This window comes from Paucibacter sp. M5-1 (genome assembly GCF_027498415.2).
Classification (GTDB): Bacteria; Pseudomonadota; Gammaproteobacteria; order Burkholderiales; family Burkholderiaceae_C; genus Roseateles_E.
Window position 1 is genome coordinate 4,520,138 of sequence record NZ_JAPZLM020000001.1, and the last position, 54,116, is coordinate 4,574,253.

Annotated in this window: 54 protein-coding genes and 1 riboswitch (2 of these 55 running past the window's edge); of the genes, 25 read left to right on the forward strand and 29 right to left on the reverse strand. The window is 69.3% G+C overall.

Annotation, left to right across the window (positions count from 1 at the left end):
* The 3 genes in view from O5M90_RS21505 to O5M90_RS21515 are tightly spaced (at most 39 nt apart) and all read left to right on the forward strand, a layout consistent with a single transcriptional unit that may run on beyond the window.
* Positions 1-49 carry the 3' end of a hypothetical protein gene (locus tag O5M90_RS21505; protein WP_269838118.1) on the forward strand. Its footprint begins 260 nt before the window's first position, so the window shows 49 of its 309 coding nt (coding positions 261-309); the start codon falls outside the window, past its left edge; its stop codon occupies positions 47-49.
* A gap of 34 nt (positions 50-83) precedes the next feature.
* A complete protein-coding gene (locus O5M90_RS21510; RefSeq protein ID WP_269838117.1) occupies positions 84-2,486 on the forward strand; it encodes a catalase in 2,403 nt (800 codons plus the stop codon).
* 39 nt (positions 2,487-2,525) lie between these two features.
* Complete coding sequence (locus tag O5M90_RS21515; protein ID WP_269838116.1) at positions 2,526-3,881, forward strand: PQQ-dependent sugar dehydrogenase; 1,356 nt, start codon at positions 2,526-2,528, stop codon at positions 3,879-3,881.
* Between the two features lie 103 nt (positions 3,882-3,984).
* Here O5M90_RS21515 and O5M90_RS21520 read toward each other — a convergent pair whose 3' ends face one another.
* The 5 genes from O5M90_RS21520 to soxR all read right to left on the reverse strand — a co-directional run bounded on the left by O5M90_RS21520 (position 3,985) and on the right by soxR (position 7,547).
* Positions 3,985-4,995 (reverse strand): sulfate ABC transporter substrate-binding protein, encoded by a 1,011-nt coding sequence (locus O5M90_RS21520; RefSeq protein ID WP_269838115.1) that lies wholly within the window; start codon positions 4,993-4,995, stop codon positions 3,985-3,987.
* Positions 4,996-5,100: 105 nt separating this feature from the next.
* Positions 5,101-6,045, reverse strand: coding sequence for a CysB family HTH-type transcriptional regulator (locus O5M90_RS21525; protein ID WP_262971446.1), 945 nt, complete (start codon positions 6,043-6,045; stop codon positions 5,101-5,103).
* A 93-nt stretch (positions 6,046-6,138) separates the two neighbouring features.
* Complete coding sequence (locus O5M90_RS21530; protein ID WP_269838114.1) at positions 6,139-6,732, reverse strand: RBBP9/YdeN family alpha/beta hydrolase; 594 nt, start codon at positions 6,730-6,732, stop codon at positions 6,139-6,141.
* Between the two features lie 10 nt (positions 6,733-6,742).
* Positions 6,743-6,961 carry a TOBE domain-containing protein gene (locus tag O5M90_RS21535; protein ID WP_137941318.1) on the reverse strand — a complete coding sequence of 73 codons (219 nt, stop codon included), beginning with the start codon at positions 6,959-6,961 and terminating at the stop codon, positions 6,743-6,745.
* A gap of 115 nt (positions 6,962-7,076) precedes the next feature.
* Complete coding sequence (gene soxR / locus O5M90_RS21540) at positions 7,077-7,547, reverse strand: redox-sensitive transcriptional activator SoxR (protein ID WP_269838113.1); 471 nt, start codon at positions 7,545-7,547, stop codon at positions 7,077-7,079.
* Positions 7,548-7,679: 132 nt separating this feature from the next.
* Here soxR and O5M90_RS21545 point away from each other — a divergent pair, with 132 nt between their 5' ends.
* Complete coding sequence (locus O5M90_RS21545) at positions 7,680-8,030, forward strand: antibiotic biosynthesis monooxygenase (RefSeq protein WP_269838112.1); 351 nt, start codon at positions 7,680-7,682, stop codon at positions 8,028-8,030.
* Between the two features lie 12 nt (positions 8,031-8,042).
* On the opposite strand, the gene O5M90_RS21550 is transcribed toward O5M90_RS21545, so the two are convergent.
* The 6 genes from O5M90_RS21550 to thiC are packed head-to-tail and all read right to left on the reverse strand — an operon-like array spanning position 8,043 to position 14,344.
* Positions 8,043-8,768: a glutathione S-transferase gene (locus tag O5M90_RS21550; protein WP_269838111.1), complete on the reverse strand. Its 726-nt coding sequence runs from the start codon at positions 8,766-8,768 to the stop codon at positions 8,043-8,045.
* Between the two features lie 35 nt (positions 8,769-8,803).
* Complete coding sequence (locus O5M90_RS21555) at positions 8,804-10,447, reverse strand: bifunctional hydroxymethylpyrimidine kinase/phosphomethylpyrimidine kinase (RefSeq protein WP_269838110.1); 1,644 nt, start codon at positions 10,445-10,447, stop codon at positions 8,804-8,806.
* A gap of 5 nt (positions 10,448-10,452) precedes the next feature.
* Entirely contained in the window at positions 10,453-11,244 is a 792-nt protein-coding gene (locus O5M90_RS21560) for a thiazole synthase (protein WP_269838109.1), read from the reverse strand.
* Position 11,245: 1 nt separating this feature from the next.
* On the reverse strand, positions 11,246-11,449 hold the full coding sequence (gene thiS / locus O5M90_RS21565; protein WP_137941324.1) for a sulfur carrier protein ThiS: 204 nt from the start codon (positions 11,447-11,449) through the stop codon (positions 11,246-11,248).
* A complete protein-coding gene (locus tag O5M90_RS21570; RefSeq protein ID WP_269838108.1) occupies positions 11,446-12,483 on the reverse strand; it encodes an FAD-dependent oxidoreductase in 1,038 nt (345 codons plus the stop codon). Before O5M90_RS21570 ends, thiS begins: the two co-directional genes overlap by 4 nt.
* A gap of 4 nt (positions 12,484-12,487) precedes the next feature.
* Positions 12,488-14,344 (reverse strand): phosphomethylpyrimidine synthase ThiC, encoded by a 1,857-nt coding sequence (gene thiC / locus O5M90_RS21575; RefSeq protein WP_269838107.1) that lies wholly within the window; start codon positions 14,342-14,344, stop codon positions 12,488-12,490.
* 87 nt (positions 14,345-14,431) lie between these two features.
* A riboswitch (TPP riboswitch) is annotated at positions 14,432-14,567 on the reverse strand.
* Positions 14,568-14,721: 154 nt separating this feature from the next.
* Here thiC and O5M90_RS21580 point away from each other — a divergent pair.
* Entirely contained in the window at positions 14,722-15,447 is a 726-nt protein-coding gene (locus O5M90_RS21580; RefSeq protein ID WP_269838106.1) for an energy transducer TonB, read from the forward strand.
* Positions 15,448-15,454: 7 nt separating this feature from the next.
* On the opposite strand, the gene O5M90_RS21585 is transcribed toward O5M90_RS21580, so the two are convergent.
* Positions 15,455-16,366: a LysR family transcriptional regulator gene (locus O5M90_RS21585; protein WP_269838105.1), complete on the reverse strand. Its 912-nt coding sequence runs from the start codon at positions 16,364-16,366 to the stop codon at positions 15,455-15,457.
* A 125-nt stretch (positions 16,367-16,491) separates the two neighbouring features.
* Between O5M90_RS21585 and O5M90_RS21590 the strand changes: the two genes are divergently transcribed.
* Together O5M90_RS21590 and O5M90_RS21595 are read left to right on the forward strand one after the other, a co-directional pair.
* Positions 16,492-17,115, forward strand: coding sequence for an FMN-dependent NADH-azoreductase (locus O5M90_RS21590; RefSeq protein ID WP_269838104.1), 624 nt, complete (start codon positions 16,492-16,494; stop codon positions 17,113-17,115).
* Positions 17,116-17,151: 36 nt separating this feature from the next.
* Positions 17,152-18,024, forward strand: a complete 873-nt coding sequence (locus O5M90_RS21595; RefSeq protein ID WP_137941330.1) for a pirin family protein — start codon at positions 17,152-17,154, stop codon at positions 18,022-18,024.
* A 28-nt stretch (positions 18,025-18,052) separates the two neighbouring features.
* Here the strand turns inward: O5M90_RS21595 and O5M90_RS21600 are convergent, their stop codons facing one another.
* The 4 genes from O5M90_RS21600 to O5M90_RS21615 are packed head-to-tail and all read right to left on the reverse strand — an operon-like array spanning position 18,053 to position 22,520.
* A complete protein-coding gene (locus tag O5M90_RS21600) occupies positions 18,053-18,352 on the reverse strand; it encodes a hypothetical protein (protein ID WP_269838103.1) in 300 nt (99 codons plus the stop codon).
* Positions 18,349-20,049: a dockerin type I repeat-containing protein gene (locus O5M90_RS21605; protein WP_269838102.1), complete on the reverse strand. Its 1,701-nt coding sequence runs from the start codon at positions 20,047-20,049 to the stop codon at positions 18,349-18,351. Before O5M90_RS21605 ends, O5M90_RS21600 begins: the two co-directional genes overlap by 4 nt.
* A gap of 5 nt (positions 20,050-20,054) precedes the next feature.
* Complete coding sequence (locus O5M90_RS21610) at positions 20,055-21,500, reverse strand: esterase/lipase family protein (protein ID WP_269838101.1); 1,446 nt, start codon at positions 21,498-21,500, stop codon at positions 20,055-20,057.
* Positions 21,501-21,542: 42 nt separating this feature from the next.
* Positions 21,543-22,520, reverse strand: coding sequence for a cohesin domain-containing protein (locus O5M90_RS21615; protein WP_269838100.1), 978 nt, complete (start codon positions 22,518-22,520; stop codon positions 21,543-21,545).
* A 318-nt stretch (positions 22,521-22,838) separates the two neighbouring features.
* Between O5M90_RS21615 and O5M90_RS21620 the strand changes: the two genes are divergently transcribed.
* On the forward strand, positions 22,839-23,381 hold the full coding sequence (locus O5M90_RS21620) for a cysteine hydrolase family protein (RefSeq protein WP_269838099.1): 543 nt from the start codon (positions 22,839-22,841) through the stop codon (positions 23,379-23,381).
* 2 nt (positions 23,382-23,383) lie between these two features.
* On the opposite strand, the gene O5M90_RS21625 is transcribed toward O5M90_RS21620, so the two are convergent.
* The 3 genes from O5M90_RS21625 to O5M90_RS21635 are packed head-to-tail and all read right to left on the reverse strand — an operon-like array spanning position 23,384 to position 27,042.
* The gene (locus tag O5M90_RS21625) at positions 23,384-24,271 is read right to left on the reverse strand and encodes a pirin family protein (protein ID WP_269838098.1); all 888 of its coding nucleotides are present in this window, start codon (positions 24,269-24,271) and stop codon (positions 23,384-23,386) included.
* Positions 24,272-24,298: 27 nt separating this feature from the next.
* On the reverse strand, positions 24,299-24,700 hold the full coding sequence (cueR, locus tag O5M90_RS21630) for a Cu(I)-responsive transcriptional regulator (protein WP_137941337.1): 402 nt from the start codon (positions 24,698-24,700) through the stop codon (positions 24,299-24,301).
* A complete protein-coding gene (locus O5M90_RS21635) occupies positions 24,697-27,042 on the reverse strand; it encodes a heavy metal translocating P-type ATPase (protein WP_269838097.1) in 2,346 nt (781 codons plus the stop codon). Before O5M90_RS21635 ends, cueR begins: the two co-directional genes overlap by 4 nt.
* 116 nt (positions 27,043-27,158) lie before the next feature.
* On the opposite strand from O5M90_RS21635, the gene O5M90_RS21640 reads away from it, so the two are divergent.
* Both O5M90_RS21640 and O5M90_RS21645 read left to right on the forward strand, forming a co-directional pair.
* Positions 27,159-27,362: a heavy-metal-associated domain-containing protein gene (locus O5M90_RS21640; RefSeq protein WP_269838096.1), complete on the forward strand. Its 204-nt coding sequence runs from the start codon at positions 27,159-27,161 to the stop codon at positions 27,360-27,362.
* Positions 27,363-27,423: 61 nt separating this feature from the next.
* A complete protein-coding gene (locus O5M90_RS21645; RefSeq protein ID WP_269838095.1) occupies positions 27,424-28,716 on the forward strand; it encodes an HD-GYP domain-containing protein in 1,293 nt (430 codons plus the stop codon).
* 15 nt (positions 28,717-28,731) lie between these two features.
* Here O5M90_RS21645 and O5M90_RS21650 read toward each other — a convergent pair whose 3' ends face one another.
* From O5M90_RS21650 to O5M90_RS21680, 7 genes are all read right to left on the reverse strand, one after another.
* On the reverse strand, positions 28,732-29,520 hold the full coding sequence (locus O5M90_RS21650; protein WP_269838094.1) for a GIN domain-containing protein: 789 nt from the start codon (positions 29,518-29,520) through the stop codon (positions 28,732-28,734).
* Between the two features lie 82 nt (positions 29,521-29,602).
* Positions 29,603-31,726: a xanthine dehydrogenase family protein molybdopterin-binding subunit gene (locus O5M90_RS21655; RefSeq protein WP_269838093.1), complete on the reverse strand. Its 2,124-nt coding sequence runs from the start codon at positions 31,724-31,726 to the stop codon at positions 29,603-29,605.
* A 2-nt stretch (positions 31,727-31,728) separates the two neighbouring features.
* Complete coding sequence (locus O5M90_RS21660; protein WP_269838092.1) at positions 31,729-32,196, reverse strand: (2Fe-2S)-binding protein; 468 nt, start codon at positions 32,194-32,196, stop codon at positions 31,729-31,731.
* A gap of 81 nt (positions 32,197-32,277) precedes the next feature.
* Positions 32,278-35,001, reverse strand: a complete 2,724-nt coding sequence (locus tag O5M90_RS21665) for a hybrid sensor histidine kinase/response regulator (RefSeq protein ID WP_269838091.1) — start codon at positions 34,999-35,001, stop codon at positions 32,278-32,280.
* Positions 35,002-35,029: 28 nt separating this feature from the next.
* A complete protein-coding gene (locus O5M90_RS21670; RefSeq protein WP_269838090.1) occupies positions 35,030-36,652 on the reverse strand; it encodes a FecR family protein in 1,623 nt (540 codons plus the stop codon).
* A gap of 59 nt (positions 36,653-36,711) precedes the next feature.
* Complete coding sequence (locus O5M90_RS21675) at positions 36,712-37,086, reverse strand: hypothetical protein (RefSeq protein ID WP_269838089.1); 375 nt, start codon at positions 37,084-37,086, stop codon at positions 36,712-36,714.
* Positions 37,087-37,142: 56 nt separating this feature from the next.
* Positions 37,143-37,844: a TetR/AcrR family transcriptional regulator gene (locus tag O5M90_RS21680; protein ID WP_269838088.1), complete on the reverse strand. Its 702-nt coding sequence runs from the start codon at positions 37,842-37,844 to the stop codon at positions 37,143-37,145.
* Between the two features lie 162 nt (positions 37,845-38,006).
* Between O5M90_RS21680 and O5M90_RS21685 the strand changes: the two genes are divergently transcribed.
* The 13 genes from O5M90_RS21685 (at position 38,007) to adhP (ending at position 50,802) form a co-directional block, all read left to right on the forward strand.
* The gene (locus O5M90_RS21685; protein WP_269838087.1) at positions 38,007-39,614 is read left to right on the forward strand and encodes a carboxyl transferase domain-containing protein; all 1,608 of its coding nucleotides are present in this window, start codon (positions 38,007-38,009) and stop codon (positions 39,612-39,614) included.
* A gap of 39 nt (positions 39,615-39,653) precedes the next feature.
* Complete coding sequence (locus tag O5M90_RS21690; protein ID WP_269838086.1) at positions 39,654-39,920, forward strand: type II toxin-antitoxin system VapB family antitoxin; 267 nt, start codon at positions 39,654-39,656, stop codon at positions 39,918-39,920.
* Positions 39,907-40,308, forward strand: a complete 402-nt coding sequence (vapC, locus tag O5M90_RS21695) for a type II toxin-antitoxin system VapC family toxin (protein WP_269838085.1) — start codon at positions 39,907-39,909, stop codon at positions 40,306-40,308. The genes O5M90_RS21690 and vapC overlap by 14 nt, the downstream gene beginning before the upstream one ends.
* Complete coding sequence (locus tag O5M90_RS21700) at positions 40,308-40,847, forward strand: GNAT family N-acetyltransferase (protein WP_269838084.1); 540 nt, start codon at positions 40,308-40,310, stop codon at positions 40,845-40,847. The genes vapC and O5M90_RS21700 overlap by 1 nt, the downstream gene beginning before the upstream one ends.
* Positions 40,844-41,629: an enoyl-CoA hydratase/isomerase family protein gene (locus O5M90_RS21705; RefSeq protein ID WP_137941352.1), complete on the forward strand. Its 786-nt coding sequence runs from the start codon at positions 40,844-40,846 to the stop codon at positions 41,627-41,629. Before O5M90_RS21700 ends, O5M90_RS21705 begins: the two co-directional genes overlap by 4 nt.
* A gap of 5 nt (positions 41,630-41,634) precedes the next feature.
* Entirely contained in the window at positions 41,635-42,945 is a 1,311-nt protein-coding gene (bioA, locus tag O5M90_RS21710; RefSeq protein WP_269838375.1) for an adenosylmethionine--8-amino-7-oxononanoate transaminase, read from the forward strand.
* Positions 42,935-44,146 carry an 8-amino-7-oxononanoate synthase gene (gene bioF / locus O5M90_RS21715; protein ID WP_269838083.1) on the forward strand — a complete coding sequence of 404 codons (1,212 nt, stop codon included), beginning with the start codon at positions 42,935-42,937 and terminating at the stop codon, positions 44,144-44,146. The genes bioA and bioF overlap by 11 nt, the downstream gene beginning before the upstream one ends.
* Positions 44,143-44,817, forward strand: coding sequence for a dethiobiotin synthase (gene bioD, locus O5M90_RS21720; protein WP_269838082.1), 675 nt, complete (start codon positions 44,143-44,145; stop codon positions 44,815-44,817). Before bioF ends, bioD begins: the two co-directional genes overlap by 4 nt.
* Entirely contained in the window at positions 44,814-45,860 is a 1,047-nt protein-coding gene (bioB, locus tag O5M90_RS21725; protein ID WP_137941355.1) for a biotin synthase BioB, read from the forward strand. The genes bioD and bioB overlap by 4 nt, the downstream gene beginning before the upstream one ends.
* Positions 45,861-45,912: 52 nt before the next feature.
* Positions 45,913-46,755 carry a DNA damage-inducible protein D gene (gene dinD / locus O5M90_RS21730; protein WP_262971414.1) on the forward strand — a complete coding sequence of 281 codons (843 nt, stop codon included), beginning with the start codon at positions 45,913-45,915 and terminating at the stop codon, positions 46,753-46,755.
* Between the two features lie 46 nt (positions 46,756-46,801).
* Complete coding sequence (locus O5M90_RS21735) at positions 46,802-48,793, forward strand: acetyl/propionyl/methylcrotonyl-CoA carboxylase subunit alpha (RefSeq protein ID WP_262971413.1); 1,992 nt, start codon at positions 46,802-46,804, stop codon at positions 48,791-48,793.
* A gap of 5 nt (positions 48,794-48,798) precedes the next feature.
* A complete protein-coding gene (locus O5M90_RS21740) occupies positions 48,799-49,707 on the forward strand; it encodes a hydroxymethylglutaryl-CoA lyase (RefSeq protein WP_262971412.1) in 909 nt (302 codons plus the stop codon).
* A gap of 72 nt (positions 49,708-49,779) precedes the next feature.
* Complete coding sequence (gene adhP, locus O5M90_RS21745) at positions 49,780-50,802, forward strand: alcohol dehydrogenase AdhP (RefSeq protein WP_269838081.1); 1,023 nt, start codon at positions 49,780-49,782, stop codon at positions 50,800-50,802.
* 204 nt (positions 50,803-51,006) lie between these two features.
* On the opposite strand, the gene O5M90_RS21750 is transcribed toward adhP, so the two are convergent.
* On the reverse strand, positions 51,007-51,333 hold the full coding sequence (locus O5M90_RS21750) for a hypothetical protein (protein WP_269838080.1): 327 nt from the start codon (positions 51,331-51,333) through the stop codon (positions 51,007-51,009).
* A 124-nt stretch (positions 51,334-51,457) separates the two neighbouring features.
* Between O5M90_RS21750 and O5M90_RS21755 the strand changes: the two genes are divergently transcribed.
* A complete protein-coding gene (locus O5M90_RS21755) occupies positions 51,458-51,796 on the forward strand; it encodes a hypothetical protein (RefSeq protein WP_262971410.1) in 339 nt (112 codons plus the stop codon).
* Between the two features lie 170 nt (positions 51,797-51,966).
* Positions 51,967-53,064: a hypothetical protein gene (locus O5M90_RS21760; RefSeq protein ID WP_269838079.1), complete on the forward strand. Its 1,098-nt coding sequence runs from the start codon at positions 51,967-51,969 to the stop codon at positions 53,062-53,064.
* Here the strand turns inward: O5M90_RS21760 and O5M90_RS21765 are convergent.
* Together O5M90_RS21765 and O5M90_RS21770 are read right to left on the reverse strand one after the other, a co-directional pair.
* Positions 53,058-53,717: a dienelactone hydrolase family protein gene (locus O5M90_RS21765; RefSeq protein WP_332909449.1), complete on the reverse strand. Its 660-nt coding sequence runs from the start codon at positions 53,715-53,717 to the stop codon at positions 53,058-53,060. The two genes, O5M90_RS21760 and O5M90_RS21765, sit on opposite strands and share 7 nt — an antisense overlap.
* A 136-nt stretch (positions 53,718-53,853) precedes the next feature.
* A protein-coding gene (locus tag O5M90_RS21770) for an ATP-binding protein (protein WP_269838078.1) crosses the window boundary here: on the reverse strand, positions 53,854-54,116 show its 3' portion. It continues 1,108 nt past the right edge of the window; 263 of the gene's 1,371 nt are visible here — the last part of the coding sequence; the start codon falls outside the window, past its right edge; the stop codon is at positions 53,854-53,856.

The following is a 54,116-nucleotide window of genomic DNA, read 5'->3' on the forward strand; positions in this document are numbered from 1 at the left end:
CCGCCTGGTGCCCGGCCCGGGCGGCAAGCCTCGGCCTGCCCGGCACTGAGCGCCCCCGTCCTCCTTCACATTGAAAGTTCGCCATGAAAAAACAAGCACCGTTGCCCACGCCCGCTCGAACTTCGGGTGAACCCAAAGCCATCGTCGGGGGGCGCACGGACCGTGGCGGCGCGTCATCGGCCGGTGCCGACCCTGTCCAGGTCCAGGCTAGCGCCACCCAGGCCCTCGTGGCATCGATGCCCTACAACGCCAACAAGGGGCTGGATTTCGGTCGCGACAGCGCTCGGGACCCGTCGGTCGGCTTGGTCGCTGAGCCCGCCTCGGATTCGGTCTCGGCCAGCACGCTGAGCGAGATCAATATCACGGCGAAGACCGGCGCGCCGGCCGCGCCCGGCAGCCGCGCACTGAACGGCAGCCTCGCACAGGCCCGTGTCGACGGCTCCGCGCAGGTGCTGAGCACCAATCAGGGCGTGCCCATCGCCGACAACCAGAACAGCCTGAAGGCCGGGCTGCGCGGGCCGGCCCTGCTGGAAGACTTCATCCTGCGCGAGAAGCTCACCCATTTCGATCACGAGCGCATCCCGGAGCGCATCGTCCATGCGCGCGGCTCGGCCGCGCATGGTTTCTTCGAAGCCTATGAGGCGCTCGGCGATCTGACTTGCGCCGCGCCGTTTGCCGAAGCCGGCAAGGTGACGCCGGTGTTCGTGCGCTTCTCCACCGTGGCAGGTGAGCGCGGCTCGGCCGACACCGTGCGCGATGTGCGCGGCTTCGCCGTCAAGTTCTACACTGAGCAGGGAACCTGGGATCTGGTGGGCAACAACATCCCGGTCTTCTTCATCCAGGACGCGATGAAGTTCCCCGACCTGGTTCACGCCGTCAAGCCCGAGCCGCACCACGCGATGCCGCAGGCCGCCTCGGCGCACGACACCTTCTGGGACTTCGCCTCGCTATCGCCCGAGACCACGCATATGCTGATGTGGGTGATGTCCGATCGCGCGATCCCGCGCAGCTTCCGCATGATGCAGGGTTTCGGCGTGCACACCTTCCGGCTCGTTACCGCCGAAGGCAGCTCGCAGTTCGTCAAGTTCCATTGGAAGCCTCTGCTGGGCACGCATTCGCTGGTCTGGGACGAGGCGGTGAAGATCGCCGGCGCCGATGCCGACTTCCATCGCCGCGATCTGTGGGAGGCGATCGAGTCGGGCGAGTACCCGGAGTGGGAGCTCGGCTTGCAGCTGTTCAGCGAGGAGCAGGCCGAGGCCTTCAGCTTCGATGTGCTGGACGCCACCAAGCTGATTCCCGAGGAGCTGGTGCCGGTGCGTCCGGTCGGGCGCCTGGTGCTGAACCGCAACCCCGACAACTTCTTTGCCGAAACCGAGCAGGTGGCCTTCTGCACCGCGCATGTCGTGCCGGGCATTGATTTCAGCAACGATCCGCTGCTGGCCGGCCGGCACCACTCCTATGTGGACACGCAGATCACCCGGCTCGGTGGGGCCAACTTTCATGAGCTGCCTATCAATGCTTCGCTCGCGCCGGTGTCGAACAACCAGCGCGACGGCATCCATCGCCAGACCGTGAACCGCGGGCGCGTCGCTTACGAGCCCAACTCGCTGGGCGGCGGCTGCCCCTTCCAGGCCGGTGCGCGTGGCTTTGTGTCCTTCCCGCAGCCGGTCGACGGCGAGAAGCTGCGCGGCAAGCCGGAGAAGTTCGCCGACCACTACACCCAGGCCACACTGTTCTACGACAGCCAGACCGAGGTGGAACAGGCTCACATCGTCGGCGGCTTCCGCTTCGAGCTCAGCAAGCTGACGGTGCCGGCGATCCGCGAACGCATGCTGGCTTCGCTGGTGAACGTGTCGCCGCAGCTGGCCGCGGCCATCGCCGATGGCCTCGGGATGGCGCTGCCGGCCGCCATGCCGCGAGCGCTGCAGACGCCCGAGCCGCCCGAGTTCAGCGTCTCCGCCGCACTGTCGCTGACGGCCCTGCCCGGGGACGGTGGCATCCGCAGCCGCAAGGTGGCGGTGCTGGCCGCGCCCGGCGTTGAAGCCGAGTCCTTGCTCGCCGTGCGACGGGCCTTGCATGCCGCGGGCGCGGTCAGCGTGGTCATCGCGGCGCGGCTCGGTTTCGTCGAGACCGCCGATGGCGAGGCCCTGGAGGCCACGGCCAGCTTCGAGAACTCGCCGGCGGTGCTGTTTGACGCGGTGGTCCTGCCCGACGGCGAGGCCGGCGTGCGCGCGCTGCTGGCCCAGGCCCAGGCCGTCGACTTCGTCGCGCAGCAGTTTCGCCATGGCAAGACCCTGCTGGCCCTCGGCGCATCGACGGCCTTGCTCGACGCGGCCCATGTCGAGGCCTTGCTCCCCTCCGGTGAGGCCGACCCCGGGGTGGTTCTCGCCGAGGCCGCGGAGGCTTCCGAGGCCCACGCGAGCTTTATCGCGGCCATCGGCAAGCACCGCCACCCGGTACGCGAGATCAATCCAGCCCGGCGCTGAGATCAGGCTCCGGCTCACAAGGCGCGAAGGATTTCAATCATGGACAGCTTGCTTCCGATCCGGCGCCGGCCCTTGCCTGCCAGCAGCGCGCCTGTGCTGATGGCGGCGGTGCTGGCCGCTCTCGCGCTCTCGGGCTGTGGCGAGAGTGCGACCTTGACGGTGCCGCAGGGCAGCGGGCCCAGTCCCGAGCTGCCGGCGCCCAGGCGCACGCTGCTGCCCACCGTGAACATCGCGCCGGCCACCGGCTGGCCGCAGGGCAGCCAGCCGCAGGCTGCGGCCGGCTTGCGGGTGGCGGCCTTTGCCAGCGGGCTGGATCACCCGCGCTGGCTGCTGGTGCTGCCCAATGGCGATGTGCTGGTTGCCGAAAGCAATGCGCCGCCCAAGCCGGAAGGCAGCAAGGGGCTCAAGGCCACGATCATGGGGCTGGTGATGAAGCGGGCCGGGGCCGGCACGCCCAGTGCCGACCGCATCAGCCTGCTGCGCGATGCCGACGGCGACGGCATCGCCGAAACCCGCACGGTGCTGCTGAGCGGCCTGTACTCGCCGTTCGGCATGGCCTTGATCGGCGAGCGCCTGTTCGTCGCCAATGCCGATGCGGTGCTGAGTTTTCCTTACCGCAGCGGCGACACCTCGATCACCACGCCCGGCACCAAGCTGCTCGATCTGCCGGGTGGCCCGATCAACCATCACTGGACGAAGAACCTGCTGGCCAGCAGGGACGGCAGCAGGCTGTATGTCAGCGTGGGCTCCAACAGCAATATTGCCGAGCGCGGCATGCAGGTGGAGGCGGGCCGCGCCGCGATCTGGGAGGTGCAGGTCGACAGCGGTGCGCACCGCATCTTCGCCTCCGGCCTGCGCAACCCGGTCGGCATGGCCTGGGACGCGGCCGGGCAGGTGCTGTGGACCGTGGTCAACGAGCGCGATGAGCTGGGCAGCGATCTGGTGCCCGACTACCTGAGCTCGGTGCAGGACGGCGGCTTCTACGGCTGGCCTTACAGCTATTTCGGCCAGCACCTCGACACACGGGTCGAGCCCCCGCAACCGGCGCTGGTCGCCAGCGCGCTGGTGCCCGACTATGCGCTCGGGCCACACACCGCGCCGCTGGGCCTGGCGCGTTCCGCCGGCGGCACGCTGCCGGCCGCGTTCGCGGACGGCATGTTCATCGGCCAGCATGGCTCGTGGAACCGTCGGCCGCACAGCGGCTACAAGGTCATCTTCGTGCCGTTTCACAAGGGCAAGCCGGCGGGGGCGGCTCGCGATGTGCTGAGCGGCTTTCTCAGCGAGGCCGGCGAAGCGATGGGCCGACCGGTCGGTGTGGCCATCGATGCGCGCGGCGCGCTGCTGGTGGCCGACGATGTCGGCAATATGATCTGGCGCGTCAGCGCGATGCCCTGAGCGGCATGGCAAAAAAAGACCCCGGCACGCCAAGACGCGCCGGGGTTGAGGTCGATAAGACTCAGCCTATCGAGGAGACAAACAATGCGGGGGCCGGGTCTTGTCAGCGGCCGCCGGGCGTGTAGATCTGGTCGAACACACCGCCGTCGGCGAAATGGGTCTTCTGGGCCGTGCGCCAGCCGCCGAAGACCTCGTCGACCGTGATCAGCTTGACCTGGGCGAACTGGTCACTGAACTTGGCGGCGATCTTGGGGTCGCGCGGGCGGTAGTAGTGCTTGCCGGCGATCTCCTGGCCCTCAGGGCTGTACAGATATTCCAGATAGGCCTGGGCCTGCTTGCGCGTGCCGCGCTTGTCGACCACCTTGTCGACCACCGCGACCGGCGGCTCGGCCAGGATGGACAGGCTGGGCGTGACGATCTGGAACTTGTCCGGGCCGAGTTCCTTGACCGCCAGGAAGGCCTCGTTCTCCCACGAGATCAGCACATCGCCGATGCCGCGCTCGGTGAAGCTGGTCAGCGAGCCGCGCGCGCCGGAATCCAGCACCTTGGTGTTGGTGTAGATGCGCTTGACCAGATCCTTGGCCTTGTCGGCATTGCCGCCCGGCTGGGCCAGCGCATAGCCCCAGGCAGCCAGATAGTTCCAGCGGGCGCCGCCCGAGGTCTTGGGGTTCGGGGTCACGACCTCGACGCCGGGGCGGGCCAGATCGTTCCAGTCCTTGATCGCCTTCGGGTTGCCCTTGCGCACCAGGAACACGATGGTCGAGGTGTAGGGGCTGGCGTTCTGCGGCAGGCGCTTTTGCCAGTCGACCGGGATCAGCTTGGCGTTGTCGTGCAGCGCATCGACGTCATAGGCCAGGGCCAGGGTCACGACATCGGCCTCCAGGCCGTCGATCACCGAGCGGGCCTGCTTGCCCGAGCCGCCGTGCGATTGCTTGACCGTCAGGGTCTCGCCGCTCTTGGCCTTCCACTGCTTGATGAAGGCGGCATTGAAGTCCTGGTAGAGCTCGCGGGTCGGGTCGTAGGAGACGTTGAGCAGGGTGGTCTGGGCCTGGGCCGCGGTGCCCAGCAGGGCACTGAGGGTCAGCAGGGACAGGGTGCGTCGGATGGCGTTCACGGGAGGGACCTTCTTGATTTGAGGTGTGGCGGGGAGACTTGACTGTAGGGAGCGCCTGCGCGCTTGTGAACGAAGAAGAGTTGCTTTGCTTTGCAAGTCCGACGCTCAGGCCGCGAGCAGGCCCTGGCGCGCGTCTTCGACGGCAGCCCGCGTCAGCGGCGCGGCGAAGGTCGAGATGAAGGCATAGACGTAGTCGCGCAGATAGGCATCGCGGCGCACCGCCAGCCGTGTCATGTTGTCGGCGAACAGATGGCGACCGTCGATGGCGGCGAGATGGCGGTCGCGCTCCTCGTCGTAGGCGATCGCGGCGACGATGCCCACGCCCAGGCCCAGGTCCACATAGGTCTTGATCACATCGGCATCCATCGCCACCAGCACCACATCGATGTCCAGGCCGGCGGCGCGGAAGGCGTCGTCGATGTGCGAGCGGCCGGTGTAGCCGGTCTCGTAGGTGATGATGGGGAACTGGGCCAGGCGCTCCAGCGTCAAGACCTGGCCCTCCGAGGCCTCGCGGGCCAGCGGGTGGTCGGGTGGCGTCACGATGGTGTGGGTCCAGCGGTAGCAGGGCAGGGCGACCAGCTCGTCGAACTGGGCCAGCGCCTCGGTGGCGATGCCGACATCGGCCTCGCCGTCCAGCAGCAGTTTGGCCACCTGCTGCGGCGAGCCCTGCTGCATATGCAGCATCACATCGGGGTGAGCGGCGCGGAAGTCGCGCACCACCGGCGGCAGCGCATAGCGGGCCTGGCTGTGGGTGGCGGCGATGCGCAGCGCGCCGCTGCCGGCGCGGGCGAAATCGTCACCGGCACGCCGCAGATTCTCGGCCTCGTGCAGCAGGCGCTCGACGATGGGCATGACCTGGCGGCCCGGCTCGGTCAGACCGGTCAGGCGCTTGCCGGCGCGCACGAAAAGCTCGATGCCCAGCTCATCCTCCAGCTCGCGAATCTGGCGGCTGACGCCGGGTTGCGAGGTGTGCAGGGCTTGCGCCACCTCGGTCAGGTTGAAGCTGCGGCGCTGGGCCTCGCGGACGGATCGGAGTTGTTGGAAATTCACGGCAGCAGGCTCTCGTTATTTGTTTTTCATTATTGAGAGTCCCCCGCTGCTTGTCCTCCAACTTATTCCGATAAGGATATGAAGGTTCAGGGCTCACACCGCGAACGACCACTCGTCGAACGCCGCATGCGCGGGCCGCTGTTCGCGCGCGGCGCGGGCGCGTGCCGCCTCGACCCAGCGCCGGGCCAGCGGGAAGGGGCCGAAGCCGGACTCGGTGTTGATATGGCCGACCAGGCCCAGATTGCTGAAGCTCGCGCCCCAGCGCTCGGCCCAGCGCTGGGCGCTGGCCGCGCTCATCCAGGGGTCGTTCTGGCTGGCTATCAGGGTCAGGGGGCGGCCCAGCCGGCGCTGCGGCAGCGACTCGGCCAGGCCGAACTTGTCCGGCTCGGCCGGGGCCACCAGCAGGGCCTGGCGGATCGGCGAGTCGGGGTGATCGGCCAGGTGCCGGGCCAGCGCCAGCGTGCCGAAGCTGTGGGCCACCGCGATCCACTCGCCGGGGCCGGCGCTGTCCAGGCTGGCGCCGATGCGCTCGGCCCAGCGCTGCAGATCGGGGTGGCTGAAGTCGCGCTGCACGACGCGGCGCGCATCGCGGTACTGCTGCTGCAGCCAGGTCTGCCAGTGCGCCGGCCCGCTGTCATGCAGGCCCGGAATGATCAGCAGGCGCGGCGGGCGGTAAGGCGCGACCATGACAGCCGACTCACAGCGTCGCGATCGAGACCTCGGTCGATTTGACCAGGGCCACCACGTCCTTGCCCGGCACCAGACCCAGCTCCTTGACCGAGCGGGTCGTGATGACCGAGGTGACGATCAGGCCCGAGGGCGTGAGCACATCGACTTCCGAGACCACCGGCCCCTCGATGACTTCCTTGATCGTGCCGCGAAACTGGTTGCGGACATTGATGGCGCTGATGCTCATGGCGGATCCTTGACGATGATGACGCGCCAGCTTAGGGCGCCGCCCTTGTGCCGCCAACGAAGGCTGGCGCAGCAGGACATGCGGGAAACAGATATGCGCGCCCTGCGCGGCCGTCTCAACGCCGCTTGACCAGCAGCCGCTGCGGCCCCGGCCCTTCGTCGCCGAGCCGGTCGTACGGATTACGCAGCCCGCAGCGGTCGATCGACAGGCAGCCGCAGCCTATGCAGTCGTCCAGCGTGTCGCGCAGCTTCTTGAGCTGGGCGATGCGCTCGTCCAGCTCACCGCGCCAGTCGGCCGACAGCCGGGTCCAGTCGGCGCGGCTGGGCGCCGCCTTGGGCGGCAGCGCGGCCAGCGCGGTAGCGATCTCGGCCAGGCCGATGCCGACCCGCTGGGCCACGCGGATGAAGGCGACGCGGCGCAGCACCTCGCGCGCATAGCGGCGCTGATTGCCCTCGCTGCGGCTGCTGCTGATCAGGCCCTTGGTCTCGTAGAAATGCAGCGTCGAGACCGCCACGCCGCTGCGCCGCGCCACCTCGCCGACCGACAGCGTCGGAGCGATACCGGCAGCCTCCAAGCCTGTTGTCATTGCTTGTCCTTTCATTTTTCGTGGATTTTGCTTGACCTTAACATTGCTTGAGGTCTGAGACTTCGCGCTATTCCTGTTCAGTGCCGCGCGATGTCCGCGCGGGCTGGTGCCGGATCACTACCGAGGTCTGCCATGTCCCACGCCATCCCGTCCGCCGACTCGCGCTATCGCATCGACAAGTTCATCGTGCCCTCGTCTGCGCTGAGCAGCTTCCTGAAGCAGATCGAGCGTATCGATGCCGAGCTGAGCACCTTGCCCGGCTGCGAACAGCATCTGGTGCTGATCCAGGAGCCCGACAGCGCCGGCGATGCCTTGCATGTGCTGACCCTGGTCGAATGGGCCAGCGCCGCGCATATGAGCGCCGCCAAGACCCATATGCGGCAGCGCTACCGGCACGAGGGCTTCGAGCCGGCGGCTTTCATGCAGGAACTTGGGGTCAGGGCTGAACTGGGCGACTACCGACGCGCCGAGGGCGCCGGATGACGGGCCGCCGGCCTAGCCGGCGTCGAGCTCCGGATAGCAGCGGAAGATGCCTTGCTCGCTGAACGGGATGCGGCGCTCGCTGCGCAGATAGGCCGCGACCTTGGGCAGGGCGGCGACGCGATCATGCAGAGCGACGACACCGGGTGTGGAGGCCAGCACACGGGCCGTGGCCTTGGGGTAGGCGTAGCGCAGGCCTTCGATCAGCTGGAACAGCGACAGGTCCGCATAGCTCAGCTTGCCGCCGACCAGATGGCGGGTGCCGGCCGGGTTGCGCTGCACGATGGCCTCGAACCAGGACAGGAACTTGGGCAGGCGGTTGCTGCAGAAGGCCTGGGCGCGGCGCAGCGCCTCGGGCTTCTGGTCCTCGTAATACAGGTCGGGGCCCAGCGGATGGTGGGTGTCGTGCGCCTCGGTCACGATGTCGGCGATGGTCAGCTGGATCTGCTGGGTCCACGCGCGCAGCTGCTCGCTGCGCGGCAGGAGCTTCAGCTCGGCGCCGAGGTAGTGCAGGATGGCCGAGGTCTGGCCGATCACGAAGTGGCCGTCCTTCAGAAAGGGCGGCGCAAAAGGCGGGTGCGGCTGGCGGCCGTCCCGCAGATGCTGCAGCATCGCCGGCAGACCCTGGCCGGCCGGCCCACGGGCCACATCGAGATAGGGCGCGCCGGCCGCCTCGAGCGCCAGCCGCACGAATTCGCCGCGACCTTGGATGGTCGGCCAGTAGTGGAGTTCATATGCCATGCCGGGGACTGTAGCCTGCGCAGCGGCCCCGGCCGTTACTCGGCCCACTGCCCCCGCATCCAGGCTTCTCCATAGGACGCCCAGACCGCAGGCCCCTGATCCAGCGCTCTGACCAGGCAGACGCCGGCCACACCGGTGCGCGCCACGCGCTCGGCCTGCGCGGGCGAGACGATGCCGCCGATGCCCAGCACCGGTGTGCCGGCCATCCGGGCCCACCAGCGCAGATGGCTCAGACCTTGCGGCAGCCAGGGCATGTCCTTGGTCGTGGTGGGCCAGACCGGACCGCAGGCGATATAGCTGGGCGCGAGGCCGCGTGCGCGCGCCAGCTCCCACAGGCTGTGACTGGAGATGCCCAGCTTCAGGCCGCAGACCTCGCGCTCGCGCAGCAGCAGGCTGCGTTCCTCATCGCTCAGCGCCGCCCAGTCCTGCTGCCCCAGGTGCAGGGCCGTCGCCCCTTCCTCCAGGGCCAGGCGCCAGTGGTCGTTGATCCAGAGCTGGCTGCCTTGCCCCAGGCCTTGCAAGGCCCTGCTTACCGCTGTGCGCAGATCCTCGCCAGGCTCGGTCTTGATCCGCAACTGAATCTGCGGGAACAGCCCCACAGCGGCAAGCTCGGCCACGCGAGCCGCGTCGTCGGTGATCGCGTAGAGCCCGCAGCGATGGTCTGCGGTGACCTCGCCGCGCAAGACCCGGCCCCAGCGGGCCAGCGTGGCGGTGTCCAGCGGCTCATCGCCGAAGCTCATCACCGGCATCGCCTGCGGCTCGGCGACGAAGGCCGGCGCCGGCCGCAGCGGGCCGGCGCCGGTGCCGGCGGCATGGCCGTCGCGCAGCGCGGTCCAGCTCAGCATCTTGGCCAGCACCGTCGCGTCGGGCAGCGGGAAGCCGCGTGCCAGCGCGGCGGCGGCGGCCGTGGCGAAGCTGCAGCCGCTGCCATGGTGGTGGCGCGTCGCCACACGGGGCAGGGCCAGCCAGCCGCGCGTGCCGCCGAGTTCGGGCTGCCAGGGGCTGAGCGGGCCGTCCCACCAGTCCAGCGCCAGCTCGGCCGCGTCGTCCCCGCCGGTGATGCAGACGGCCAGTGCCCCCAGCTGCCGCAGCGCGGCGGCCAGGGCCGGCACGCCATCCGCCAGCCCGGTCAGGCGAGCGGCCTCGCGGCGGTTCGGCGTGATCAGGCTCGCGCGGGGCAGCAGCCATTCCCGATAGGCGGTGATCAGCGCCTCGTCGGCGAAACCGGCGCCGCCGGCGCTGGCGCCCAGCACCGGGTCGACCACCAGGCCGACAAAGCCGTGCTCACGCCGCAGCGCGTCTATCGTCTCGGCCACCGCCCTTACCGCCGCGACGCTGGCCAGCAGGCCGGTCTTGATGACGCGCGGCGGCATGTCGGTGGCCAGCGCCTCCAGCTGGGCCTGCAGCTGCTCTTCGGGCAGCGGGAACACGGCCCGTACCCCCAGCGAGTTCTGCGCGGTGACGGCCGCCACCACCGGGCACAGATGCACACCCATCGCCGCCGCTGCGCGCGTGTCGGCCGACAAGCCGGCGCCGCCGCCGCTGTCGGTGCCGGCCACGCTCCAGATCACCGGCGGGGTCGGGTCTTGCGTCCAGGGCGGCATGTGGTCGCTGTCGGGGTTGATGGCCTGGACCCAGGGCGAGGGCAGGCTGGGGTGGGGATAGATAGGCTCGTTCATCGCTCTTAACCCAGCAGGAAGGCATGGCCGCTGACCGGTGTGCTGGCCACCGCGAAATCCTGCGGTGCCATCAGCCCGGCGAGGCGGGCCTGGCGGCCCGCGCGCACGGCATCGCGGAAGGCCTCGGCCATCGCCACCGGGTCGCGCGCCTGGGCCACCGCGCTGTTCAGCAGCACGGCGTCGAAGCCCAGCTCCAGCGCCTGCGCGGCCTGCGACGGCGCACCGAGGCCGGCGTCGATGATCAGCAGCGCCTCGGGCAGGCGCTCGCGCAGCGTGCGCAGGCCCTGCAGATTCATCAGTCCCTGGCCCGAACCGATAGGCGCGCCCCAGGGCATCAGCACGGCGCAGCCGGCATCCAGCAGGCGCCGGCCCAGGATCAGGTCCTCGGTGCAGTAGGGGAAGACGGTGAAGCCCGCGCGCACCAGCTCGGTGGCGGCGGCGAGCAGCTCGAAGGGGTCGGGCTGCAGGCTCAGCTCGTCACCGACCACCTCCAGCTTGATCCAGTGCGTGCCGTAGAGCTCGCGCGCCATCTGCGCCAGCTGCACCGCCTCGCGCGCGGTGCGGCAGCCGGCGGTGTTCGGCAGCAGCCGTGCGCCCTGGGCCCGGGCGCTCGCCAAGGCCTGCGCGAGCGCGCCGTTGTCGCCCGCCTGCAGCGTGCGCTTCAGGCCCACGGTCAGCAGCATGCTGCCGCTGGCGCGGATCGCGTGCTGCAGGATCTGCGGGCTGGGGTAGCCGGCGGTGCCGAGGAAGAGCCGGCTGTGCAGTGCGACGCCGTCGATGGTCAGGACATCATCCATATCAGCCTCCGACAATCGGTTTGAAAAGAAGAATCCGGTCACCGTCGCTCAACACGGTGCCAGGTCTTGCCTCGCGGGCAACGAACTCGCCATTGCGGGCGGTGGCCACGCTCTCGGGCGCGCGCTGCTGCCGGACCAGCAGCTCGGCCAGCGTGCTGCCGGGCGGCAGCTGCAGCGCTTGTTCGTCCAGATGGATGGTGATCATGGGATGGTTTCCAGGGAAGCGAGGCCGCTTTCGCCCAGCAGGCGCTGCACCAGGGCCGGGGCCAGCAGCCAGCCGTGGCGGTACAGGCCGTTCAGTCGCAGCAGGCCGGGCTCGTGATGGCTGTGCGGCAGGTTGTCGGGCAGGGCGGGGCGCAGGTTGCGGTCCAGCCGGCTGATGCGGGCCTCGGCCAGCGCCGGCAGCACGCTGTGCGCCGCCGCCATCAGCTCCACCGCGCTGCGCAGGCTGACCGGGCTGCGGTCCTCGCTCTCGATCTCGCTGGCGCCGACGATCAGCTCGTGCTCGCTGCGCGGCACCAGATAGACGCGGTGGCGCGGGTGCAGCAGGCGCAGCGGCCTGAGGAGGCCGTGGCCCGGCAGCGCCAGCACCACCACCTCGCCGCGCACGCCGCGCAGGCTCGGCAGCTCGGGCCGGCCACCCAGGCCGCGCGTGTCGATGGCCCAGTCGGCGTGGACATGCCGGCCGTCGGCCAGTTGCAGGCGGCCAGGTTCGACGGCGCTCACGGCCTGCTGCCAATGCCAGGCCACGCCGACCGCCTCGGCATGCAGGGCCGCCATCGCCTCGACCGGGTGGATCAGGCCTTCGCCGGGCAGCAGCCAGGCGCACGGCCCCGGCGCGAGCGCCGGCTCCAGCGCGCGCAGCTGATCCGGGCTCAGGTCCTGAGCACCGGGCATGCGGGCCAGCGCCCGTGCCGCCGCGCCCTGGTCGCCGCGGTGGGCCAGCAGCAGGCTGCCCTGCACCCTGAGGCGTACCGCTGTCTTGAGTCGGCCCACGATGCCGGGCCACAGGGCCAGGCTTTGCCAGCCGAGGGCGGCGATGTCCTCCCCGCCGCACTCCTGCTCGGCCAGCGGGCTCAGCATGCCGGCGGCGGTGAAGGCGGCCGCGCCCTGGCCGTCGAAGCTGGGCCCGGGGCCGAGCGCGGTGTCGAAGACCTCGACACTGTGCCCCGCCCGCGCCAGCGCCCAGGCGAACAGGCGGCCGGCCAGGCCGGCGCCGGCGATGGCGATGCGTGCCATCGGTTCAGGATTGGGTTTTGATGGGGATGTAGAGCTCGCTGCCCTGGGCCTTGAACTCGGCGCTCTTGTCGGCCATGCCCTGCTGGGCGGCGGCGTAGTCGCGCACCTCCTGCGTGATCTTCATCGAGCAGAACTTCGGCCCGCACATCGAGCAGAAATGCGCGACCTTGGCACTGTCCTTGGGCAGGGTCTCGTCATGGAACTCGCGCGCGGTGTCGGGGTCCAGGCCGAGGTTGAACTGGTCGGTCCAGCGGAACTCGAAACGGGCCTTGGACAGCGCGTCGTCGCGCGCCCGGGCGCCCGGGTGGCCCTTGGCGATATCGGCGGCGTGCGCCGCGATCTTGTAGGCCATCAGGCCGGCCTTGACGTCGTCGCGATCGGGCAGGCCCAGGTGTTCCTTGGGCGTGACGTAGCAGAGCATCGCGCAGCCGAACCAGCCGATCATCGCGGCGCCGATGCCGCTGGTGATGTGGTCGTAGCCGGGCGCGATATCGGTGGTCAGCGGCCCCAGCGTGTAGAACGGCGCCTCGTCGCAGTGCTTCAGCTGCTCGGTCATGTTCGCCTGGATCAGGTGCATAGGCACATGGCCCGGGCCCTCGATCATGGTCTGCACATCGTGCTTCCAGGCGATCTTGGTCAGCTCGCCCAGGGTGCGCAGCTCGGCGAACTGGGCCTCGTCGTTGGCGTCCGACAGCGAGCCGGGCCGCAGGCCGTCGCCGAGCGAGAAGCTGACGTCGTAGGCCTTCATGATCTCGCAGATCTCCTCGAAATGCGTGTAGAGGAAATTCTCCTGATGGTGGGCGATGCACCACTTGGCCAGGATGGAGCCACCGCGCGAGACGATGCCGGTGCGGCGCTTGACCGTCATCGGGATGAAGGGCAGGCGCACGCCGGCATGGATGGTGAAGTAGTCGACGCCCTGCTCGGCCTGTTCGATCAGGGTGTCGCGGAACAGCGCCCAGCTCAGGTCTTCGGCCACGCCGCCGACCTTCTCCAGCGCCTGGTAGATGGGCACAGTGCCGATGGGCACGGCGCTGTTGCGCACGATCCAGTCACGCGTCGTGTGGATGTTGCGGCCGGTCGAGAGGTCCATCACCGTGTCGGCGCCCCAGCGCGTGGCCCAGACCATTTTCTCGACCTCTTCCTCGATGGACGAGGTGACGGCCGAGTTGCCGATATTGGCGTTGACCTTGACCAGGAAGTTGCGGCCGATCGCCATCGGCTCCAGCTCGGTGTGGTTGATATTGGCCGGGATGATGGCGCGGCCACGGGCGATCTCGTCGCGCACGAACTCGGGCGTGATCAGCTCGGGAATGCTGGCACCGAAGGACTGGCCCTTCAGCCGGGCCTCGCGCTCGGCGTCCGCTTCGTACTCGCGCATCCATTCATGGCGCTGGTTCTCGCGGATCGCGACGAACTCCATCTCCGGTGTGACGATGCCGCGGCGCGCGTAGTGCAGTTGCGTGACGTTGTGGCCAGCCTTGGCGCGGCGCGGTGTGCGCTGCAGGCCGGCGCTGATCTCGTGCAGCTTGAGCTGCTGGGCCTGGTCGCGCAGGCCGTCGTCGATCAGCTGGATGCAGCGGCCCTCGTAGGCCTCGGTGTCCTGTCTCGCCTCGACCCAGGCGGCGCGTGGCGTGGGCAGGCCGCGCCGCACATCGATGGCGGCGGCCGGGTCGGTGTAGGGGCCGGAGGGGTCGTAGACGGTGACGGTTTCGCCGTTCGTCAGCGCGATCGCGCGCATCGGCACGCGCAGCTCGGGATGGCGCTCGCCGGCCAGATAGATCTTGGTCGACGCGGGCAGGGGTTCGCGGCTCAGCGCGATGCTCTGATCCAGCGCGGTCGGTTCGGTGATGCTGTTCATGACGGTCTCCAGGTGAACCCCGGAGACTGGTCTTGGAACGGCTGGGGACGGGCGCGCGAAGCGGGCAGGGCTCGCGCCCAGGGCATGGGGAGGCGAGCAGGCTCTTCTTACGCCGGTACAAACCGGATCAAGTTCAGCGGGACCATGGCTTCCACCACATCTCAGCCCGACGCTTCATTAAGACTTCTTAATCAAGCGCAGCAGGGCACCCCGGAGCAGGCGCGCAGTATAGGGTCAGGTGTGAACAGTTTGGCAAGAGTCGGTGCAAACCCGGAGCCTGTTCGGGGGGGCTTGCTGCCTACACTTCGGGCGCTTGACGCACAGGCGGCGATCCAGAAGACCAGCCGCAGTGTCCACACCAGACCAGGGAGGGATGGATGAAGATCAGCTTGCGGCATCACAGGGCCGGCGTGTTCGCCGGGCTCGCCATGGCATTGACACTGAGCGGCGGCCCAGGCCGGGCGCAGGATCTCGGCGATCTCGAGGCCAAGGCCAAGCTCAGCGCGGCCGAGCGGGCCAAGCGCGATGCCGACAAGGTCTACCAGTGGATACGCTTCCATGCCGACAAGGCGCCGGCCAAGCCCAGGGCGGCGCCCGAGGCCGCGGCGCCGGTCCGGCCGGCAGCGGCGCCCGCCGCCCCCAGGCCAGCGCCGCCGGAGCGGCCGGCGCTGGCGCAGCAGTCTCAAGCAGAGCCCAGGCCCGGGCCCGAGCAGCCGCTGGTGGCCACCGCGGCCCCGCCTGAGCCGACTACTCAGGCGGTGGCACTCGCTCCGCAAGCCGCCAGCCCGGCCATGGCCAGCCCGGCGGTCGCGGCGGTGGCGGCAGTGCCGCCCGCCCCCGAGCCGCCGGAAGAGCCGCTGCGGCTGATCGAGCGGGTCGAGCCCGAGTACCCGGCGGTGCTGCTGCGTGGCCGCGGCAGCGGCTCGGTGCTGGTGCAGTTCGAGGTCAAGCCCGATGGCACGGTGCAGGCGCCCGAGGTGCTGAAGTCCAGCAATCAGCGCCTGGTCGCCAGCGTGCTGGCGGCGGTGGCGCGCTGGCGTTTCGCGCCGATCAGCAAGACCCGGGTGGCCACGGTGGAGGTCGGTTTCCGGCCTCCGGAGTGAGGCCGCATCACTGGCCCGGGCAGGCCGACAGCGCCGTGGCCATCGCTTCGATAAAGACCCGGGTGCGCAGCGGCATCAGCCGACGTCCGGGAAAGACCGCCCAGCAGGCCGCCGGCGCCAGCTCCCAGTCGGGCAGCACCCGCACCAGTTCGCCGCGGCTGACATAGGGCTGGGCGAAGTGGTCGCCCACGGCCGTGATGCCGACGCCGGCGCAGGCCAGGCGCAGCAGCATATCGGGCGCGTTGACCAGGCTGCGCTTGTCGGGCACGCCTTGCCACGCCAGGCCCTCGCTGCCGCGCCGCAGGCTCCAGGGCATGGGCTCGCCGGAGCGCGACAGAATCATCAGCCCATGCATGCTGCCCAGGGCCTCGGGCAGTTGCGGTTCTCCATGCAGGCGCAGATAGCTGGGGGCGGCGTACAGGCTGTTCGTGAACAGGGCCAGACGGCGCGCGGCGAGCTGGCTGTCCTCGGGCAGATCGCCCATGCGCACCGCCAGATCGAAGCCCTCGGCGATCAGATCGACCCGGCGCGGCGACAGGTCCAGCTCCAGCGACACCTCCGGATACTCCAGGGCAAAGGCGCACAACATCGGCGCCAGTGCCTGGTGGGCGAAGTCGGCCGGCATCGAGACCCGCAGCCGCCCGGTCGGGCGCTGCTGGCGGTGCAGGGCCAGCGACAGCGCGCCGTCCACCTCGGCGGCCACCGCCCGCGCATGTTCCAGCACGCCCTGGCCGAACTCGGTCAGGGTCAGGCGGCGGGTGCTGCGCTGCAATAGCTTCTCGCCCAGCCGTTCTTCGAGTGCCGCCAGGCGGCGCGAGACGGTGGATTTGGGCAGCTTGACCCGCTCGGCGGCGCGGCTGAAGGAGCCGGCCTCGGCCACGCGGGCAAACAGCAGTAGATCGTCGGCGTCCAGGCTCATATCGGCGTGATTGTCTCGTTGGCGGAACGATCTTATCCAGACTGCCGTCTTCTGTCTCGTGGGTCTGCCCAATACATTGGAGTCATCGTCAAGACGACGACCCAACCCACTACCGGAGCACCACCATGAACGTTCTGCAAATCAATTCCAGCGTCCGTCGTGTCCAGGACGGCCAAGGCTCTTTCTCCACCCGTCTGGCCAGCGAACTGGTCGAGGCCTTGAAGGCCCAGCATGCCGGCGCCAGCGTCACCGTGCGTGACCTGGGCCTGAACCCGACCCCGGTGATGGACGAGGCCGCGTTGGGCGCGCTGTTCACCCCGGCCGATGCGCGCAGCGCCGAGCAGAATGCCCGCGTGGCCGAGAACGATGCGCTGATCAATGAGCTGCAAGCCCACGATGCGATCGTGATCGGCGCGCCGATGATCAACTTCGGCATCCCGACCCAGCTGAAGAACTGGATCGACGCGGTGGCCCGCGCCGGCACGACCTTCCGCTACACGGCCAACGGCCCCGAAGGCCTGGTCAAGGGCAAGAAGGTCTATGTGGTGCTGGCTCGCGGCGGCGTCTACCGCGACCAGCCCAGCGACACCATGGTGCCCTATCTGAAGACCGTGCTGGGCTTCCTGGGCATGACCGATGTCAGCTTCATCTATGCCGAAGGCCTGGCGATGGGCCCGGATGCCGAAGCCGCCGCAGTGGCCGGCGCCCGTGCGCAGATCGCCGAGCTGTTCAGCCCGGCTACGGTCTAATTCACTCTCATTCCCTGTCGACAAGGAGCACCGACCATGAGCACCACCACCTTGACTTCGCAGCTGACCCAGCCGCGCGCGGTGGAGCGACTGGTCGCCGGCCAGGCGACCAGCGACGGCGCCGGGGTCAAGCTGACCCGCGTGCTGACCAACACCTTGCAGCGCCGCCTGGACCCCTTTTTGATGCTGGACGCCTTTGGCTCGGATCAGGCCGATGACTACATCGCCGGCTTTCCCGACCATCCGCACCGCGGCTTCGAGACCATCAGCTATATGCTCGAAGGCCGGATGCGGCATCGCGACTCGGCCGGCAACGAGGGCTTGATCGAGGGCGGTGGCGTGCAATGGATGACCGCCGGCCGTGGCGTGATCCATAGCGAGCTGCCCGAGCAGCAGCAGGGCCGGATGGAAGGCTTCCAGCTGTGGCTCAACCTGCCGGCCAAGGACAAGCTGCGTGACCCTTGGTATCGCGACATCGCCAGCGCCGAGATCCCGGAGTTCGAGCAGGATGGCGTCAAGGTGCGCGTGATCGCCGGCGAGAGCCATGGCGTCAAGGGCGCGGTGCAGCGCGAACACACCGAGCCGCTGTACCTGGACCTGCATCTGGCGCCCGGTGCGAGCTTCGAGCAGCTGCTGCCCGAGACGCACAACGCGTTCGTCTACGTCTATCGCGGCGCGCTGCGCTTCGAGACCGGCTGCACGGTGCCGCCGCAACGCATGGCGATACTGGCCAACACACCGGGCAGCGACGGTGTGCGGCTGGTGGCTGGCGATGAGCCGACCCGCGCGATCCTGATCGCCGGCAAGCCGCTGAACGAGCCGATCGCGCAGTACGGCCCCTTTGTGATGAACACCCAGGCCGAGCTGATGCAGGCGGTGCGTGACTTCCAGACGGGCAAGCTGGCCTGAGCGAATGCGCGCAAACCCCGGCCGCCTGCTATCGCAGCAGCCGGCCGATCAGCCAGGCCAGGCTGCCGGCCGCGGCGCTGTAGCTCAGCGCCAGCAGCACATAGGCGGCCAGGCTGGGACCGACGATCCATTCCCCCTGGCCCAGTCCCAGGCTCTTGAGCAGCGGCATCCAGACCAGCACGAGCAGCACGCCTGGTGTGGCCAGGCCCAGCAGCAGCCGCTCCAGCCACATCGGCAGTCCGCTGTTGACGGCGGCGAACAGCAGCGGCACCAGGGCGAAGTAGGCGGCCGTCGCCCCGCTTGCGATCCAGGCCGCCGACACGCTCATGGATTGACCGGGCAGTTGGGGGCACGGCAGGCCAGGCGCTGCAGGGCGCGTGCGTCCAGCAGGTTGACGACACCGTCCTTGTTGAGGTCGCGCCTGTCACCGGGTACCAGGGCTGGCACATTGCGGAACTGCGTGATCAGGGCGTTGTCGGCCGCGTCGACCGAGCCATCGCCGTTCAGATCGCCGGTGATCCTGGGGAAGTGCTGCCAGCGCGAGATGGCCGCCGAAGCGCCGACCTGGGACAGCCGCTCGGCCGCTCCCCCTCCGAGCACCAGCAGGGACACGATCCGGTAAGGGCCGTCCGAATTGGCCAGCGCTTCGGAGGCGAGGCGGCTGGTCACATTGTTGACCCCGGCGCTCAGCTGGCGCGAGGCGTTGATCAGGCCCAGGTCTTTGCCACCGGCACCGAAGACCTTGTAGGAGATCTGGTAGAAGCCCGACACGGTGACCTTGACCGGGATGTTGATGTCCAGCGCGCCGATGAAGCCCGACTTCAGCACCGGCGTGACGCTCAGCGGGCCGGGCAGCTCGACAGGCTGGGCGCACAGCCCGGACAGCGGCACATTGAAGCTGCCCGCATTGTGGCGCCGGAAGGCCAGCACGAAATCGTCGCCGCCCACATCCAGCACCTCGATCAGGCGCACGCTGTAGGGCCCGTCGATGCCGATGCGGTCCTTGATGTCCTTGGCGCTGAACGTGGCCGAGCTGCTGGCCCGCCTGCCCACCGCCTCGAAGGCGGCCCGGCTTTCGATCACCCGGCCGTTGCTGCCGGCCAGCTGGATCTGGGCCGCGTAGCTGCCGTCCCCGCTGGCATCGAAACGCAGCGAGACCTGCAGGCCGCTGACGCAGCCGCCCGCACCCGCGAGATTGTTCAGCTGCACGCTGGCCTGGGTCAGCGTCGGTTGGAGCACGGTGATTCTGTGCATGGCCTGTCGGACCACCGGTCCGGTCGGCGTCGCGATGCTCGCGCGGCCCCGGATCTGGTAGCTGCCGGCCTGGGTGAACAGATGGTCGATGCTGTAGAGCCCGTCGTTGGCCAGGCCATCAGGTCCGGTGCCGGTGTCGATGGCGGTCTGCGCCGCGCTCTCCGGAGCATTGACCGGGCTGACCGAGATCTGCGGCGCCTGGCCCAGGATGGGCTGGCCGTTGTTGGTGAGCAGCATGCCGATTGACACGTCCTCGCCCACCAGCACGGTGCTGCGCTCGACCGCGATGCCGGCCTGGATCGGCGAGATCGCCCGCAAGGTCGCGATCACCACCGTGGAATAGCCGGCCGCCGGGAACTCCAGTACCAGGGTCCAGCGGCCATTGGGCGGCGCGCTGATCGCGGCGACCTCGAACACGCCGCCCGGTGCCGGGCGGGGCAGGCTGGCGCCGGGATGGAAGTTGACACCGGCTTGGCCGGAGGCAGCGGCCACAGCGCCGTCGGGCGCCAGCAGGGTCAGCGAGGCGCCATCGACCGGCACGATGATGTCCAGGCTCAGGCGGCTCGCGCCACTGAGGTCGAAGGGCAGGGTCAGGCGGCTCATGCCAGGGTTGATCTGAGCGCTCAGCGTGGTCGGCGTGTTCATCGCGACCTGGGCCACCTGGGCGTGGGCGGCGGTGCTGAACAGCATCGCGGCCATCACCGTGGCGAGGCTGAGCAGCCAGCGCCAGGCCGTCGGGCGGCCGAACTTGTGTGCGAAGAAGTTGTTCATGGCCGTCAGTCCTTGATGGGGATGGTGCGATCCAGCAGCAGGTTCACATTGGCTGCGCTCTTCACCGAGCTGTGGTTGGCCAGCACGTTGCCGACGGGGCTGCCGTAGCCCGGATTGGCCGAGGCATGGCTGACCACGATGTCATTGGGCTGCGGCGCGCCCGCCAGCGTGGTGGTGTAGGTCAACACGGTGCGGGTGCCCCAGAGCAGACCGGGGACGGTCGAGAAACTCATCGTCGCCGAGCTGAAGTCGCGCAGCACCAGCCAGGCGCGGCGGGCCGCATAGGCCGCTACCGACGGGAACAGCGGCGCGATCTCGGCCGTGCTGAGCTCGTTGTTGCCATCGGCGTCGGCACTGGCGCCGATGGTGAAGGTGTTGGCGATATTGCCGCGCGGCGAGCTGGCATAGGTGGCCAGGTCGCGCAGGCCGGGCAGTTGCGGGCCCTGGCCGAAGGTCCAGGTGTCCAGATAGGTCTGGGCAAAGCCGTTGGGATCGGCCCCGGCGGCGACGAGGTCGTCGTAGTCGCTCTTCTGGATCAGCGAGAGATCGGCGGCGACGCTGCCACGGTGCGGGGTCGACAAGGTCGACAGGCTCAGCAGCTTGAACTTGGGCGCCAGGGCCTGCAGACCCTGGGTATCGAGACCGCCCTTGCTGTGGGCGATCACATGCACGCGATCGGCCTTCTGCTCGTCCAGCCAGGCCTGGATCTGGGTGCGCAACTCGCGGGCGTTGGTGGCCACCCGGCCATTGCCGTCCACATCGGTGCCGAGCGAGAAGCGGGTGAAGCGCACGCCGCGCTGCTCCAGCGCCCCCAGCACACCGGGGGCGCTACCCTCGTCCCAGGTGCTTTCATTGGCCGAGATCCCGTGGGCCAGCACATAGGGCGCGGCCACCTCGAACTCGGCCGACAGCCAGTCCACCGACATGCACCAGTACTCGCCGGAGCCGGCATTGGCGGTATCGATGTCGATCTGCAGGATGTTGTCCTTGCCAAAGCGCAACTCCTCGATGGGCACGATCAGCGAGTCGTCGGTCCAGGTGTTGTTGAAGCCGGCCAGCGTGCGCTTGAACTGCCCGTTGAAGCTCAGACGGTCGACCTCGGGGGCGGCCCCCTGGACCACGGCCTTGTCGTCGATGTCAAAGACCGGAAAACGCAGCACTGCCTGCGCCGCAAGGACGCCGTTGGCGACCAGCTCGGAGGGGTTGATCAGGCTGCCATCGGCGTTGAGCTGGTTGTCGTTGACCACCTTGGGAATCGGCAGCCGGATGCGCAGCGGGCCGCCGCTGCGGTAGGTGCAGCCGGTGTCCAGCCCGGAGCCGCTGTTGACGACGTAGACACCGAGCTTGGGCTCGGGCGGCGTGAAGGGCGAGGAGGTCTGAGCCCAGACCGGGACGCCGAGCAGAACTGCGCAGGCGAGCGCCAGCCGCCGTGCTTGAAACGGAGCATGCATGGAAATCTCCCTTGAAGGGTGGGTGGAGCGGTGGGCGCGGCTTCAGTCGAAGACCGGCGTGTCCAGCAGCAAGGCATCGCCAAGTGGCCGGGCCTGGCCGCGCGCCTGCTTGTTGATGATGCTGCTGGTGATGGGGGCGCTGACGGTGTACCAGACCTCGCTGCCCGAGGCGCTGCGCAGCTTGATGCGCTGGCCCTGGACTTCGATCACCCGGCCCGCCACGGCGCCCTGGCCGGCGGTTGCTGTCGCGCCGCCCTGCTTGGCCACCGGCTCCGGCGCTGCCGATGCGAGCCCGGCTGCGAACAACAGGCCGCTGCCCGCCAGCAGCGCCGCTGTGCGCGCACCGACCCAGCGCTCAGGTGATCGGGCGCGCCGCACGCTGCGGCCCATCAACAGCAAGGCGCTCAACGCCAAGGCCAGGGCCGGCGGCTCGGAGACCGGGTTCGAGCCCGGCCCGATGCTCAGGGAAAGACGGCTGATGTCGAAGTCGACGGCCAGGACCCCGCTGTCGGCATCTGCGAACAGCAGGCCGGGGTCGCTGAGGTCCAGGCTGAACAGCGCTGACGAGCTCTCGGCCAGCGCGCTGAAGCGCAGGGTCAGGAACACGAACGCGTCCAGCTGCTGGGCGTCCAGCAGACCGGGGCTGTTGCCCGACAGGCCGAAGGCGCTGACGGTGTCGGCGCCCACCAGGGCGGCGTCGCCGAGGAAAGGGAAGGCCGCCATCTCAGGATGGTCGAGCTGGTTGACGCCCGAGGCGGCGTCGACGAAGTCGGCCCCGAGAAAGGCGCTGACCGTGTTGTCGAACTTCAGCTTCAGGTCGAAGCCGCTGAGCGAGTCGCCCGGTGCCGCGCTGAGGCCGGAGATTTTCAGCCGCAGGCTGAAGCTGTCGCCGACATTGATCGCCCCCGCACCGGTCGACAGCGACACCGTGCCGGCACCTGCGGCGCCCGGCATCGCCATCAAGGCCGCACTCATCAGCGCCGCGCCGATCAAGGCGCACAAGCGTTCGTATCTGCTCATTCAGAGACTCCCAAAGGTAGACCGGTTGCGAGCCGAAGGGGCGCTGCGACCGGGGTCAGGTTTTGCCAAGCTGCGTGTCCAGCGCGGAATCTACCCGCGCCTGTACCCACCCGGGGGACTTCAAACGTGGTGGTTCGGGCCCAGATTGCGGAGGCCGGTGGGCCTGTGTCCATGGGGATTGCTTGCGGGTGGCAGGGCTGCTATGAGGGCTGGATCGGTGCGATGAGCGGACCCGCCGCCTGTGAAAAGCTGACGCCGGGGCCGGGTTTGCGCCGGGGGCGGAAACCGAGCTGCGGTGTTTTGGAGTACAAGGCAGCCATGAGTGAAACGGCGGTTCTGGTGATCGATGTACAGCGCGGCTTGTTCGAGCCCGAGCCGCGGCCCTTCGAGGCCGATGTGGTGGTGGCGCGCATCAATGCGCTGACCGCCCGGGCGCATCAGCAGGGTGTGCCCGTGGCCTTCATCCAGCATGAGACTGCCGAGGGCCTGCTGGCCTTTCATTCGGACAGCTGGCTGCTGGAGTCGCGGCTGAACATCCGCGTCGGCGATGCGCTCTTGCGCAAGACCACGCCGGATTCCTTTCTGCGCACCGGTCTGGCGGACTGGCTGGCCAAGCATGGCAGCCGGCGCGTCGTGCTGTGCGGCTATGCCAGCGAGTTCTGCGTCGACACGACCGCACGCCGCGCCGCCGCACTGGGTTTCGAGGTCGTGCTGGCGGCCGATGCCCACACCACGCACGACAAGCCGCATGCCAGCGCGGCCTTCATCCGCGAGCACCACAATGCCACGCTGTCCGAGATCAGCAGCTTCGGCCCGCGCATCAGCGCCGAGCCGAGCGCGCAGATCGATCTCGATCCCTGAGATCAGGGCGCGCGCAGCGCCGGCACCTCGGGCGCCAGCAGGCGCTCGCCGTCATAGCCCCTGACCTCGCCAAAGCCCTGGCCGGCGTTCCAGTCGGCTGCAAAGCGGCGGATCTCGTCGGGGCTGCGGCCGACAAAGTTCCACCACAGCAGCAGCGGCTCCGGGAAGGGCGGGCCGCCCAGCAACAGCAGCCGCGCGGCCGCCGCGCTGCGCAGCTGCAGCCGGGTCTGGCCGGGCGCGAGATACAGCAGCTCGCCAGGCTGCAGCGAGGCGGTTTCGCCATCGTCCAGCTGCAGCGTCAGCTCGCCCTCCAGCGCCATCAGTCCGTGTTCGAAATGAGCTTGCAGCGCCAGCTCGGCCTCGGCCGCGGCGGCGCAGGCCAGGTCCATGCCCAGCAGCTCGGTATCGCTGGGCACCGGCGAGCGCGCGCCGCCGTGACTGCCGACCAGCAGCGTGCCCGCGAAGCCGCCCAGGCTCAGCTGCGGCAGCGCGGCGAAGTGTTCGAAGCGCGGCGGGCCGAAGCGGCTGTGCTCCGGCAGGGCGATCCACAGCTGGGCCAGCTGCAGCCTGTCGGTCAGCGATTCCTCCGAGTGGCAGATGCCGCGCCCGGCCGTCATCAGATTGACCTGGCCGGCGCGCAAGACCTGCTCGCTGCCCAGCGAGTCGCGGTGCAGGATCTCGCCTTCTATCATCCAGCTGAAGGTCTGCAGCCCGGTGTGCGGATGCGGGCCGACCCGCATGCCCTGGCCCGGCGCCAGCGTGGCCGGGCCGGCATGGTCCATAAAGCACCAGGCGCCGACGGTGCGGCGGCCCACGACCGGCAGCGCGCGGCTGATCGGCAGGCCGCCGACCTCGCCTTGCTTGGCGGTGAAACGTTCAATCCAGGCCATCGAGGGCTCCTTTCGTCAGAGCGGCGATCATGCCTCAGACAGGCCGTCGAGGATGGGACAGTCGGGCCGCTCGTCGCCATGGCAGCAGCTGGCCAAGGCCTCCAGGCTGCGCTTCATCGCCGTCATCTCGGCCAGTCGGCGGTCCAGGTCGGCCACATGGGCCAGCGCGATGCGCTTGACCTCGCTGCTGGCGCGCCGACGGTTCTGCCAGAGCTTGAGCAGCTCGGTGATCTCGGCGATCGAGAAGCCCAGATCGCGGGCGCGGCGTATGAAGCGCAGCGTGTGCACCTCCTTGTCCGAATAGAGCCGGTAGCCGGCCTCGGTGCGTGCGACCTGAGGCAGCAGGCCCAGCGACTCGTAATGCCGCAGCATCTTGGCCGAGACGCCCGAACGCGCGGCCGCCTCGCCGATATTGAACAGCGTGCTCATGTCGCCAGGCCCTTCCAGCGCTTCAGCAGCAGCGCATTGCCCAGCACCGAGACGCTGGACAGCGCCATCGCCGCGCCGGCGATCACCGGGTTCAGATAGCCCAGGGCCGCCAGCGGGATGCCGACGACGTTGTAGGCGAAGGCCCAGAACAGGTTCTGCCGGATCTTGGCGTAGGTGCGCTTGGAGATATCGATCGCATCGGCGACCAGGGCCGGGTTGCCGCGCATCAGCGTGATGCCAGCCGCCGCCATCGCCACCTCGGTGCCGGTGGCCATCGCCATGCCGACATCGGCGGCCGCCAGCGCCGGGGCGTCGTTGATGCCGTCACCGACCATCGCGACATGGCGGCCCTGGGCCTTCAGTTCCGCGATGATGCGGGCCTTGTCCTCGGGCAGCAGCTCGGCGCGCAGCTCGTCGATGCCCAGCGTCTTGGCCACTGCCTTGGCGCTGCCGGCGTTGTCGCCGCTGAGCAGCAGGGTGCGTATGCCCAGCGCCCGCAGATGCTGTACGGCGACGGCGGCCTGAGGCTTCAAGGCATCGCCGAAGGCCAGCAGGCCGATCAGCCGCGGCTGTTCGCCGATCGCCGCCAGCCAGGACACGGTGCGGCCCTCGGCCTGCAGCGCGGCGGCACGTGCCTGCTGCGGGCCCAGGTCGACGCCCAGCTCCTGCATCCAGCGCCCGCTGCCCAGGGCCAGGTCTTGTTGTTCGACGCGGGCCTGCACGCCGCGCCCGGCGACCGCGCGCAGATTCTCGCTGGCGGGCAGGGCCAGGTCTTGCGCCGCGACCCTGACCGCATGCGCCAGCGGATGCTCGCTGCCCGCCTGCAGCGCCGCGGCCCAGCGCAGCAGTTCCGGCGCTCCCTCGGCCGCGATGAGCTGCGGCCGACCCTCGGTCAGCGTACCGGTCTTGTCCAGCGCCACCAGCTGCAGCCGGTGCGCCTGCTCCAGCGCCTGCGCGTCCTTGATCAGGATGCCGTGGCTGGCGGCGACACCGGTGCCGGCCATGATGGCGGCCGGTGTGGCCAGACCGAGCGCGCAGGGGCAGGCGATCACCAGCACCGCGACCGCGTTCAGCCAGGCCTGTTCCCAGTCACCGACACCGAGCCCCCAGCCCAGCAGCGTGATCAGCGCGATCACCAGCACCACCGGCACGAAGACCGCGCTGACCTGGTCGACCAGGCGCTGGATCGGTGCCTTGTGGCCTTGCGCATCTTCGACCATGCGGGCGATGCGGGCCAGCGTCGACTCGGCGCCCAGCGCCGTGCAGCGCAGGCGCAGCAGGCCCTCGCCGTTGACGCTGCCGCCGGTCAGGCGCGCACCGGGCTGCTTGGCCACCGGCAGGCTCTCACCGGTGATCAAGGACTCGTCGACCTGGCTCAGGCCCTCCAGCAGCTCGCCGTCGACCGGGATGCGCTCACCCGGCCGCACGATCAGCTCGTCGCCCAGGCGCAGCGCGGCGATTGGCAGCTCCTGCTCGCGGCCGTCCCGGATGACGCGGGCGGTCTGTGGCTGCAGCGCCTGCAGCGCACGGATCGCCGCCGTGGTCTGGCGCTTGGCGCGCGCTTCCAGCCATTTGCCCAGGAGCACCAAGGTGATCACGACGGCCGAGGACTCGAAGTACAGCGCATGGGCCGAGGCGCCTCCCAGCAGGTGGTAGAAGCTCAGGCCAAAGGCTGCGCTGGTACCCAGGGCGACCAGCAGGTCCATATTGCCGCTGCCGGCCCGGGCGGCGGCCCAGCCGGCCTTGTAGAAGCGCGCGCCCAGCCAGAACTGCACCGGTGCGCTCAGCAGCAGCTGCAGCCAGCCATCAATCATCCAGTGCCGGCCCGCCAGCATGCCCAGCATCGGCACGACCAGCGGGGCCGAGAGCAGCGCCGCGATCAGCACCGGCCAGCCGCTTTGCGACCAGGCCGGCTTGGCCTCGCCCGCGGCATCCGCTTTCAATGCCGCGCTGTAGCCGGCCTTGGCGACGGCGTGCAGCAGCGCCTCGGTCGACTGGCCGGCCAGCAGGCGCACGCTGGCGGTCTCGGTGGCCAGATTGACCTCGGCGCTCAGCACACCCGGCTGCTTGCGCAAGGCCTTCTCGACCCGGCCGACGCAGGAGGCGCAGGTCATGCCGCTGATTGCCAGGGTCAGGTCTTGTGTTCGCAGCCCGTAACCGGCCTTCTCGATGGCCGCGCGCAGCGTGTCCAGCCCGGCCGGGCCGGCGACGGTCGCGGCCTCGCTGGCCAGGTTGACCTCGGCCCGGCTGACGCCGGCAACCGCTCGCAGGGCTTTTTCGACACGGCCGACGCAGGACGCGCAAGTCATGCCGCTGATGGGCAGGGTGGTGATGGTGTTCATAAGGGCAGTCTGGAGCTTGCCATTATGGGAAGGTCAAGCCTCAAATTGCGCTTGACCTTGCCACGATGGCAGACTTTAAGCTGCCGACATTCCCCATCCACAGGAGTACCAGCACCATGCATCAATTCCATCTGCCCGATATGACTTGCGGCCATTGCGTTGCCACCGTCACCGAGACCGTCAAGGCCCTGGATGCCGCGGCGACGCTGGAGTTCGAGCGCGAGGCCCGGCGCGTGCGCATCGGCAGCGAGCTGAGCCGCGAGGTGCTGGCCCGGGCGCTCAGCGAGGCGGGCTACACGCCGGCCACCGAAGGCCTCTGAGGCCCTGGACTTTGGCGGCCGGGCGCCGCCACAATGGGCCAGGACCCTCAGGGAGCGGCTCATGGACAGCGCGACGGTCAACCCGCACTACCTCGACCATGTGATGGTCAGCGCCGGGCGCAGCAGCGTCGAGGCCAGCGAGGATATTGTCAGCGGCAGCGGCCAGAAGCTGCTGGCCAAGGGCGCGAAGCTGGACGAGGCGACGCGTGAGCGCCTGCTGCAGCACAAGCTGGCGAAGCCGCTGGAGGACTGCCTGCGGGTCGAGGGCGGCCTGACGCCTGAGCGCTTCGGCCCGGTGGCGGCGGCCCTGCTGGACGACTACCCGCTGCTGCGTGCCTTGTGCGGCGCCGAACCGGCGGTGCCGCTGGCGCTGACCCGACTGCGCCTGAGCGCCCCGCTGCAATCGTTGCTGAGCGTCTATGCCGATGGTGGCGCCGATCGGCTGCGCCATGCGGTGGGCGTGGCCCTGATGGCGCGGGCGTTGGCGCGGCGCCTGCTCGGTGGCGACATCGAGGCCCAGCGCCGGCTCGCGCTGGCCGGCCTGGTGCACGATGTGGGCGAGCTCTATATCGACCCCGCCTATCTGCGCCGCGACACGCCGCTGCAGGCCGAGCAGTGGAAGCACATCGTCACCCATCCGCTGGTCGGCCAGCGGGTCTTGCAAGGCATGGACGGCGCAGGGCCGGCGCTGGCCGAGCTGGTGCTCAGCCACCACGAGCGGCTCGATGGCTTCGGCTACCCGCGCGGGCTGGCCGGCGAGCAGTTCGGCATCGAGGCCCAGGCCCTGGCGGCGGCCGAGTGGCTGATGGGCCTGCTGGAGAGTGGGTCCAGCCTGGTGGCCCATGCCAGCGTGGCGACGCGCCTGATCCCGGGCGAGTTCGGCCCGGCCCTGCTGGAGGCCTTGCGCGCCGCCGGCCGAGCCAGCGATGCCGGCGGCCATCTGGCCGATGAACACCGCAGCCTGGAGGCGGCCTTGCCGCAGGCACTGCGGGTGTCGGAGCTGCTGCAGCGCTTTCGCGAGATCCGGCCGCAGCTGCGCGAGCGGCTGAGCGAGGGCTCGCCCGAGCTGCGCAGCATGCTGGCGCTGTGCGGACAGCGCATCGACCAGCTGCAGCAGTCCTTCAGCAGCGCGGGCCTGGACCTGCACGGGCCCGAGCATGTGCTGCGCCTGCTGGCGCGCCGCGATCCCGAGGTGCAGCAGGAAGTGCTGGCCCTGGTGCGCGAGTTCGCCTGGCGTTTGCGCGAGTTGGAGCGTGCCTCGCTGATGCGGGCCGGGCTGATGGGTCCCGAGGATCTGGCCCTGGTGCAGACCTTGATCGAGGCGGTGCGTGGCGCGGCGCTGCAGCCCGCCTAGGCCTGAAGCGCCGGCTCAGGACCCGCGCGAGCGCGCGCCACCCGAGCCCAGCTGGCGCAGCTGCAGCACGGGCTCGCCGGCATAGGCCACATCGCCCGAGCCATACAGCCGCAGCAGCAGCCGCTCGCTGCGACCCAGCTGGCTGTCGCCGCTGCCCCAGCAGGCCAGTTCGAGATGCTGGCCGTCCAGTGCGCCGGCATGGACGCCGCCGGAGCCACTGATGCGCCACTGCTGCTGAGCAGCCCAGCCGGCCGCATGCACCCTGCCCGAGCCGTGCAGGCTGGCCTGCCAGTGCGGCGCGCGCAGGCGCTCGATATGCAGATCGCCGGAGCCGCCGAGCTTGGCCTCGGCGCGTTCGCCGACCTCGACCCGGCCCAGGCGCAGATCACCCGAGCCGCTGATGTCGATCAGCAACTGGCGGGCCCGAAGCCGGTCCAGGTTGAGCCGGCCGCTGCCGCTGAGCTCCAGGCTGATCAGCTCGGCCTGCAGCTCGGGCAGCGCGACGTCGGCGCCGCCGGCGATGCTGAGCCGGCTCAGCCGCGCCGGCAGCGGCAGCCGCGCCGAGAGCCGGCCGCGCTGGCCGGGGTCTGCGCTCAGCACCAGGGTGTTGCCCTCGCGCGCGCGGCGCAAGCCCTTGAGCTGCTCGCGCTGCGCGGATTCGGCAGCCCCTGCGTCCAGCACCAGGTCTACCGGACCCTCGATGCGCAGTGCGGTGACGGCCTCGTCCTGCAGGCTGACCTGGGCGCAGGCCGCCAGCAGGGCAAGACCTGCCACCAGGGCGGTCCGGCGGGTGGTGGGCTTCATCGACACTCCTCGCTTCATGATGGCGGCCACTGTGCCGCCACCGCGATGAAGCATCGATGAAGAAGGCAAGCGCCGCGCTGGATCAGGCCTTCTTCAGCAGCGAGGTGTCGATCGGCAGGCTGCGGATGCGCTTGCCGGTGGCCGCGAAGATCGCGTTGGCCAGGGCCGGCGCGATCGGCGGCGTGCCGGGTTCGCCGATGCCGCCGGGCGCTTCCTGACTGGGCAGGATATGCACTTCCACCTTCGGCATCTCGCTCAGGCGCAGCACCGGGTAGTCGTGGAAATTGCCCTGCTCGACCCGGCCGTCCTTGTGCGTGATCTTGCCGTACAGCGCGGCGGACAGGCCGTAGACGATGCCGCCCTCGATCTGGCGCGCGATGGTCAGCGGATTGACGGTCTGGCCGCAATCGACGGCCGCGACGACGCGGTGCACCTTGGGCGTGCCATCGTCGGCCACCGAGATCTCTGCAACCTCGGCGACATAGCTGCCGAAGCTCTCGGCCACCGCGATGCCGCGAAAGCGCCCTTTGGCGAGCGGTTTGCCCCAGCCGGCCTTGGCGGCGGCGGCTTCCAGTACGGCCTTGTGGCGCGGCTTCTTGGCCAGCAGGGCCAGGCGGAACTGCAGCGGGTCGGCCTTGGCGGCGGCGGCCATCTCGTCGACAAAGCTCTCGATGAAGAAGGCGTTCTGCGAATGGCCCACCGAGCGCCAGAACCAGACCTGCGGGCCGGGTTCGGCGCGGCCGTAGGCGATGCGCTGGTTCGGGATGTCGTAGGGCTGGTCGGCCAGGCCCTCGACCGCCATCGCGTCGACGCCGTTCTCCGGAATCTTCATAAAGCCCGAGGCCGCCATGATGGAAGGGCTGCCGATGTCGGCGCGCAGCGCGGTGGCCCGGCCCTTGTCATCCAGCGCGGCTTCGAAGCGCACCAGCGAGGCCGGGCGGTAGTAGCCGGCCGCCATATCGTCCTCGCGGGTGTAGATGAGCTTGACCGGCCGGCCGCTGGCCTTGGACAGCAGCACCGCGTCGATCGCGAAGTCGGGCGCGAAGCGGCGGCCGAAACCCCCGCCCAGCAGCAGGGTGTTGACCTTGACCTTGGCCGGTGTGGCCTGGGCCACCTGACCGAGGATGCCCTGCGCCGGGCCCTGGCTCTGCGTGCCGGCCCAGATCGTGACCTCGTCCCCCATGACCCAGGCCAGGCAGTTCAGCGGCTCCATGCAGGCATGGGCCAGATAAGGCACCTCGTAGCTGGCACTCAGCGTCTTGTCGGAGGTGGCGATCGCATCCTTCAGATTGCCCTGATCGACCGCCACCGCCTCGGCATTGTCGGCCGCGCTGGCCAGCATCGCGCTGACCTTGGCGCTGGACAGATCGGCATGCGGGCCCAGATCCCATTGCACGGCGAGCGCATCGCGGCCCTGCTTGGCGGCCCAGTAGCCATCGGCCAGCACCGCGACGCCGCCGGGTATCGTGATGAGCTGCTGCACGCCCTTGATCGCGCGGGCCTTGGCCTCGTCCATGCTCCTGGGCTTGGCACCGGCGATCGGCGCACGCGCCATCACCGCGACCAGCATGCCCTCGACCTGGGCATCGATGCCGAACTTGGCCGTGCCATTGACCTTGGCCGGCGTGTCCAGGCGGCGCGTCGGCTTGCCCAGGATCTTGAAGTCCTTGCTGGCCTTCAGGGTGGGCTTGGCCGGCACCGGCTGCTGCGCGGCGGCTGCCACCAGCGCGCCATAGGCCAGCTTCTTGCCACCGGGGCCGATCACATGGCCGGCCTCGGTGCGCAGGCTGGCCGGCTCGACCTTCCATTGCGCGGCGGCGGCGGCCACCAGCATCTCGCGCGCGGCCGCACCGGCCTGGCGCACCGGCAGCCAGTGGGCGCGCACCGTGGTGCTGCCGCCGGTGGCCTGCATGCCGAACATCGGGTTGTTATAGGCCTGGTCGACCGGGGCCTGCTCGACGCCGACCAGTCTCCAGTCGGCGTCCAGTTCCTCGGCCACCAGCATCGGGATCGCGGTCAGCACGCCCTGGCCCATCTCGGCCGAGCCACAGATCACGGTGATGCGGTTGTCGGGCGTGATGCGCAGCCAGGCATTGGGCGCGAAGGTATTGCTGGCCTGGGCGCGGGCGCCCTGCAAGGGCAAGGCAAAGCCCAGGCTCAGCGCGGCACCCGACTGGAGGAATTCGCGGCGGTTGGTGCTCGTCATGATCAGCCTCCCTTGGCCAGCGAAGCAGCGGCGTCATGGATGGCGGCGCGGATCTGGTTGTAGGTGCCGCAGCGGCAGAGGTTGCCGCTCATCGCGCCGTCGATGTCGGCATCGCTGGGCTTTCTCTTGGCGGCCAGCAAGGCGCAGGCGCTCATAATCTGGCCGCTCTGGCAGTAGCCGCACTGCGGCACATCGATCTTGACCCAGGCGGCCTGCACGGCCTTGCCGGTCTTGCTGGCGGCGATGCCCTCGATCGTGGTGACCTTCTTGCCGGCGGCGGCCGAGATCGGGGTCGAGCAGGAGCGGATCGGCTGGCCGTCCAGATGCACGGTGCAGGCGCCGCACAGCGCCATGCCGCAGCCGAACTTGGTGCCGGTCAGCTGCAGGTCTTCGCGCAGCGCCCACAGCAGGGGCTCGTTGGGGTCGGCGTCGAGCGAAACGGGCTTGCCGTTGACGGTGAATTTGATCATCGGGTGCTCCTCTTGCGGGAAGGAAGGGCTGGAGGTGGCGGCGAGCCTACACCGTTTGCGGCGCGCTTGCACGCGCGCGCTTCAGCCCGGCCCCAGCGCGGTCAGCACCGGCGTCAGCGCCGCCTCGACGCGCGCCTGGGCGGCGTCCAGCAGGGCCGCCTCGTCGCCAGGCAAGACCTGACCCAGGGCCCGGGCGGCGCGGGCCAGCTCGTCGGCATCCAGCGCCCGGGCCAGCTCGGCCAGATCGGCCACCAGACGCAGGCACTGCTGCAGATCGCCGCCGGCCCGGGCCAGGGCCCAGCTGCTGCGCCAGGCGCCGAGGAAGACGCGCGCATGGCTCAGGCGCCGCTCGTCCAGCGATCCGAGCTGGGGCGACTCGACCACCATCGCGCGGCGCGGCCCGGGCGGCGGCCGCTCGGCCGGCCGGCCATGGCGCGCCAGGGCTTGCAGCAGCTCGGCCTGGCTGATCGGCTTGGTCAGGTGGTCGTCGCAGCCGGCCTCCAGGCTGCGCAGCGCGTCGCTGCCGAAGGCATGGGCCGTCAGCGCGATCACCGGCGTGCGCGGCCAGCCCTGCTCGGCCTCCAGGCGGCGCAGCTCGCGGGTCGCGCTGTGGCCGTCCATGCCGGGCATCTGCACATCCATCAGCACCAGATCGAAGGCCTGCTCGCGCAGGCGCTGCAGGCCCAGCGCGCCGTTCTCGGCCAGCGTGATGTGGTGGCCGTGGGGCTGCAGCATGGCCTCGATGACCATCACATTGACCTCGTTGTCCTCGCACAGCAGGATGTGCTGCGGCGGCGCCTCGGCCAGCGGCGCGCTGTTGGTCGGGGCCGCGCCCGGCTCGGGGGCGGCAGCGGCCGGCAGCGGCAGCGCGATGAAGAAGGTCGAGCCTCGGCCGGGCTCGCTGTCCAGCCAGATGCGCCCGCCCATCATCTGCACCAGGCTGCGGCTGATCGACAGCCCCAGGCCGGTGCCGCCGAAAAATCGCGTGACGCTGCCATCGGCCTGCGAGAAGGGCTGGAAGATCAGCTCGTGCTTGCTCGGCGCGATACCGATGCCGGTGTCGCGCACCGCGATCACCAACTGGCCGTCGGGCTCGCGCCGCGCGCTGAGCTTGATGCCGCCCTCGCGGGTGAACTTGATCGCATTGCCGATCAGGTTCAGCAGCACCTGGGCCAGGCGCTTGGCATCGCCCTGCACCCAGCCCTCGGCGCTGGCATCGAAGTCCAGCTCCAGCGTCAGGCCCTGGGCGGCGGCGCGGTGCTGCACCATGGCCAGTGTCTGCTCGACCAGCTCGCGCAGGCTGAAGCGACCGGCCTCCAGGGTCAGGCGGCCGGCCTCGATCTTGGAGATGTCCAGCAGGTCGTTGATCAGCTCGAACAAGGCCTGGCCCGAGGAGCGGAACACATCGACATAACGGCGCTGCTCGGGGTTGAGTTCGGTCTTGGCCAGCAGCTCGGCCATGCCCAGCACCGCATTCATCGGGGTGCGGATCTCGTGGCTGACATTGGCCAGGAACTGGCTCTTGGCCTGGTTGGCCGCCTCGGCGACCTGGCGCTCGTACTGCAGGCGCCGGTTCAGCACCTGCTCCCAGCGCAGCTGGGCCAGGCCGGTCAGCGCCAGGCCCAGGCCGAGCACGGTCAGCGGCCCCAGCAGGGGGGTCAGGACTTGCCGCTCCAGCGACAAGGCCGCCGCAGCTGCCAGCAGCACCAGCACGCCGGCCGCCGCCAGCGCATGGCGGCCCAGCAGCGGCCGGCCGCGCCAGGCGGTCCACAAGGCCGGCAGCGTGGCCAGCAGCCAGAGCAGGCCCTGCCAGGGCAGCGGCGCGGGCCGCAGCCAGGCCTCGGGCCGCGCCATCGCCGCATAGCTGGCGGCCAGCAGCTGGGTGCCCGAGAGCTGGCCCTGCGGCGTCAGCACCGCGTCGGCGAAGAAGGCGCTGCTGCCGATGAAGACGCTGCGCCCCCGCAGGCGCTGGCGCAGCGCGGCATCGTCGCGCTCGCCCAGCGCCGCCTGCATCAGCTCGGTCCAGCCGAGCCGGGGCAGGGCGTCGGGCCGCGCCGGCAGGCGCAGGCGCAGGCGGCCCTTCTCGTCCAGTGTCCAGCTCAGCGCGCCAACGCTCAGGCGCCGCTGCGCCGCGTCCAGCTGCCAGTGCTCGCTGCCCTGCTGGCGCAGATGGGCGGCCAGCGGCAGCGAGGGCAGCAGCCGGCCCTGGGCCGTGTGCAGCAGCGGCAGGCGGCGCAGGCGGCCGTCGGGGTCCAGCGGTGCCGTGATCACGCCGACATGGCGGGGCTGCAGGCTGTCGCTGGGCAGGGTCAGGGCCGGCCAGGCGATGGCCGGTGTGGCCGGTTCCAGCGGCACCGACAGGCGCGCCAGCAGCGAGCTCTCCGACCGGTCGATACCGATGGCCTGCTGCAGCCCGGCGGCCGCGAGCACGGTGTCGGGCCGCTCGCTCAGCGCGCGCGCAAACTCGGCGTCGCCGGGCCGGCTGCCGCCGAACACGATGTCGAACACGATGAGCTTGGCGCCGGCCTCGCGCAGCCAGTCCAGCGCCAGCGCATAGACCTCGCGCGAGTAGGGCCAGCTGCCCAGGCGCGGCTGCAGCACCCGCAGCGAGGCGTCGTCGATATCGACCAGCAGCACCTGTTCGCTGCTCGGCTCGGGCGCGCTCAGGCGCAGCTGCAGATCGTCCAGCGGATAGTCCAGCTGGCGGTAGCTGGTGCCCAGGCACAGCAGGGCCGCCAGCGGCAGGCCCAGCAGCGGCCAGGCGGCCAGGCGCGGTCGGAACAGGCGTGTGGGTGGGCCGGTCATGGTCAGGCGGCCCGCGATGCCCGGTGGCTCAAAGCGCCAGCAGCAGCAGACTCAGCGGCAGCAGCCAGAGCCAGCGCGAGCGCGGGACCTCGAACTGCTGCGTGCCGCCATAGGGGCCGGCGGCGCCCTCGGCCGTCAGCGTGCGCACCCGCAGGTAGTAGCTGCCCGGCTCGGGGCGCGGCAGCGCGGCCTGGGGCTGGTCGACAACCAGCTCCTGCAGCTCCTGCTTGAACTCGGGGTCGCGTGCCCATTGCAGCTGGTAGCGCTGCCCGGGTTCGCCGGCCTGCCAGCGGAACTGCAGTTCCTTCTCGCCAACTTCGGGCGGCTCTACGGCCGGGCTGGGCGGCAGCGGGCGCAGCGTGAAGCTCTGCACCGGCCCGAACGGCCCGGCGTCGGCCGGCTCGGCGATGCTGGCCAGGCGCCAGTAATAGCGACCGGGTGGCAGGGTCAGGTCTTGCTCGGTGCCGGTGATGTCGCTGCGCTCGTGCAGCGGCGCGGCGAAGTCGGCGCCGGCCGCGACCTGCAGGCGGTAGCGCTGGGCGGCCAGCGCGCGCGTCCAGCTCAGCGTCAGCTTGTCGCCGTAGACCACCGCCTCGGCGACCGGGGCGCGGCTGAACGGCGGCTCGGGACGGGCCTTCAGTGTGAACAAGGCATCGGCGGCCTGGCCCTCAAGGCCCAGCGCGTCGATCGCACGCACGCGCAGCGTGTAGCGGCCGTCCGGCAGATCGGCCCAGCGGGCCTGCGGGGTCGGGAAGACGCCGTCGAGCAGCAGGCGGTCGAAGTCACCCTCGGCATAGACCTGGGCGCGGTAGGCGCTGGCGCCGTCCAGCGGCTGCCAGGCCAGTGTGGGCGGCAGGCGGCTCAGCGTGATCGGCGGGCCCTGCAGCGCCGGCGCGGCCAGCAGCGCCCGGACGGCAGTCGGCTGGCCGGGCTGGGCGAGCGCGCCCTGGCCGGCCTTCAGCGTCTGCCGGTCGGCGGCCACCGCGCCGCTGAGCACCTGAACCCGGGTCTGGCCGGCCGTGCCCAGCTGCACGCGGAACTCGGTGCCGCGCACACCCAGATTGACGCTGGGCGTGCGCATCTCGTAGCGCGGCGGCTGCGCGGCATCGGGCTGGACGCGGCTGTCGGCGCCGCCCTGATCAAGGCGCAGCTGCATGGCCGGCAGCGCGCTGCGGCCATAGACCAGCAGCTGCTCCAGCGTCAGGCGGCTGTCCGGCGCGATCAGCAGGCGCGAGCCATCGACAAAGCGCAGGCTGATCGACGATTGGGCGCCGGTGCGCAGCTGGTCGCCGGCGCGCAGCTCGGTGCCGGCGCTCAGCGCTGCGGCCGGGCCGGGTGGGCGCAGCAGGCTGGCGTCGCCCTGGGTGAACAGCACACGGGCCACGCTGGCCTCGCGCTGCAGCCAGGTGATCGGCAGGCGCAGCGTGCCGCCGGGCGGCAGCTTCAGCGGATCGGCCACCTTGTTCAGGCGCTGCAGATCGCGCCAACTGTGCTTGCCGTCGAGATAGGTCTCGGTCAGGCCGATCAAGGTGTCGCCCGGCTGGATGCGGTAGTTCCAGTGGGCCTGGGCCGTCTGTGCCTGCAGCGGCAAGGCCGCCGCGGCCAGCACGGCCGCCGCCGGCCATAGCCATGTGTCGCTTCGCGATGTCATCTGGCGCCCCCTGAGCGCGCGGACGGCGCTCTTGGCGACTGATGTTATCGGAAGGCGGCTTACTCGCTGATCAGCCAGACACGCTCGCACTGGCGGCAGCGCACCTTCAGCCCGTGGCTGTCGGCGCCCACCAGCGCGAAGCGCGCATAGCTGCCGCAGCCGGGGCATTCGGCCTGGTGGGCGATGTGCTCCGCATGAGCCAGCAAATAGAGGTAGCGGCGCAAGGCCCAGACACCTGCCAGGCCGCACAGCGCGATGCTGGCCACGTCCATCAGCTTGTCGGCCAGGCTGTGGAAGGTGAAGAAGCCCTCGAAGGCTGCCATCAAGCCGATCGCGCTCAGAAAAGCCAGCACCAGATGGGCATGGCCGCTCAGCAGCTCGCGCTCGTACCAGCGCTTGAATCCGTGCTTGCGTATGCCGTCGGCCAGCTTCATCTGCCACCTCGTCAGCGCGGCGTTGGCGCCGGGGCTGATCTTGGCACAGACCGTGCTCAGGCGCGTCCCAGCGCGTCCTGCAAATCCTGCCGCAGCCGCCGCAGCGCCAGCAATTCCTGCTCCGGTGCCTGCAGCGCCGGCCACAGCAGGGCCACCAGATCGCGGGCGCTGGCCTCGATGTCGATGGGGCGCTGCACCGTGATGGCTTCCCAGAGGATGTGCTCCATCGGCCCGAAGACCAGCGAGCGGAGCATGCGCAAGGAGATGTCGCGGCGCACCTCGCCGCTGGCCTGGCCGCGCGCCAGCAGATCCATCAGCGGCGCGGTGTAGCGGCGCTGCAGCGCGACAAAGGCCTCGCCCAGTTCCTGGCCGGCGACGCTCTTGGTGCGGCCTTCTGACAGCACCAGCGCGCACAGGCCCGTGCCCTGGATCAGGAACAGGCGCAGATGGGTGTGGACGACGAACTCCAGCTGCTGGCGCACCGGCTGCTCGCGCGGCAGGCCGGTCTCGATCGCGCCGATGATCTCGTCGTACCAGTCGCCGATGACCCGCATGCACAGATCACGCTTGCTGCGGAAATAGGTGAAGACGGTGGCTTCGGAGATGCCCAGGCGCTGGGCGATCTCGGTGGTGGTCGTGCGCTCGTAGCCTGCCTCAGCGAACACTGCGCGACCGACGCGCAGAATGTCGCGCACGCGCTGCTCGGCCTTGGCGCTGGCGGGGGCGCGGCGTTGGGCGGGCAGGGTGGCAGTGTTCATCGTGGCACGATTGTGCGCAATTCTTGAGTAAAGCTCAAGCCTGCTTGCGCGAGTGCCCGCTCTGAACTATTCTCGCGCTCTCGCAGCTTCTTAAGAAGCTGCAAAAACATGAATTGAGCCTGACTCAGAATTTGTGCTGAGGCGGGCCGCTCTGGAGACAAGATGGCCGTCCTCACCACCAAGCTCAACGCCCGTTCGGCGGATTTCAAGGCCAATGCCGAGGCGATGCGCGGCGTCATCGCCGATCTCAGCGCGCGGCTGGAGCAGATCGCCCAGGGCGGCGGCGAGGCGGCCCGAGCCAAGCACACCGCTCGGGGCAAGTTGCTGCCGCGCCAGCGGGTCGAGATGCTGCTGGACCCCGGCACGCCCTTTCTGGAGATCGCCCCGCTGGCCGGCCTGAATATGTACGACAACGCGGCACCGGGCGGGGGCATGATTGCCGGCATCGGCCGGGTCTCGGGCGTCGAATGCCTGATCGTCTGCAACGACGCCACGGTCAAGGGCGGCACCTATTACCCGATCACGGTCAAGAAGCATCTGCGGGCGCAGGAGATCGCGCAGCAGAACTGCCTGCCCTGCATCTATCTGGTCGACTCCGGCGGCGCCAATCTGCCGAACCAGGACGAGGTGTTCCCGGACCGCGACCATTTCGGGCGGATCTTTTTCAACCAGGCCAATCTGAGCGCCCAGGGCGTGCCGCAGATCGCCGTCGTGATGGGCTCCTGCACAGCCGGCGGCGCCTATGTGCCGGCGATGAGCGATGAGACCATCATTGTCAAGAACCAGGGCACCATCTTTCTGGGTGGCCCGCCGCTGGTGAAGGCAGCGACCGGCGAGGTCGTGACCGCCGAAGACCTGGGCGGCGGCGATGTGCATACGCGGCTGTCCGGCGTGGCCGACCATCTGGCCAATGACGATACCCATGCGCTGGCGCTGGCGCGCCAGTCGGTGGCGGCGCTGAACTGGCGCAAGGAGGGTCAGCTCCTGACTCAGGCGCCGCGCGCGCCGCTGTTCGACGCGGCCGAGCTGCATGGCGTGATCCCGACCGACACCCGCAAGCCCTTCGATGTGCGCGAGGTGATTGCCCGCGTCGTTGACGGCTCGGAGTTCGATGAATTCAAGGCCCGTTATGGCGCCACCCTGGTCTGCGGCTTCGCCCATATCGAGGGCATGCCGGTGGGCATCGTCGCCAACAACGGCATCCTGTTCGCCGAGAGCGCCAACAAGGGCGCGCACTTCATCGAGCTGTGCTGCCAGCGCAAGATCCCGCTGGTTTTTCTGCAGAACATCACCGGCTTCATGGTCGGCCGCAAGTATGAGAACGAGGGCATTGCCCGCGCCGGCGCCAAGATGGTGACGGCGGTGGCCTGCGCCGCGGTGCCCAAGTTCACCATCATCATCGGCGGCTCGTTCGGCGCTGGCAATTACGGCATGTGCGGCCGCGCCTACAGCCCGCGCTTCCTGTGGATGTGGCCCAACGCGCGCATCTCGGTGATGGGCGGCGACCAGGCCGCCAGCGTGCTGGCCACGGTCAAGCGCGACGGCATCGAGGCCAAGGGCGGCAGTTGGTCGTCCGAGGAGGAAGAGGCTTTCAAGGCGCCGATCCGCCAGCAGTACGAGGATCAGGGTCATCCTTACTACGCCTCGGCGCGGCTCTGGGACGACGGCGTGATCGACCCGGCCGACACCCGTCGCGTGCTGGCCCTGGGTCTGTCGGCGGCGCTGAATGCGCCGATTGCCGAGACGAAGTTTGGTGTGTTCCGGATGTGAGGTGTAGCATGTGTGTTAAGTTTACTGATGGTACACATCATGCGCACCAATATCGAGATTGATGACGACTTGATGGCCAAGGCCTTGCAGGCCGGCCCCTTCAAGACCAAGAAGGAGGCGGTCGAGGCGGGTTTGCGTCTGTTGGCGCGCCAGTCGGCCTATCGCGAGATCCTCAAATGGCGCGGCAAGCTCCAGTGGGAAGGCGACGACAGCGTGGACTGGACGAGCGCGCCCGCTGCCGAGTCCGCTCGGGCGCTGGTGGCGCGCGAGCCGGCGCCCAGGAAGAAGAACCGTGCTGGTCGTTGACTCCAGCGTCTGGATCGATTTCTTCGCCGGGGCCGAGCATCCGGCCGTCGATCAGCTGGCCCAGTTGCTGGACCACGGCGAGGTGCGCATCGTCGTGCCCGATCTGGTGCTGTTCGAGGTCTTGCGCGGCTTCCGGCATGAGCGCGACCTGCGCCAGGCCAGCCTGCTGATGCAGGGGCTGAGCATCGAGATCTGCGGCGGCGAAGGCACGGCCCTGGCCGCCGTTCAGCATTACCGCGATCTGCGCGCCGCCGGCTACACGGTGCGCAGCGGCATCGATGTGATAGTGGCCGCCTTCTGCATCGAGAACGACTACGCGCTGCTGCACAAGGGCCGCGACTTCGACGCGCTGGAGGCGCGGCGCGGGCTCAAGGTATGGACCCATTGATGAACACGACGACGCACATCACGATCAGGCCGCTGGCCGCCGGCGACTCGATCGAGCGCCTGACCGCCTTGTTGCACAAGGCCTATGCGACCTTGCTGGCTCAGGGCTGGAACTTCACCGCCGCGACACAAAACGTGCAGACCACGCGCGAGCGGGTCGCTACCGGCCAGGCCTTTGTCGCCGAGCGCGCCGGGCGACTGGTCGGCACCGTGACGATCGCGCCGCCCAAGCCGGCCGACGGCCGATATCTGGGCGACGCCGTGCCCTCGCTCTATACCGAGACCGGCACCGCGATCCTGGCCCAGTTGGCCGTCCATCCCGACGAGCGTGGCCAGGGCCTGGCAGAGCGGCTGATGGATGTGGCCGAGCAATGGGCTCATGGCCAGGGCTATCGGCGCGTAGCGCTGGACACTGCCAAGCCGGCCGAGCATCTGCAGCGCCGCTATGCCAAGCGCGGCTACGCCCAGGTCGGCGAGGTGCAGTGGGACGGCAAGACCTATGCCAGCGTGCTGATGGTCAAGACACTCGGAGAGCCATGATGACGAACACCCTGCATATCCGCCGCGAAGGCCATGTGGCGCGCGTGACCTTGAACCGCCCCGAGGTGCGGAACGCTTTCAACGAGCTCCTGATCGCCGAGCTGACGGCGGCCTTTGCGGCCCTGGGGCAGGACACGACGCTGCGCGCCATCGTGCTGGCTGCCGAGGGCAAGGCCTTCTGCGCCGGCGCCGACCTGAACTGGATGAAATCGATGGCCGGCTTCAGCTGGGACGAGAACCATGCCGACGCCCGCCTGCTGGCCGAGATGCTGTGGACCATCTACAGCTGCCCCGTGCCGGTGATCGCGCGGGTGCAGGGCGATGTCTATGCCGGCGGCGTCGGCCTGGTGTCGGTCTGCGACATCGTCGTCGCGGCCGACACGGCGGGCTTCTGTCTGTCCGAGGCCAAGCTCGGCCTGCTGCCGGCCACCATCGGCCCCTATGTCGTGCGGGCCCTGGGCGAACAGGCCTCGCGGCGCTATTTCCTCACGGCCGAGCGCTTCTCGGCCACCGAGGCGCAGCGCCTGGGCCTGGTCCATGAGCTGGCGACGGCCGACACGCTGGACGAGAAGGTCGATGCCTTGTCGGTGGCCTTGATCGCCAATGGCCCGGCCGCCGTGCGCGCCTGCAAGAAGCTGGTGCAGGACCTGGCCCATGAGCCGATCACGCCGGCGCTGCGCGACGACACCGCACGCCGCATCGCCGACATTCGCGCCAGCGCCGAGGGGCGCGAGGGTGTGCAGAGCTTTCTGAACAAGAGCAAGCCTTCGTGGCTGAACTGACTCCGATGTCTTTGGCGGTACAAGAAGACTGGCAGCGCCGCAGCCTCGGCAGCATCTGGCACCCCTGCACGCAGATGGCGCGGGCCGCCAAGCTGCCGCCGCTGCCGATGGCGCGTGGCGAGGGCGCCTGGCTGTTTGATCACCAGGGCCGGCGCTATTTCGATGCCTGCTCCTCCTGGTGGGTCAATCTCTTCGGCCACTCCGATGCAGGGCTGAGCACCGCGATCAAATCCCAGCTCGACACCCTGCCCCATGTGATGCTGGCCGGCTGCACCCATGAGCCGGCGGTGCGCCTGGCCGAGCGCCTGAGCGCGCGCACCAGCGGGGCCCTGGGCCATGTGTGCTTCGGCAGCGACGGGGCGTCGGCGGTCGAGATCGCGCTGAAGCAGAGTTTTCACAGCTGGCGCAACCGCGGCCGCACCGAGAAACGCGAGTTCGTCTGCCTGAAGAATGGCTATCACGGCGAGACCATCGGCGCGCTGGCCGTCACCGATGTGGCGATCTTCCGCGACGCCTACGACCCGCTGTTGATGCGCGCCCACATCGTCGAATCGCCCGACAGCCGATTGAACAACGAGGCCCAGGCGCTGGCCGCAATGCGGGCCCTGCTCGAAGCGCGCCACGACCATATCGCCGCCGTCATCGTCGAGCCGCTGATCCAGGGCGCCGCCGGCATGGTGATGCACGAGCCGTCCTATCTGCGCGGCCTGCGCGCGCTGTGCAGCGAGTTCGAGGTGCACCTGATCGCCGACGAGATCGCGGTCGGCTGCGGGCGCAGCGGCACCTTCTTCGCGTGGGAGCAGGCCGATGCACCCTGGCCGGACTTCCTCTTGCTATCCAAAGGCATCACCGGTGGCACGCTGCCGCTGTCCCTGGTGCTGACGACGGACGAGGTCTACCAGGCCTTCTGGAGCGAGGACGTCTCGCGTGGCTTTCTGCACTCGCATTCCTATACCGGCAATGCGCTGGCCTGCGCGGCGGCCAATGCGGTGCTGGACCGCTTCGATGCCGGCCAGCTGGCGCGCAACCGCGAGCAGGCGACCCTGCTGGCCGAGGCTTTTGCGCCCTTGGCCGCCGATGCGCGCATCGCGAATCAGCGCCAGCGCGGCATGGTGCTGGCCTTCGATGTGATCGATGCCGGGCCGGGTTTTGCCGAGCGCTTCCACCTGGCCGCGCGCACCCATGAGCTGCTGATACGCCCGATCGGCCACACCGTCTACCTGATGCCGCCTTATCTGATCGACGCGCCCACCGCGCAGTTTCTTGTCGAGGCCGTGCAGGCCACGCTGAATGAGGTGCTCAGCCATGCTTCTTGAGCATCTGCAAACCAAGCTGGCCGCAATCGCCGCGCAAGACCTGACCCGCTTCCTGCGTGCCGCGCAAAGCCCCACGGCCGCCAAACAGCTGGTGCGCGGCGCCGACGGCCTAACGCGCGAGCTGCTGATGTTCTGCAGCAATGACTATCTGGGCCTGGCGGCCGAGCCGCGGCTGGCGGCGGCGCTGGCCGAGGGCGCCCAGATCTATGGCGGCGGCTCCGGCGCCTCGCATCTGATCAGCGGCCATTCGATCGCGCACGAGCAGCTGGAGCAGCGCCTGGCCGCCTGGTTCGCGCCGCACATCCCGCAGGCCCAGGTGCTGGGCTTCTGCACCGGCTATATGGCCAATCTGGCGGTGATCACCGCGCTCGGTGATGCCGATGCCGAGATCTTCTCGGATGCGCTGAACCATGCCTCCTTGATCGATGGCTGCCGCCTCGCCAAGGCCCAGGCCCGGCGCTATGCCCACGCGGATCTGGCCGCGCTGCGCGCGCAGCTGCAGGCCAGCACGGCCAAGCTCAAGCTGATCGTCAGCGATGCGGTGTTCAGCATGGATGGCGATATCGCGCCGCTGCCAGAGTTGCTGGCCCTGGCCGAGCGGTTCGATGCCTGGCTGATCGTCGACGATGCCCATGGTTTCGGCGTGCTGGGCGGGCGGGGGCGCGGCGCGCTGGAACATTTCCAGCTGCGCAGCGAGCGGCTGATTGCGGTCGGCACCCTGGGCAAGGCCGCCGGCCTGGCCGGCGCCTTCGTCGCGGCTCACGAGACGGTGATCCAGTACCTGCTGCAGGCCGCGCGCACCTATATCTTCACGACCGCCTCGCCGCCGGCTGTTGCCCATGCGCTGCAGGCCAGCCTGGACCTGATCGAGGGCGAGACCGGCGCGCAGCGCCGCGCGGCGCTGATCGATCTGCAGGCGCGGCTGCGCAGCGGCGTGGCCCGTTTGCTGGCGAGCCATCCGCGCCTGAGCTGGCGCCTGGCCGCCTCCGACACCCCCGTGCAGCCGCTGATCATCGGCGGCAATGCCGAGGTGATGCGGCTGGCGGCGGCGCTGGAGGCCCAGGGCCTGCGCGTGCCGGGCATCCGTCCGCCGACCGTGCCCAAAGGCGAGGCGCGGCTGCGCATCACCTTGTGCGCCACGCACACGGCGGCCGATGTCGACCGCCTGCTGACCGCGCTGGAGGCGGAGGCCATCCAATGAAGGGCTTCTTCATCACCGGCACCGACACCGAGATTGGCAAGACCGCGATCACGGCCGGCCTGACCCAAGTCTGGCAGCAGGCCGGACAGCGCGTCGCGCCTATCAAGTCGCTGGCCGCAGGGCAGGCTCAGGATGACCAGGGGCGCTGGGTCAACGAGGATGTCAGCCAGCTGCACGCTGCGCAGACCCTGGGCCTGAGTCTTGACGAGGTGTGCCCGCTGCAGCTGCGCACCGCCTGTGCCCCGCATATCGCTGCGCGGCTGGAGGGTCGCAGCATCGAGCGGGGCGCCCTGCTGGCCGCGATCCGCAGCACCGCCACCAAGGCCGATCTGGTCTTGGTGGAGGGCGTCGGCGGCTTTCGCGTACCGCTCACCGAGGCCTGGGACACCGCCGACCTCGCGGTGGATCTGGCCCTGCCCGTCGTGCTGGTAGTCGGCCTGCGGCTGGGCTGTATCAACCATGCCTTGTTGACGGCCGAAGCCATCCGTGCTCGCCGCCTCGTGCTGGCCGGCTGGGTGGCCAACACGGTGGACCCGGCTTTTGGTCATGTGGCCGACAATCTCGCGGCGCTGGCGGCCGGCCTGCAAGTGCCTTGCTGGGGCCATGTGCCTCGGCTTCCCGATCCGACTCCCGCGGCCGTGGCCGCGCACCTCAAAAACGTCCCTCTATGAACCAGATCCAAACCCTGACGCCGACCACCGACGCCGACCGCCGCAACGCCAAGCCTTGGACCGTCAACGAGGTCGCGGCCCTGTTCGAGCTGCCCTTCAACGACCTGCTGTTCCGCGCCCAGACCGTGCACCGCGAGCATTTCGATGCCAATGCGGTGCAGCTGTCCACGCTCTTGTCGATCAAGACCGGTGGCTGTGAGGAGGACTGCAAGTACTGCCCGCAATCGGCCCACTTCGACACCGGGCTGAAGGCCGAGAAGCTGCTGCCCTTGGACGAGGTGCTGGAAGCCGCTCGTGCCGCCAAGGCCAATGGCGCGACGCGCTTTTGCATGGGCGCGGCCTGGCGCGCGCCCAAGGAGCGCCATCTGGAGCAGATCGGCGACATGGTGCGCGAGGTCAAGGCCATGGGTCTGGAGACCTGCTTGACCGCCGGCATGCTGGCCGATGGCCAGGCCGAGCAACTGCGCGAGGCCGGCCTGGACTATTACAACCACAACCTCGACACCGCCCCCGAGTTCTACGGCCAGATCATCACGACCCGCACCTACCAGGACCGGCTCGACACGCTGGACCGCGTGCGCGGCGTCGGCCTGAAGGTTTGCTCCGGAGGCATCGTCGGCATGGGCGAAACCCGCCGCCAGCGCGCCGGCCTGATCGTGCAGCTGGCCAATCTGGACCCCTATCCCGAGTCGGTGCCGATCAACAACCTGGTCCAGGTCGAAGGCACGCCGCTGGCCGGCACCGCCGCGCTGGACCCCTTCGAGTTCGTGCGGACGATCGCGGTGGCGCGGATCACGATGCCGAGGGCGATGGTGCGGCTGTCGGCCGGTCGCGAGGAAATGCCGGAGAGCCTGCAGGCCATGTGCTTCCTGGCCGGGGCGAATTCGATGTTCTATGGCGACAAGCTGCTGACCACCAGCAATCCGCAGGCGGAGAAAGATAGGGCGCTGCTGGATCGCTTGGGCATGCGCTGCGCGACCGAGGCGGAGTTGTCATCGCCGTCGGCTGAGGCATGTGAAAGCAAGGCTTGCACGGCGCATTGAGGCGAGCGAACGGCTGGTCTGTTGAGTGACGAAACACTTCAGGGAGTCAAAGATGAAAACTGAAATCGTTCATTCCTTGACCAGTACCTTTGAAGGCCACGCGCAGCAGACCGACGGCGGGGTCGAGTACTGGCTTGCTCGCGATCTGCAGTTTTTGCTTGGCTATGCGGAATGGCGGAATTTCGGTGCCGTCATTGCCAAGGCCAGGATCGCTTGCGAAGTGTCCGGGCACCCGGTGTCCGACCATTTTGTTGCCGTCAACAAAATGGTCGAGCTGGGCTCGGGCAGCCAGCGTGAGGTGGACGACATCATGCTCACGCGTTACGCCTGTTACCTGATCGCTCAGAACGGGGACTCGAAGAAGCAGGAAATCGCCTTCGCGCAAACCTACTTTGCCATCCAGACTCGGCGGGCGGAGCTCATCGAGCAGCGCCTGCTTGATGCAGAGCGCATCTCGGCACGCCGAAAGCTCAGCGCCACCGAAAAGGAACTCTCGGATGTGATCTACGAGCAAGCGGGCGGCAATCAGGACTTCGCCCTGATCCGTAGCAAGGGCGATCAGGCCCTGTTCGGAAAATCCACGCAGGCGATGAAGGCGCAGTGGAAAGTCCCCGAGAGCCGGCCGCTGGCCGACTTCGCGCCCACCATCGTCCTCAAGGCCAAGGACTTCGCCGCCGAGATCACGATCTTCAATGCCCGTGAGCATCGGATGGCGAGTGAGGGCGCCATCTCCCAAGAACACGTCACCAATAACGAAGCCGTGCGCAAGACCCTGCTCGACCGGGGCATTCGACCCGAGAGCCTGCCGGCCGCAGAGGATGTGAAGAAGGTGGAGCGCCGCTTAGCGTCCGAGGACAAGAAATCCCTGAAGAATCCCGATGGTCTTGACTCATGACCATGGACCGACAAGCCAACAAGCAAGCAATGACTGGAGACCTGCCATGTTCAAGAAAATCCTGATCGCGAATCGCGGCGAAATCGCCTGCCGTGTCGCGGCTACCGCCCGGCGCTTGGGGCTAAAGACCGTGGCGGTGTACTCCGAGGCCGACGCCCGCGCCAAGCATGTGCTGGCCTGCGACGAGGCGGTGCTGATCGGCGGCCCGGCGCCGCGCGACTCCTATCTGCAATGGCAGCGCATCCTCGACGCCGCCAAGGCTACCGGCGCCGAAGCGGTCCATCCGGGCTATGGCTTCCTCAGCGAGAACGAAGAGTTCGCCACTGCCTGCAAGAACGCTGGCCTGGTCTTCATCGGCCCGCCGGCCTCGGCCATCCAGGCCATGGGCCTGAAGGCCGAATCGAAGCGCTTGATGGAAGCGGCCGGCGTGCCGCTGGTGCCCGGCTATCACGGCGCCGACCAGGACCCCGCGCTGCTCAAGCGCGAGGCCGAGCGCATCGGCTTTCCGGTACTGATCAAGGCCAGCGCCGGCGGCGGTGGCAAGGGCATGCGGGCGGTGCTGAAGGCCGAAGAATTCGATGCGGCCTTGGCCTCCTGCAAGCGCGAGGCGATCAACAGCTTCGGCGACGATGCGGTGCTGATCGAGCGCTATGTGCAAAAGCCCCGCCATATCGAGATCCAGGTTTTCGGCGACACCCAGGGCGACTGCGTCTATCTGTTCGAGCGCGACTGCTCGGTGCAGCGCCGCCACCAGAAGGTGCTGGAAGAAGCGCCCGCACCGGGCATGACGGCCGAGCGCCGCGCCGAGATGGGCCATGCCGCCGTGGCTGCGGCGAAAGCGGTGGGCTATGTCGGCGCTGGCACGGTGGAGTTCATCTGTGAGCAGGACGGGCGTTTCTATTTCATGGAGATGAACACCCGGCTGCAGGTCGAGCATCCGGTGACCGAAGCGATCACCGGCCAGGATCTGGTCGAGTGGCAGCTGCGCGTGGCCTCGGGCGAGCCACTGCCGCTGAAGCAGGATCAGCTGCGCATGCACGGCCATGCGATCGAAGCCCGCATCTGCGCCGAGAACCCCGAGGCCGGTTTCCTGCCGGCCACCGGCAGCTTGAGCGTGGCGCGCTGGCCGGCCCATGTCAGCTTCCAGCGCGGCGATGTGCGGATCGACTCGGGCGTCGGCGAGGGCGATGCGATCAGCCCCTTCTACGACTCGATGGTGGCCAAGCTGATTGTCTGGGGCGAGGATCGGGCCCAGGCGCTGGCCCGTCTCGATGCGGCGCTGCGCGACACGCACATCGTCGGCCTGCAGACCAATGTGGCCTTTCTGCGCCGCTGCGCCTCGACGGACTCGTTCACCCAGGCCGATCTGGACACCGGACTGATCGAGCGCGAGCGCGCCGCGCTGTTCGAACAAACGGGCCTGCCGCTGACCATCGCCGCGGCGGCCGTCGTCGCCCATACCTTGGCCCATGAGGCCAGCCTGCAGACCAGCGACCCCTGGAGCCGCCGCGATGGCTGGCGCATGTACGGCGCCTCGGCGCGCCGCTTCGATCTGGAGACCGGCGGTGCCCATCACGAGGTGCTGCTGTCGCGCCATCACCATGGCGGCATGCAGCTGACCGTGGAAGGACAGGCGCAGGCTTTTGCCGTCAACTCCGCCAGCCTGGAAAGCCACGAACTGCTGCTCGGCGAAGGCTTGGACCAGCAGCGCGTGATGGTCAAGACCTACGCGCTGGGCGAGCAGGTGGCGGTGTTCGCGCCCCAGGGCTCGGCGCTGCTGACCGAGATCGACCCGATTGCCCATGCCGGCGAAGGGGCCGCCGAGGCCGGCCGGCTGACGGCGCCGATGCCGGGCAAGATGGTGTCCTTCCTGGCCCAGCCCGGCGACACCGTCACCAAGGGCCAGGCGCTGGCGGTGATGGAGGCGATGAAGATGGAGCACACGATCAATGCGCCGCGTGACGGCGTGGTGGCTGAGCTGCTGTTTGCGGTCGGCGATCAGGTCGGCGATGGTGCCGAACTCTTGCGACTGGAGTAAACACAATGAGCCTGCCCAATCGAGTCACCCTCGTCGATGTCGGCCCGCGCGACGGCCTGCAGAACGAGAAGCAGCCGGTGTCCACCGAGCACAAGGCCACGCTCGTGCACATGCTGCAGGACGCCGGCCTGAAGGAGATCGAGGTCACCAGCTTCGTTTCGCCGAAATGGGTGCCGCAGATGGCCGACAACGCCGAGGTGATGACGGCGATCACGCGCAAGCCCGGCGTGCGCTACTCGGTGCTGACGCCGAATATGAAGGGTCTGGAAGCCGCGCTGCCGACCAAGCCCGACGAGATTGTCGTGTTCGCTGCGGCCAGCGAGGCCTTCTCGCAGAAGAACATCAACTGCTCGATTGCCGAGAGCATCGAGCGTTTCGCCCCCGTGGTGGCCGCCGCGCACGAGGCAGGCATCAAGGTGCGCGGTGCGCTGTCCTGCGCGCTGGGCTGCCCTTACGAGGGCGAGATCAGCGCGGACCAGGTGGAGCGCGTGGTGCTGCTGATGAAGAGCATCGGTGTCGACCATATGGGCGTGGCCGACACCATAGGCGTCGGCACGCCGCGCAAGGTGCAGACCGCGATGGAGCGGGCGCTCAAGCACTATCCGCTGGTCGAGGTCAGCGGACATTTCCATGACACCTATGGCCAGGCGCTGAGCAATATCTACGCCTGCCTGGAGCTGGGCGTGCACAGCTTCGATGCCAGCGTCGCGGGCCTGGGCGGCTGCCCTTATGCCAAGGGCGCGACCGGCAATGTCGCGACCGAGGACGTGCTCTTCATGCTCAACGGTCTGGGCATAGAGACCGGCATCGACATCGACAAGCTGGTCGATGCCAGCGCCTACATCTCCAGCGCGCTGGGCCGCCCGCCGGTCGCCCGCGTCGCGCGGGCCTTGCTGGCCAAGCGGGCGGGCTGATCCAGATCAAGACGGCCGGTACCACGGCCAGGGACACTGCCGAGCAGGATCCTCTTGCTCAGGAGTGTTGCCATGACGGAGAAGATGAAGGCTGCGGTGGTCCGTGAGTTCGGCCGTCCGCTGGACATCGACGAGGTGGATGTGCCCGAGGTGCCGCCGGGCCAGGTGCTGGTCAAGGTGGTGGCCAGCGGGGTCTGCCACACCGATCTGCACGCGGCCGAGGGCGACTGGCCGGTCCGGCCCAGCCTGCCCTTCATCCCGGGCCATGAGGGCGCTGGCTATGTGGCGCGGGTCGGGGCCGGCGTCAAGTTCCTGAAGGAGGGCGACCGGGTCGGTGTGCCCTGGCTGCACACCAGCTGCGGCCATTGCGAGCATTGTCTGGGCGGCTGGGAAACCTTGTGCGACGGCCAGCAGATGACCGGCTACACGGTCAACGGCGGCTTTGCCGAGTACGTGCTGGCCGACCCCGGCTATGTCGGCCATCTGCCGGCAGGGCTGGACTTCGCGCCGGCCGCGCCGGTGTTGTGCGCCGGCGTCACCGTCTACAAGGGCCTGAAGGTGCTGGACTGCAAGCCCGGCGACTGGATCGCGATCTCGGGCATCGGCGGCCTGGGCCATATGGCGGTGCAGTATGCGAAAGCGATGGGCTTTCATGTGATCGCCGTCGATGTGGCCGAGGACAAGCTGCAGCTGGCCCGCGAGCTCGGTGCCGAGCTGTGCCTCAACGCGGCCACGGGCGACCCGGTGGCCGAGGTGCAGAAGCAGCTGCGCGGCGCCCATGGCGTGCTGGTCACCGCGGTGTCGCGCAGCGCCTTCGCCCAGGGGCTCGCGATGCTGCACAAGCGCGGCACCATGTCCCTCGTCGGCCTGCCGCCGGGCAGTTTCGAGCTGCCCATCTTCGATATGGTGCTCAATGCCAAGACCGTGCGCGGCTCCATCGTCGGCACCCGGCTGGACCTGCAGGAGGCCCTGCAGTTCGCCGGTGAGGGCAAGGTCAGCGCGCACTACTCGAGCGACAAGATCGAGAACATCAACCACATCTTCGCCGCGATGAAGCAGGGCCGCATCGACGGCCGGGTGGTGCTGAAAATCTGAGCGGCGCCTGCGCCGGCCAGGGCTGTGCGTTGCGCGCACGCCGGCAACTCCGCTTAAGACCGCCTTCATCATTCGCCCCCGAGAATCGGCGTCACGCCAGCCGGCCCATCCGGCTGCGGCTCAGTCCCGGCACAGACCGGACGCGGCCGACAGGACGCCGAACAGAACATCAGGGAGATGATTCGATGAAGTACAACAAGGCTCTTAGCCCTTGCGGCGGGGCAGGGCTGAGCGTGCTCGCTGCGGCGCTTTTGCTGGTCGCCTGTGGCGGCGGCGGTGGCAGCGACACGCCTCCGCCGCCCCCCGCCAGCCGTGACTGAGCCCGTGGGCATCGACAAGGCCTTGCTGCGCCAGCAGGTCGAGGTCTTCGTGGCCGAGCAGAAGGCCAGGATAGCGGCGATCGATTGCCGCCAGAGCCAGACCGGTCACTGCGAGCCGCTCAAGGACATCCGCTTTTCCCAGGGTCAGGCCTTGCCCGCCAAGCTGCGTGCCGACCAGACCATCCTGCTGATCGATGATGGCATCGGCCATGCCGCCACGCTGCGCTACCGCTCGCGCATGCTGGGCTATTACCGGCTCAGCGAGAGCAGCGGCCTGGTGGAGCCCCACGACCCGGTGATTGCGAGCACGCCGCGCTGGGGCGCCGAGCTGCTGCGTGCCATCGACGGCTTTCAGTACCGCGACGCTGCCGCTGATCACCGATTCGGTCTACGGCCTGGACCTCGGTCCCGTGCCCCACGCCACCACCTCCTGGTCGGCGCCCCAGGCCCTGAACCGCTTGATCCACCTGAAGCAGCAGCTCGCCCCGACGATGGCGCCCGAGGCGCCGCTGGACGCGGCTCTGATCCAGCGCATGAAGGACGCGCTGACACCGCTGGGCTGCAGCTGGGCGCCCGAGGACGGCGGCCGCTGCAAGCTGCAGGACCCCGCCTGGCACCGCCAGCAGGAGCTGTTCCGCCAGGGTTGGCTGCCGGCGGACTGGCGCTGGGAGTAGGGACCGAACGGCGACTGGGGTCAGGTCTTGCGTCCAGACAGGACAAGGACTGCGGGCCGGGTATTTTGTAAGCGTCGGTAATCGCGGTCGCCCCTCTCACGCCCGCCCGCGTTGCCCGAGCACTCAGGTCGACTGAGTGACAAGCAAGAACATCAGGGAGAACTCGATCAATGAAGAGCAATAGAAAACAGACATCAGGCACTGCTGCACGCGCGGGTGCCTGGCCGACGGTGGCGCTGGCGCTTTTGCTGACCGCCTGTGGCGGCGGTGGCGGCGGAGGAGACACCCCAACTCCAACTCCAACTCCAACTCCAACTCCAACTCCGACACCGACACCGACACCGACACCGACACCAACACCCACGCCCACGCCCACGCCCACGCCCACGCCCACGCCGGCCCTGGCCGTCCACTCCCCCTATATCGCCAAGCCCAATGGCTATGACATCGAGTGGCGTCTGCAGGAGGCGGATGCCGCCAAGGCCAGGTCCATGGACGACAAGGCCTACGCGGCGGCGCCGGCCGGCAATGCCCATGGCTGGACCCATCAGGCCAAGCTGCTGGGCTCGGGGCTGTACCGCATCGAGATCAGCCAGGGCCACTTCTATCGCTTCTCCAGCAGCAATGAGTGGTCTGGCAATCTGACGGTCTATGACGCGGCGGGCTACCAGCTCTATGCCGGCCTTGGCGAGCTGGACCGGGTGCATCCGCTTGACGATCCGCTGGCCTACGAGCTGCTGGCCTTGCGCGACGGTGCGGTGTTCGTGAAGGTGGAGGCCAGCGGCGGTGCGGTGTCAAGCCTGGTGGACCTGCTGGTCGAAACCACCGGCGCCAGCGTCGGCGGCGATGCGCCCCGGCAGATCGACCTGGCCACCCTGGGCCAGGGGGCCGGCGCGGCGCTCGCCCATGCGGCTTTCTTCGGCGGGGCTGGCGCCGATCGCATCACCGGCAAGCCGCGCGCGCCCAACACGATATTTGCCGGCAGCGGCGACGATGTGATCGAGCTCAAGACCCAGGCCAAGACGCTCTCGCGCGTCGACGGCGGGCTGGCGCGCGACACCTTGATCGTCGGCTTCCCCAGCACCGCCGCGCAGCTCGGCCGCCTCAATGCCTACGGGCCTTACCGCCATCTGGCGCCGAACGGCAGCCTGCCCGATGCCCATGCACTGAGCGGTAGCCCCGACGGTGCCGTCATCATCGTGCGCAGCATCGAGCGGGTGCAGTTCAGCGACAAGACGCTGGAGTTCAAGGACCTGCCGGGTTACTGAGCCAAGGTCCGGCCCAGGAAATCCAGTGTCCGCTGCCAGGCCAGCTGCGCGCTGGCCGCATCGAACACCTCGGGCCGCGTGTCGTTGAAGAAGGCATGGTCGGCCGGGTAGCGGTGGATCTCGGCCGGCACCTTCAGTGCGGCGACCAGGCCGTCCACCGTGGCCGGCGTGCACCAGTCGTCGCGCTCGGCGAAATGGCCTTGCAGCGGGATGGCGATCTTGGCCGGGTCGGCGACCCCGGCCGGCGGGATGCCGTAGAAGCAGCACGCGGCGGCCAGGCCCGGCAGATGCACGGCGGCCGCGATGCTCAGCGCGCCGCCCATGCAGAAGCCCAGCACGCCGACCTTGGGGCAGCGCGCCCGCAAATAGCCGAGCGCGCCGGCCAGGTCCTGGTGAGTAGCGTCGCCGAAGTCCAGCCCCGTCATCAGGTGGTTGGCTTCGTCGGCGCTGCCGGCAATGCGGCCGCGATACAGGTCGGGTGCCAGCGTCGTGAACCCGGCGGCGGCAAAGCGCTCGGCCAGCTCACGGATATGCGGGTTCAGCCCCCACCATTCCTGGATCAGTATCAGCCCGGGCCGGCCCGCGCCGGCCTCGGCCAGCCAGGCGCTGCTCGTGCCGCCGTCGGGGCGCTGGAAGTCGATCATCTGTGCCATGCATCTCTCCTTGTCGCTTGGGTGAGCCACCGGTGGGCCAGGCGCTGAGTAGACCTCAAGCCGGCCTGGACAGGCGCGATGGCCGTCAACTTTCGTCGGCGTATCTTGCGGTGCCGGAGCGCCGCGCCCCGAATCTTCAGGCCGCCGGGTAGCTGATCCTCAGCCCCAGTCCGCGCCCGTCCAGCCCATCGACAAAATCCAGCGTCGCGCCCTCGCGTTCGGCGATGCGCTTGACGATGGCCAGGCCCAGGCCGGTGCCTTGCTCGGTGCTGCCGGGCACGCGGTAGAAGCGTTCGAACACCCGCTCGCGCTGGGTCGGCTCCAGGCCGGGTCCGTTATCGCGTACCGTCAGCGCGATGCCAGCGGCCAGCTTGTCAAGGTGCACCTCGACCCGCGCGC

What these genes read in the sequence shown, in the direction of transcription:
- O5M90_RS21600 (WP_269838103.1), bottom strand. Translation starts at nt 18,352, where the DNA reads ATGAGCGTGTCGGCGGCCTGGATCGCAAGCGGGGCGACGGCCGCCTAC.
- O5M90_RS21640 (WP_269838096.1), top strand. Translation starts at nt 27,159, where the DNA reads ATGCATCAATTCCATCTGCCCGATATGACTTGCGGCCATTGCGTTGCC.
- O5M90_RS21595 (WP_137941330.1), top strand. Translation starts at nt 17,152, where the DNA reads ATGAGCACCACCACCTTGACTTCGCAGCTGACCCAGCCGCGCGCGGTG.
- O5M90_RS21605 (WP_269838102.1), bottom strand. Translation starts at nt 20,049, where the DNA reads ATGAACAACTTCTTCGCACACAAGTTCGGCCGCCCGACGGCCTGGCGC.
- O5M90_RS21645 (WP_269838095.1), top strand. Translation starts at nt 27,424, where the DNA reads ATGGACAGCGCGACGGTCAACCCGCACTACCTCGACCATGTGATGGTC.
- bioD (WP_269838082.1), top strand. Translation starts at nt 44,143, where the DNA reads ATGAAGGGCTTCTTCATCACCGGCACCGACACCGAGATTGGCAAGACC.
- O5M90_RS21510 (WP_269838117.1), top strand. Translation starts at nt 84, where the DNA reads ATGAAAAAACAAGCACCGTTGCCCACGCCCGCTCGAACTTCGGGTGAA.
- O5M90_RS21535 (WP_137941318.1), bottom strand. Translation starts at nt 6,961, where the DNA reads ATGAGCATCAGCGCCATCAATGTCCGCAACCAGTTTCGCGGCACGATC.
- O5M90_RS21610 (WP_269838101.1), bottom strand. Translation starts at nt 21,500, where the DNA reads ATGCATGCTCCGTTTCAAGCACGGCGGCTGGCGCTCGCCTGCGCAGTT.
- O5M90_RS21570 (WP_269838108.1), bottom strand. Translation starts at nt 12,483, where the DNA reads ATGGCACGCATCGCCATCGCCGGCGCCGGCCTGGCCGGCCGCCTGTTC.
- O5M90_RS21560 (WP_269838109.1), bottom strand. Translation starts at nt 11,244, where the DNA reads ATGGATGATGTCCTGACCATCGACGGCGTCGCACTGCACAGCCGGCTC.
- O5M90_RS21700 (WP_269838084.1), top strand. Translation starts at nt 40,308, where the DNA reads ATGAACACGACGACGCACATCACGATCAGGCCGCTGGCCGCCGGCGAC.
- O5M90_RS21705 (WP_137941352.1), top strand. Translation starts at nt 40,844, where the DNA reads ATGATGACGAACACCCTGCATATCCGCCGCGAAGGCCATGTGGCGCGC.
- O5M90_RS21625 (WP_269838098.1), bottom strand. Translation starts at nt 24,271, where the DNA reads ATGGCCTGGATTGAACGTTTCACCGCCAAGCAAGGCGAGGTCGGCGGC.
- O5M90_RS21665 (WP_269838091.1), bottom strand. Translation starts at nt 35,001, where the DNA reads ATGACCGGCCCACCCACACGCCTGTTCCGACCGCGCCTGGCCGCCTGG.
- bioF (WP_269838083.1), top strand. Translation starts at nt 42,935, where the DNA reads ATGCTTCTTGAGCATCTGCAAACCAAGCTGGCCGCAATCGCCGCGCAA.
- O5M90_RS21740 (WP_262971412.1), top strand. Translation starts at nt 48,799, where the DNA reads ATGAGCCTGCCCAATCGAGTCACCCTCGTCGATGTCGGCCCGCGCGAC.
- O5M90_RS21635 (WP_269838097.1), bottom strand. Translation starts at nt 27,042, where the DNA reads ATGAACACCATCACCACCCTGCCCATCAGCGGCATGACTTGCGCGTCC.
- O5M90_RS21685 (WP_269838087.1), top strand. Translation starts at nt 38,007, where the DNA reads ATGGCCGTCCTCACCACCAAGCTCAACGCCCGTTCGGCGGATTTCAAG.
- O5M90_RS21750 (WP_269838080.1), bottom strand. Translation starts at nt 51,333, where the DNA reads ATGGCCGATGCCATCATCGATCAGCAGGATGGTCTGGTCGGCACGCAG.
- O5M90_RS21555 (WP_269838110.1), bottom strand. Translation starts at nt 10,447, where the DNA reads ATGAACGAGCCTATCTATCCCCACCCCAGCCTGCCCTCGCCCTGGGTC.
- O5M90_RS21585 (WP_269838105.1), bottom strand. Translation starts at nt 16,366, where the DNA reads ATGAGCCTGGACGCCGACGATCTACTGCTGTTTGCCCGCGTGGCCGAG.
- bioB (WP_137941355.1), top strand. Translation starts at nt 44,814, where the DNA reads ATGAACCAGATCCAAACCCTGACGCCGACCACCGACGCCGACCGCCGC.
- O5M90_RS21675 (WP_269838089.1), bottom strand. Translation starts at nt 37,086, where the DNA reads ATGAAGCTGGCCGACGGCATACGCAAGCACGGATTCAAGCGCTGGTAC.
- O5M90_RS21690 (WP_269838086.1), top strand. Translation starts at nt 39,654, where the DNA reads ATGCGCACCAATATCGAGATTGATGACGACTTGATGGCCAAGGCCTTG.
- adhP (WP_269838081.1), top strand. Translation starts at nt 49,780, where the DNA reads ATGACGGAGAAGATGAAGGCTGCGGTGGTCCGTGAGTTCGGCCGTCCG.
- O5M90_RS21660 (WP_269838092.1), bottom strand. Translation starts at nt 32,196, where the DNA reads ATGATCAAATTCACCGTCAACGGCAAGCCCGTTTCGCTCGACGCCGAC.
- O5M90_RS21735 (WP_262971413.1), top strand. Translation starts at nt 46,802, where the DNA reads ATGTTCAAGAAAATCCTGATCGCGAATCGCGGCGAAATCGCCTGCCGT.
- O5M90_RS21655 (WP_269838093.1), bottom strand. Translation starts at nt 31,726, where the DNA reads ATGACGAGCACCAACCGCCGCGAATTCCTCCAGTCGGGTGCCGCGCTG.
- O5M90_RS21680 (WP_269838088.1), bottom strand. Translation starts at nt 37,844, where the DNA reads ATGAACACTGCCACCCTGCCCGCCCAACGCCGCGCCCCCGCCAGCGCC.
- O5M90_RS21550 (WP_269838111.1), bottom strand. Translation starts at nt 8,768, where the DNA reads ATGGCATATGAACTCCACTACTGGCCGACCATCCAAGGTCGCGGCGAA.
- thiC (WP_269838107.1), bottom strand. Translation starts at nt 14,344, where the DNA reads ATGAACAGCATCACCGAACCGACCGCGCTGGATCAGAGCATCGCGCTG.
- thiS (WP_137941324.1), bottom strand. Translation starts at nt 11,449, where the DNA reads ATGATCACCATCCATCTGGACGAACAAGCGCTGCAGCTGCCGCCCGGC.
- O5M90_RS21760 (WP_269838079.1), top strand. Translation starts at nt 51,967, where the DNA reads ATGAAGAGCAATAGAAAACAGACATCAGGCACTGCTGCACGCGCGGGT.
- bioA (WP_269838375.1), top strand. Translation starts at nt 41,635, where the DNA reads ATGTCTTTGGCGGTACAAGAAGACTGGCAGCGCCGCAGCCTCGGCAGC.
- O5M90_RS21530 (WP_269838114.1), bottom strand. Translation starts at nt 6,732, where the DNA reads ATGGTCGCGCCTTACCGCCCGCCGCGCCTGCTGATCATTCCGGGCCTG.
- dinD (WP_262971414.1), top strand. Translation starts at nt 45,913, where the DNA reads ATGAAAACTGAAATCGTTCATTCCTTGACCAGTACCTTTGAAGGCCAC.
- O5M90_RS21515 (WP_269838116.1), top strand. Translation starts at nt 2,526, where the DNA reads ATGGACAGCTTGCTTCCGATCCGGCGCCGGCCCTTGCCTGCCAGCAGC.
- O5M90_RS21590 (WP_269838104.1), top strand. Translation starts at nt 16,492, where the DNA reads ATGAACGTTCTGCAAATCAATTCCAGCGTCCGTCGTGTCCAGGACGGC.
- O5M90_RS21650 (WP_269838094.1), bottom strand. Translation starts at nt 29,520, where the DNA reads ATGAAGCCCACCACCCGCCGGACCGCCCTGGTGGCAGGTCTTGCCCTG.
- O5M90_RS21620 (WP_269838099.1), top strand. Translation starts at nt 22,839, where the DNA reads ATGAGTGAAACGGCGGTTCTGGTGATCGATGTACAGCGCGGCTTGTTC.
- O5M90_RS21580 (WP_269838106.1), top strand. Translation starts at nt 14,722, where the DNA reads ATGAAGATCAGCTTGCGGCATCACAGGGCCGGCGTGTTCGCCGGGCTC.
- cueR (WP_137941337.1), bottom strand. Translation starts at nt 24,700, where the DNA reads ATGAGCACGCTGTTCAATATCGGCGAGGCGGCCGCGCGTTCGGGCGTC.
- O5M90_RS21765 (WP_332909449.1), bottom strand. Translation starts at nt 53,717, where the DNA reads ATGGCACAGATGATCGACTTCCAGCGCCCCGACGGCGGCACGAGCAGC.
- O5M90_RS21670 (WP_269838090.1), bottom strand. Translation starts at nt 36,652, where the DNA reads ATGACATCGCGAAGCGACACATGGCTATGGCCGGCGGCGGCCGTGCTG.
- O5M90_RS21545 (WP_269838112.1), top strand. Translation starts at nt 7,680, where the DNA reads ATGTCCCACGCCATCCCGTCCGCCGACTCGCGCTATCGCATCGACAAG.
- soxR (WP_269838113.1), bottom strand. Translation starts at nt 7,547, where the DNA reads ATGACAACAGGCTTGGAGGCTGCCGGTATCGCTCCGACGCTGTCGGTC.
- O5M90_RS21615 (WP_269838100.1), bottom strand. Translation starts at nt 22,520, where the DNA reads ATGAGCAGATACGAACGCTTGTGCGCCTTGATCGGCGCGGCGCTGATG.